This window comes from Streptomyces sp. Z423-1 (assembly GCF_013009255.1).
In the GTDB taxonomy this organism is placed as follows: Bacteria; Actinomycetota; Actinomycetes; order Streptomycetales; family Streptomycetaceae; genus Streptomyces; species Streptomyces gossypiisoli.
In genome coordinates this window covers 2843324-2899568 of sequence record NZ_CP053109.1, presented here as the reverse complement: position 1 = coordinate 2899568, position 56245 = coordinate 2843324, and the positions used below count along the sequence as shown (strand labels likewise).

Genomic DNA, 56245 nt, shown 5'->3' with positions numbered 1-56245 from the left:
GCCGGGCCAGCCGGCCTGCCGCGCCCCGGCTGTCGTGCAGGGCGAGCCGGGCCCGGGCCAGCTCCGTGTCCAGCCGCCTGACCTCGGCGCGCTGTTTCTTCAGCCGCTCCTCGGTGGCGTTGTAGCTCTCGGTGGCCTTCTCGGTCTCCCGGTACAGCCGCTGAAGGTCCGTCAGCAGCTGGGCGACCGACCGCTTTTCGGGGCCACCCGGTTCCGGTACGGCCGCCGCGGGCACGGCGGCGAGAACGGCGTGGGCCGCCACGGTCGCCGTACACACCAGGCGCAGTAGCCTTCCTGACACGTCATCACCTCCGGTGCGGGGCAGCGGGTCCGCTCCGCACCGTGAGCATGTGACGTGCTCGCGCGGCCCGCGCGCCGACCGTCCGCGGGATGGCGTAACGAGGTCACCCGTCCGCGTCGTCCGGCTTGCCTCCCGGCGTGGCGTCTGGCCTGCGCCACGGCCACCTGGGCCCGCCGCCCTGGTCGCCCGCGGGGTCGTGGACGTACTTCCAGCGGTGCGTGAACCTGCCCTGGCCGCGGGGCACCCGGCGGTAGATCAGGACCGTCGGCGGGCCGCCGTGCGGGTCCGGGACCGGGATGCGGTACGTCTTCGGCGGGTGCCCGGTGAGCCCGAGCAGCACGGGCAGCACACGCCCGTCCATGGGCCCGCCCTCGAAGGGGGTGTCTTCGCTCTTCACGGCACCAGTCTCAGCCATCCGCCACGGACAGGGCCGCCACCACGGACGCGGTCTGCGGGTCGTGTGCGGCGGTCACCGACAGGACGGCGACGAACTGCTCCACCAGCCAGTCCCGCAGTTCGTCCAGGGGTGGCTGCTTGTCCTCGTCGAGCCAGATGAGGGAGGCCGCCTCGACCGCGGTGATCCACACCCGGACGGTCATGCGCAGCCGGGGGCCCGGGTCGGTGATGTCGAGGTGGCGCAGGATGTGCACGGCCGCGGCCCGTCGTACGCCGTCCACGATGGCGGTCGTACGGGAGGTCTCGACCACGCTGCCGCCCTGGAGCAGGGCGCTGAAGCCGGCGTCGTGCTGGTCGACGAAGGCGAGATAGCGGTCCAGGGCGCGGGACAGCCGGGGCAGGGGCGGGCCCTCGCGCGGCTCGTCGAAGCAGAGCTGAAGTTCCTCGGCGGCGGAGCGGAGGGCGGCCTCGTACAACTGCTGCTTGCCGCCCGGGAAGTAGCGGTACACCAGGGGGCGGGAGACCCCGGCCGCCTCCGCCACGTCGTCGAGGGAGACGTCCTCGGGGGCGCGGTGGGCGAAGAGGGTGAGTGCGGCGTCCAGCAGCTGGCTGCGGCGTTCCTCCACGCTGAGGCGGCGGTAGGCGGGGGTGGGCGCGGCGGGGGTCATATGGGGCAGCGTAGTCGGCCGGGTACAGGTTTCGTTGTGGCTGGTCGCGCCCACGCGGCGGAGCCGCACATGGATACAGCCACGCGCCCCTGGGGGCGTTCCCGCACCCGAACGACGACCCACCCCTACGCCAACAACCCCGAAGACCTCCAAAGCCGCCGCCCCACTCCCCGCAGCACCCCGATGTCGTCCAGGAAGTCCGTCAGCCGCTTCGCACCGGTCTGCATGACCTCCCGCCGATGCCCGCTGGCCTTCACCTGCGCCATCGCCTCCCGCTTGTCCAGCCCCACATTGGTGTAGACCTCGGGATTGACGAACGCGACCGAGAACACCCGGGCGAACTCCCCCGACGTGATCCGCGTGAACTCCTGCGACCACTTCGGCGCCGTGACCATCTGCCGCCGCAGCTCCTCGCGGGCGTACCGCACGTGCCGGGCCTCCTCCACGACGTGGATGCGCGTGACCCCCCGGATCAGCGGCTGCACCCGCTCGTCGGGGAAGGTCAGCCGCTGCATCCAGTCGAGGACCTCCTCACCGAGCAGGGTCGCGGTGAAGGAACCGGGCGTTGTGGAGATCGTCTTGAACAGGCGCCCCAGGTGCTGGTGCACCCGGCTCACCGGGTACCAGGGCGTCTCGCCGCGCGCTATCAGCCGGGCGAACATCTTCGAGTGCCGGCACTCGTCCTCGATCTCGGTCAGCGCGTAGCGCACATGCGCGCTGGTCGCCGCCTTGTCGTAGATGTGCCGGACCAGCAGCTGCATCAGGATGATCTCGAACCAGATGCCCAGTGACGCCAGCGCCGCCGCCTCGTGCTGGGAGAGCAGGATCCGCTGTTCCTCGCTCATCCGCTGCCACATCGGTGTGTCGTACAGCGACACCAGCTCCGGCGGCCAGAACCACTTGCCCTCCTCGAAGGGCGCGTCCCAGTCCAGTTCCTTGTCCGGGTCGAAGGAGTGCTTGGCGGAAGAGTCGAGCAGCCGCTCGGCCACCTGCTCGCGATCCTTGAGCAGGCCGAGCGCGTCGCGCAGCCCTTCCAGGGCTTCGGCTTCGGTGAGCGTCGTCATGCCCTTATGAGACTGCCTGTCAGCAAGCCCGTCAATCCCTTGCGCGCTACTTGTTGACCCCGCGTCTACTACGTGTGAGCCTGCGGACATGTCGACGTTCGACCTGTACGCCATGGACCCCGGGCAGCCCCTCTGGCCGGTGCCCGCGACCGGCGCGGCCCGTTTCAGCTGGGAGTACGACGACGGCCGCGACCGCTTACTGGCCCTCTATCAGAAGGGCAAGGACAAGCAGTGGGACGGCCGGACGCGGATCGACTGGGACCTGGAGGTCGATCCGTACGACCCCCTCGGCACCCCCGACGAGGCGCTCTCCCTGTACGGCACCAGGCACTGGGCGAAGCTCTCCGAGCGGGACAAGGGCGAGCTGCGCCGCCACTACGCCTCCTGGCAGTTCAGCCAGTTCCTGCACGGCGAACAGGGCGCGATGATCTGCGCGGCCCGCATCGTGGAGTCCGTGCCCGACCTGGACGCCAAGTTCTACTCGGCGACGCAGACCATGGACGAGGCCCGGCACGCGGAGATCTACGCCCGTTTCCTGCAGGAGAAGATCGGGATGCTCTACCCGATCAACGACAACCTCCAGTCCCTGCTCGGCGACACCCTGCGCGACAGCCGCTGGGACATGCCCTACCTCGGGATGCAGGTCCTCATCGAGGGCCTCGCGCTCGCCGCCTTCGGCATGATCCGGGACACCACCGACAAGCCGCTGCCGAAGCAGATCCTCGCGTACGTCATGCAGGACGAGGCCCGGCACGTGGCCTTCGGGCGGATGGCGCTGCGCGACTACTACCAGCAGCTCACCGACGCCGAACTGCGTGAACGCGAGGAGTTCGTGATCGAGGGCTGCTATCTGATGCGGGACCGGCTGCGCGGCGTGGAGGTGCTGGAGAACTTCGGCATCCCGCGGGCCGAGGCGGAGCAGTACAGCGAAGGCTCCGAGTTCCTCGCCCTGTTCCGCAAGCTGCTGTTCAGCCGGATCGTGCCGTGCGTGAAGGACATCGGCCTGTGGGGCAAGCGCCTCCAGCAGGCCTATGTCGACATGGGCGTCTTCGAGATGGGTGACTCCAGCCTCGACCTGCTGATGGCCCAGGACGAGGAGATCGCCGAGAAGCTCGACGCGGAGCGGTTCGCGGCCGAGGAGCGGGAGCGGGTGACGGAGGTGGCGGAGGCGATCCGGGCGGGGACCGGCGAGGACTCCTAGACCGTGCAGCCCAGCCCGTCGGGGACCTCACCCGTCACCGGCACCGCGCTCCCCGGCGGGAACTGCGTCCGCAGCGTGAAGGCGTACGGCGTCGGGCCGTTGGTCCGCAGGTGGAGCAGCCGCGCCTCGGCCTCGGCGACCGTCGGGCGGTGCCCGGCCGGGACCCACCACAGCGCGGTGACGGCCTCCTGGAGCCGCTCGAACCACTCCCTCCGGCGAGCCAGCATCTCGCGGTGCCGTCCCTGATACATGTACGCGGTCAGGGCGTTCGCGTCCCGCCACACCGTCATGTTGACGATCAGCCAGTCGTCGCCGAAGAACGGCACGTCGGTGGCGTTGCCGCAGTCGCTCTGCAGCCGCCAGACGAAACCGTCGGCGGCGTCGGCGTCGGCGTTCACGGGGTCGAGGTTGTCGACGAAGTCCTTCAACTGCGGGGAGTCCAACGGGGCCTTGAGGCGTGCGATGTTGACCTGGGCGAGTTCGTACGCGGCGAGTTCCGTCATGACCGAACGGTAGGTCGGGGCCCGCCCGCCGCGGTACCCCCCGTCTCACGACCTGAGCACGGCCTGCATCACCGACCGCGCGATCGGCGCCGCCACACCGGCCCCGGTGATGTCAGGACGGTGCGCCGAGGCGCCCTCCACCACCACCGCCACCGCGACCTTCGGCTCCAGGTCGCGGTGGTCCTGCGCCCAGGCGACGAACCAGGCGTACGGCGTACCGGAGTTGTCGACGCCGTGCTGGGCGGTGCCGGTCTTGCCGCCGACCGTCGCGCCGGGGATCATGGCGTTGGTGCCGGTGCCGTCCTCCACCACGCTCCGCATCAGCTCCCGCATATGCCTGGCGGTCGAGGGACGCATGGCCTGGCGGGGCGGGCGGGCCCGGGCCGTGGCGACCGTGACGCCGCGATCGGTGGTGATCCGTTCCACCAGGTACGGCTCCCGCAGCTGGCCCCCGTTGGCGACCGCCGCCGACACCATCGCCATCTGCAACGGCGTGGCCCGGGTGTTGTACTGGCCGATCGAGGACAGGGCCAGCTGCGCCTTGTCGACGGAGGTGTCGAAGGTGCTCGGCGCCACCGAGTAGGGGATGCGCAGCCGGGTGTCGTTGAAGCCGAAGGCGTGGGCGGTGGCGGCCATGTCGGTCACGCCCACGTCCACGCCCAGCTTGGCGAAGACCGTGTTGCAGGACTTCGCGAAGGCGTCCCGCAGCGAGGCGTCCGCACAGCCGTCGGTCGCGTTGTGCAGGATCGTCGTGGTGCCGGGCAGGGTGTACGGGTCGGGCGAGCGGGTCCGCTCGTCGAGGTCGGTGATCACCCCGGCGTCCAGCGCGGCCGCCGCGGTGACCACCTTGAACGTCGAACCCGGCGGATACGTCTGCCGTGCCGCCCGGTTCAGCATCGGTTTGTCCGGGTCCTCGTTCAGCCCCAGCCAGGACCGGGTCACCGCAGGACCGTTCCCCGACAGCGCCCCCGGGTCGTACGACGGGGTGGAGACCAGCGCCAGGATCCGACCCGTCGCCGGTTCGATCGCCGCCACAGCGCCCTTGCGATGGCCCAGCCCTCGGAACGCAGCCTCCTGTGCGGCCGCGTTGAGGGTGGTGACGACGTCGCCGCCGGGGTTCCGGGCGCGGGTGACGTCGTTCCACAGGGGGAACGGCGAGAGCCGCGGGTCGGTACCGGACAGGGTGCTGTCCCCGGCGTGCTCCAGGAACGACGTGCCGTATTTCTGCGAGGCGAATCCGGTCACGGGGGCATACAACGGGCCCTGCTTGTACGTGCGTTCGTAGCGGAGAGACTCGCCGGTGTCTTCGGAGCCGGTCACCGGGCGGCCGCCGACCAGGATGTCGCCGCGCGGCTGGCCGTAACGGGCGATGTCCTGGCGCCGGTTGGCCGGGTTGTCGTTGTACGCGTCGGCCTGGAGGACCTGGATGCGGGCCGCGTTGAGGAGGAGGGCGGCCAGCAGCAGGGCGCAGAAGGCGGCGGCGTAGCGGATGTGGCGGGTCATGGGGCGACCTGCCCGTCGTACTGCTTGCGGGCCGAGTGGCTCACCCGGATCAGCAGGGCCACGATCGCCCAGTTGGTGACCACCGAGGAGCCGCCCTGCGCCAGGAACGGCATCGCCATGCCGGTCAGCGGGATCAGGCCGGTCACCCCGCCTGCGATGACGAACACCTGCAGCGCCACGATCGAGGCGAGGCCCACCGCGAGCAGCCGGCCGAAGGGTTCGCGCAGGGCGAGGCCCGCCCGGTAGCCGCGCTCGACCAGCAGGCCGTACAACAGGAAGATCGCGGAGAGACCGGCCAGGCCCAGCTCCTCGCCCGCGGTCGCCAGGATGAAGTCCGACTTGGTGGCGAAGCCGATGAGAGTGGAGTGCCCGAGGCCCAGGCCGGTGCCGAGGACGCCGCCCGCCGCGAAGGCGAACAGCGACTGGGCGAGCTGGCCCGGGCCCTGGCCGGCCTCGATGGACGCGAACGGGTGCAGCCAGTCCTGGATCCGGGCCGCCACGTGCGGTTCCGTCCGGCCGACGGCGACCGCGCCGAGCGTCGCCAGCAGCAGGCCGACGGCGATCCAGCCGGTGCGGCCGGTGGCGACGTACAGCATCACGACGAACAGGCCGAAGAACAGCAGTGAGGTGCCGAGGTCGCGTTCCAGGATCAGTACGCCGACGCTGACCAGCCAGATGGCGACGACCGGGCCGAGGACGCGGCCGGTGGGCAGCTGGAGCTTCCAGACGCGGCGTCCGGCGTAGGCGAGCGCGCTGCGGTTCGCGGCCAGGTACGCGGCGAAGAACACCGCCAGCAGCACCTTCGCGAACTCGCCCGGCTGGATGGAGAATCCGGCGATCCGGATCCAGATCCGGGCGCCGTTCACGGCCGGGAAGAAGATCGGCAGGGTGAGCAGGACCAGCGCGGCGGCGACGCACACGTACGCGTACCGCTGGAGGACCCGGTGGTCGCGCAGGGCGGCGACGACGTATGCGAACAGGGTGATGCCCAGCGCCGACCAGACGAGCTGGGCGGGGGCCGCCCGGTCGTCCGGTGTCTGCAGGTCCAGCCGGTAGATCAGCACCAGGCCCAGGCCGTTGAGCAGCACGCCGATGGGCAGCAGCAGCGGGTCGGCGTAGGGGGCGCGCAGGCGGACCGCGAGATGCGCGAGCAGCGCGAGGACGCCGAGCCCCGCGCCGTAGCCCACCGCGCCGGGCGGGACGGCGCCGGTCCGGGCGAGGCCGACAGCGCAGTAGCCGTACACCGAGAGGAGTACGGCTACGACGACGAGGGCCAGTTCGATGCCGCGGCGCCGGGGGAGACGGGCCGCGACAGCGGGCGTGTCCGCTGCAACGGTCGTTTCGGTTCCGGCCTTCGTCATGTCCGGAACTTACCCAAATGGGGCGGCTTGAGTGCCGTGGGCATCAGCACCAGCGCGGCGCGGGCCCGAGGTTGTTGATGAAGCGGGCGGCGCCCCAGGCCCAGGTGCTGCGGCCCTTGAGGAGGTACCACAGGGGGTTGCCCTGCACCCGCTGGCCCGGCGCCTTGCAGAAGATCCTGACGACGTCGCCCCGGTCGACCCTGCCGATGGCCCGGCTGCGCTGGGTGGGCGACGAGCGCAGCAGCAGGGAGCCCGCGGTGACGACGCCCCGGTAGGCGGCGCGGCCGTCCCCGTCGCCGCCGATGCCGCCGCCGATGTCGCCGTCGAAGTCCGCCCAGTACCCTTCGCCGCCGATGCCGCCGCCGAAGCCGTCGTCGAAGTCGTCCCAGTCGCCGTTACCGCCGAAGCCGCCGTTGCCGCCGAAGCCGTCGAAGTCGCCGCGGTTCCCGTTGCCGTTGCCGCCGAAGCCGCCCTGGTTTCCGTTGCCCCCGAAGTTGCTCTTGTCGCCGTTGCCGTTCCCGCCGAAGTTGTCCCGGCCGCCGTTGCCCCCGTTTCCGTTTCCGTTGCCGCCGAAGTTGTCCCGGCCGTTGTTGCCGTTGCCGCCGAAGTTGTCGTGATGGCCGTTCCCGGCGAAGACGTCGACGCCGCCGTTGCCCGCGAAGACGTCGACGCCGCCGTTTCCGTTGCCGCCGAAGTTGTCCCGGCCGTTGTTGCCGTTGCCGCCGAAGTTGTTGTGATGGCCGTTCCCGGCGAAGACGTCGACGTCGCCGTTGCCCGCGAAGACGTCGACGTGGCCGTTGCCGCCGAAGTTGCCGTGATGGCCGCCGACGCCGAAGCCGGGAACGGGAACGGGGACGGGGACGGCACCGACACCGGTGCCTGGAACAGGAACGGGGACGGGAACGGTACCGGTGCCCGGAACGGGGACGGGAACGGCACCGGTGCCGGACTCGCCGCCGGGGGCGGGGACGGCGCCGGAGCCGGACTTGCCGCCGGGGGCGGGGACGGCGCCGGTGCCGGAGCCGGTGCCGGATTCGCCGCCGGGGGCGGGGGCGGTGCCGGATTCGCCCCAGAGGGCACCGGCGAAGGCCGGGGAGATCGCCATCGCGGTGGCCAGGGCACCTGCGGCTGCCGCCACGGCGAGACGGGTGCGGGGAGAGCGCAGGGACATGGGAGAACCTCCCGTGAGAGGGCGGGGGCGAAGCTGACTAATCGCCACATTAGGAGCGCGCTTCGCGGGGCGCCCGTCGCAGTGCGCCATCAGGGAGGCTCACTCCCGGTCCGCCGTACGCCCGTCCGGTGGAGCCTGAGGAAGCGTCAAGCGCGCCACCGCTCCGCCGCCCGGCGCGTTGCGGAACTCCAACTGGGCGCCCAGCACCTCCGCCTGGCCCAGCGCGATCGTCAGGCCGAGGCCGTGCCCCTTCGCCCCGCCCTCGGTGCGGAACCGCTGCGGGCCGTGCTCCACCAGGTACTCCGGATAGCCCGCCCCGTGATCCCGCACGGTCACCACGGGCCCGTCCACGGTCACGACGACGGGCCGCCGCCCGTGCTTGTGCGCATTGGTCACGAGATTGCCCAGCACCCGCTCCAGCCGCCGCCGGTCGGTCTCCACGCGCGCGTCCCGCACGACCCGCACCGCCGTGTCCGTACCGGACACCCGGACCACCCGCTCGGCCAGCGCGCCCAGCTCCTCGGTGTCCAGGTCCAGCCGCTCCCGCCCGGTGTCCAGCCGGGAGATCTCCAGCAGGTCCTCGGTGAGCGTGCGCAGCGCGGCCACCCGGTCGCGGACCAGCTCCGTCGGGCGCCCCGGCGGCAGCAGCTCCGCCGCCGCGTGCAGGCCGGTCAGCGGGGTGCGCAGCTCGTGCGCCACGTCCGCGGTGAACCGCTGCTCGGCCAGCAGCTTGCCCTGCAGCGACCCGGCCATGGAGTCCAGCGCGGCGGCGACCGCGGCCACCTCGTCCTGCGGCCGCGTCCGGTCCCGGGTGCGCGGGTCGTTCACGCGCGCGTCCAGATCGCCCGCGCTGATCCGCCGGGCGACCCCCGCCGTGGTGTGCAGCCGCCGCGTCACCCGGGTCACCGCGAACGCCCCGACCAGCACCGTCGCCCCGATCGCCAGCGCCGACGACCAGCCGATCGCCCGGTCCAGGCCGTCGATGGTGCGGGCCTGCTGGGAGTAGTCGACGGCCACCGCGAGGGCCCGGCCCCCGTCGGCGGGGCCCGCCGCCCACATCGTGGGCCGGCCCTCGTGCTCGTCGACCATCGTGCCGCGGTCCCCGGCCGCCGCGAGCGAACGCAGCGGCGCGGGCAGCCCCGCGGGGTCGACGCCCGTGCCCGGCGTCAGCGGATCCCCGGCCTCGTACGCCGCCGTCGCGTCCTCGAGCCGGGCCAGCGCCAGGTCGCGGGCCTGGCCGACGGTCTGGTTCGTCACCGAGACATGGACCAGGACGCCGAGCAGCGCGGCCAGGGCGCAGCACATCACCGTGATGAAGACGGCGGCCTTCACCGCGAGGGTGCCGGACCAGCGGGGCAGCGTGCGTCTCATCGGGGGCTCGCGGAGGGCGTGCGGGACGGGCGGTGCGTATCCGGCCGCCGGCCGGTGCGCAGCATCTCGTCGTGGGTGAGCAGCATCGCGCGCTGCTCGGTGTCCCAGCTCCACTGCAGGCGGTACTCGTACCCCTGGACCTCGGACGGCGCCCGCAGGATCACCGACTGCCCGGCGATCTCGATCCCGGTCAGGGCGTCGTCGTAGGCCATGACCTGCACCAGGCGGTGCTTCTCCACGGTGTAGACGCGCACGGCGGTCATCTCGCCCGGCAGCAGCCGGAAGCCCAGCGTCATCTCGGGCCGTCCGTCGCCGGTCAGGTCCCGGAAGTACGGCTCCAGGACCGGGCACCGGGTGCGGTCCCCGGACGGGCCGCACTCCGCCATCCGGTTGTTCGTCTCGTGGTACGGCGCCTTGGACCCCTCGTAGTCGCCCGGGCTCCGGGCGATCTCGGCCCGCACCACCGCCACCGGGTCCGCCTTACGGATGTCGTCGCCGGGCACCTCGACGCCCTTGACGACCTGGATGTCCACCTCGCCGATGTCGAAGGCCGGGCTGGACGCGGGCGGCAGCTCCGGCCACAGCCGGGCCGGGCCGACCGCAGTCGGCGAAGGCCCCGCGCCGCGCAGTTCGCCCGCGTCACCGCAGGCCGTCGCGGTCACCGAGAGCAGCGCGAGGACGGTGACGGCGCGGACGCGGGCGCGGGTGATGAGCGGAGGGAAGCGGCGGGGCACGGGGCTCCTGTGGTTCGGGACGGGGCCGGGACGTCGGGCCGGGTCAGGGGGCCCGGGTCGGGGGGCCGCGTATACCTTATTCGTACGTACGGCTTATTCGTAAGGAAGTCCCTTTTGCGCACTTCGGTGTCCTGGTTTGTTCGCTCTGGTGTGCGGCGGCGGACGGCCTACTCCGCGAGCTCCTCCAGGAACCGCACCGTCGGCAGCTCCGTGCGCAGATACGCCACGAACAGCTCGTTGTGCAGCGCCCAGGGTGAGCGGCGGGCGCGGATCAGCCGGATCGCCGACTCGGCGGAGCGGCCCCGGCGCATCAGAGCGTGCGCGATCACCAGGCCGGAGCGGTTGTAGCCGTGGTAGCAGCGGACCAGTACCCGGCGGCCCCGGTCCAGCGCGTCGCAGGCGGCCTCGGCCAGCCGGATCACCCCGGCCAGCTGGGTGCCGTCGAGCGGGCCGTCCGGGATCGGCCAGACCTGGTGGTCGACGCCCGGGTCGGGGCCGTGGCCGGGCAGCCGCAGCAGGGTCTGCACGAGATCGAACTCACCCCGGACGACGGCGAACTCCAGTTGCCCCGAATGGCCCTTGAACTCGTGCCCGCCCATCCACAGACCAGGCACGATCTCGTTCCACGGCATGTCCGGGGCCGGTACGTCGGGTTGCTTCCTGCGGGTACGCAACGGCGCCTCCCCAACCGCCACGCGGGCGGGCCCGTCCCAACTCCTCTCAAAGGTAGCCGGGTTCTTGCCCCTGGAGCACCCCGCCTGTTCCCATGGTCATGAGGTGATGTGCATGAGCGGACTGCGCGTCGTGCCGACCTGGCGACACGGTCGGGAGCGGCTCTACGTCTGCCTCACGGACGGCAGGAACATCGCCTGGTACGACCGTGAGGCGGCCCGGGTCAACCTGCTGAGCGAGGACCGCAGAGACGATGTCCTGGACGCCCTCCGCCCCTTCCTCACCGGTCCCGTCACGGTCGGCCCGCCCCCGGTCCCGACCCCCGCCGAACTGGCCCGGCTGAGCCTGCACCCCGACGACGACCTGGCCCCCAACCGGCCCGGCGAGGCCCTCTTGGTCGCCCTGGACCGGGACCCGGGCGGGCCCGTGCCCCGGCTGCGCGCCGACCCCCGGCGCCGGGCGCTGGAGGCCGAGCAGACGGTGGGGGAGGCGCTGGACGGGATGGACGGCGCGGGCTGGCACGCCCTGCACTCGATCCCGCTGCCCGGCGGCGACCGCGTCCACCACCTGGTGATCGGCCCCGGTGGCCTGTTCGCCGTGCACGACCTGTACGCCCGTAAGCAGCGGGTCGTGATAGCCGACCCCATGGTCACGCTGGGGCGGCGGGAGGGGCGCCCGCTGCTGCGCCGGGTCCGCGCGGACGCCGACCGCGCCTCGTACGCCCTGACCGCCGAGGTCCACCCCGTCCTCGCCCTGGTCGGCCCGGCCCGCGTCGCGGTCCCCGGCCCGGTCCGCGAGGTCCGCGTCCTGCTCGACACGGACCTCGACGCCCTCGCCCGCCTGGGCGGCGTCCTCAAACCGGCGGACGTGGAGGCCCTGCACGCGATGGCACGGGACCGGAACACGTGGGCGAGGGTGTGACCCGGCTCAGCTCACGGGCCGGAAGGAGTGGTCGAGCGTGTACGTGCCGACCTGCTGCCCCAGCCGGTCGCCCGCCTCGCCGCTGGTCCGGAAGTGGACGCCGCCCCACAGGCGGGAGCCGTTCACGTCACGGTTGAGGTCGGCCGCCTTCGGGTACGTGCGGGTCGTACCGGTCACCGCGGACGAGATGCGGAAGTCGATGTTCCCGCCGGTCAGCCGGTGCAGGACGGCCGTCGCGGCGCCGGTGGCCGCGCTGTGTCCGCTGACGTAGTCCGGGTCCGGGGACGTGCGCAGCAGCGGCTCCCAGGCCGGGTCGGCCGTGGTCATGGGGTTGCTGTCCGTGTCGGCCAGCCGGATCGCCGTGATCGGCCGCCACTGGGCGTACGTGTACTTGGCGTTCCACGCGGTGATCGTCGCGTCGGCGGTCGCCGTGTTGGCCGCCGCGATCAGCCGGGCCGCGTCCACCAGGTCCAGCCCGTGCCGCTTGACGTAGTCGCGGTAACCGGCCTGGAACTGCACCGGCAGCACATCCGCGAAGAACCGCGCGGTCTCCGTCTGGCGCGGCGTGCGCACCTTGCTGTTCTTCGCCCCCAGCACCCGCACCTCGGCCACGTCACGGGCGTACCGCCGACTGTTCGTCGCGGGCGGCGCGCCCGGCAGGAACCGCTCGGCGGAGTCGAGCACCAGCGGCTTCGTCCTCGCCAGCCACGGCAGCTGGAAGGGCGCGTTCTCCGGCGGGGTGGGCCGCCACACGCCGGGCGCGGGCGACAGGGTGAACGCCACCGGTTCACCGCGCCCGTCCTGCACACGCAGCTGGACGATGCGGTCGGCGGCCTGTCTGCCGAAGGCGACGCCCAGCTGCTCGGCCTGCCCGTCGGGGACGTTCTTCAGCGACCTGGTGTAGGCGGCGTCCAGCCGGGCCTTCGACTTCGGGAAGTAGGTCAGCAGCACCCGGTGCGCGGCGGCCGCGGCGGCCGCCTCGGCGGAGGCTTCGCGCGGTCCTCGTACGTCCCACTTGTACGGCGTGTACCGGCCCTCGATGCCCACCACCGCGTTGTACACGGCGGCCGAGACGAAGCCGTACCACACGGTCTGCTCGGCCGCGTACCGCCGGGTGTCGTCGTTGATCGTGTCGACGGCGATCTCGTTCCAGTCGAGGAGCACCTGGGCCGCCGGGGCGGCGAGGGCCGGGGCCCGGTCCGGGGCGGCGACGGTGGTGGCCGTCGTGGCGCCGAGGGTGAGTGCGGCGGTCAGGCCGACGACGAGCGTGCGGCGGCGGAGGGTACGAGGGCGGGGTGTTTCCATGCGCGTTCCTTGCTGTGAGGTGCCCGATGCGGTGAGGCGCCCGCTTGCGGGCGCCGCGGCTCACGGCAGTGGACTGGCCCGCCCCTCGTCGAGCAGCGGGGCCAGCACATCGCCGTAGTCCTGCACGCGCGGGGCGATGTCCGTCGCCAGGAAGGTGAGCTGGCCGACGTCTCGGCACGCCTCGACCTCCTCCCAGGTCACCGGCGCCGACACGGTCGGCGTCGCCCGCGCCCGCAGGGTGTACGGAGTCGCCGTCGTCTTGCGCGCGGCGTTCTGACTCCAGTCGACGAACACCTTGCCGGGCCGCAGACTGCGCGTCATGCGGTGTACGACCAGTCGGGGCATCGCCCGTTCCGCCTCCACCGCGAGCCCCTTGGCGTACTCCGTCACCTGGTCGGAGGGGGTGGGCCGGACCCCGGCCAGCAGATGCAGCCCCTTCGAACCGGACGTCTTCGGGTAGGCCTCGATCCCGTCCGCCGCCAGCCGGTCCCGCAGCCACAGCGCGACCTGGCAGCAGTGCACGACGGTCGCCGGCGAGCCCGGGTCGAGGTCGAAGACCAGCCGGTCCGCGACCTCGGGCGCCGAGGCCAGCCACTGGTGGGTGTGGAACTCGGTCACCAGGTTCGCCGCCCACATCAGACTGGGCAGATCCTGCACCAGCACCATCCGGGCCGGTCCCTCCGAGCGCGGCACCTCGGCGGTGGTGACCCACTCGGGTGTACCCGGCGGCACGTTCTTGGTGAAGAACACCTGCCCGTCCGGGCCGTCCGGATAGCGCAGGAAGGACACCGGCCGATCCCGCAGATGGGGCAGGAGCACCTCGGCGGTCGTCGCGTAGTAGTGCAGCAGCTCGCCCTTGGTGAAGCCGGTCGCCGGATGCAGCACCTTCTCCAGATTGCTGAGAGCGACCCGTCGTCCCTCCACCTCTGTGATCGGCGTCATACGATGAGAATCACACGAAAACCATGAGAATCGTATGAACCCTGCTGATACCGCCACGAAAGGTGCTGAACGTGCGATCCATTTGGAACGGCGCCATCTCGTTCGGCCTGGTCAGCATCCCGATCAAGCTGGTGAACGCCACCGAGAGCCACTCGATCTCGTTCCGCCAGATCCACACCGAGGACGGCGGCAGGATCCGCTATCGCAAGTTCTGCGAGCTGGAGGACCGCGAGGTCAGCGGGGCGGAGATCGGCAAGGGGTACGAGGACGCGGACGGCTCGATCATCCCGATCAGCGACGAGGATCTGGCCCATCTGCCCATCCCGACCGCCAAGACGATCGAGATCGTGGCCTTCGTACCGGGCGACCGGATCGACCCGCTCCAGATGGACGCGGCGTACTACCTCGCGGCGAGCGGCGCGCCCGCCGCCAAGCCGTACACGCTGCTGCGGGAGGCGCTCAAGCGGAGCAACAAGGTCGCCATCGCCAAGTTCGCGCTGCGCGGCCGGGAGCGGCTGGGCATGCTGCGGGTGGTCGGCGACGCCATCGCCATGCACGGGCTGCTGTGGCCGGACGAGGTCCGCGCGCCGGAGGGGGTCGCGCCCGACACCAGCGTCACCGTCCGCGACAAGGAACTCGACCTCGCGGACGCCCTGATGGACACCCTCGGCGAGGTCGAGCTGGAGGATCTGCACGACGAGTACCGCGAGGCCGTCGAGGAGGTCATCGCGGCGAAGGCGGCCGGCGAAGCACCCCCCGAGGCTCCCGAACCCGCGGCGGGCGGCAAGGTGCTCGACCTGATGGCGGCCCTGGAGGGCAGCGTCCGCGCGGCCCGGGAGGCCCGCGGCGAGGCCCCGGCCGAGGAGGCCGAGGTCCGCCCGATCGCCCAACGCAAGACCAGCCGCGCCGCACCCAAGGAACCGGCCGGCAAGAAGTCCACGGCGAAGAAGACGGCCGCGAAGAAGACGGCCGCGCGGAAGACGGCGTCCAAGTCGACGCAGGGGACGAAGAAGACGGCGGCCTCGAAGAGCACGGCGAAGAAGTCGACGGCGAAGAAGACAGCGTCACGCAAGCGTTCGGCCTGACCGAGGCTGCTGAAGCCGAGGGGCGCGACGCGATCCGAGCAGCGGGAAAGAGCGAGACGTGGGACGGGGTTGTCACCGGTGACGCCTGGTGGGCGGCCTGGTCCTGGTGCCGATCGGCTCCGCCAGGGCCGCCAGCTCCTCCGCTGTGCGCGGGCCGGTGGCCGTGTCGTCCAGCAGGCCCTGGCCGCGCAGTAGTTCCGTTGCCGCGATGCCCCACGGCAGGCGCAGGCCCGCCTCGCGGAGCAGTTCCGTGCGGGACAGGTTCTTGGGGGCGGGGCCGGTACGTACGCCGGACGGGGTGAGCAGGGCCGCGTCGTCGGCCCAGCGCAGGGCGAGGTCGACGTCGTGGGTGGCCATCACGACGGTCGTGCCGCTCGCGCGCAGCCCGTCGAGGGTGGCGAGCAGCCGTTCCTGGCCGTCGGGATCGAGCCCGGCCGTCGGCTCGTCGAGGATCAGCACCCGCGGCCGCATGGCGACGGCACCGGCGATCGCGGTCCGCTTGCGCTGCCCGTACGACAGGAGATGCGTGGGCCGGTCCGCCAGCCCGGCGATGTCCAGCGCCGCGAGTGCCTCCTCGACCCGCGCCCGCACCTCGGCGTCCGGCAGCCCGAGGTTCAGCGGCCCGAAGGACACGTCCTGCGCCACCGACGCGGCGAACAGCTGGTCGTCCGGATCCTGCACCACCAGCTGAACGGTGGTCCGCAACCGGGTCAGCCCCTTCCGGTCGTACGACACCGGCGTGCCGTCCACCGCCAACTCCCCGGCGTGCGGCCGAAGTCCCCCGCTGAGCAGCCGCATCAGCGTGGTCTTGCCGCTGCCGTTGCGGCCCAGCAGCGCCAGCGCGCGCCCCTTGCGCACCTCGAAGTCGAGGCCGGTGAGCACGGCCGGGCCGTCCTCGTAGGCGAAGGACGCGCCCCGCAGGGCGACCAGGGCGGCGGCCTCGCTCATGACAGTGGCCTTTCGAGGACGAAGGTGAGGGCGGCCAGCGCCACGAGCAGCGCGACGCTCATGGCCGTGAACGGGACGGAGACGCGGGCCTCGGGCACCAGGACGCGCAGCGTGCCGTCGTAGCCGCGCCCGGCGAGCCCGGCCTGCAGGCGCGTCGCCCGGTCGAAGGCGCGTACGAAGGCGGTGGCGCCGAGCCCGGCCAGGGACCGCCACTGGGCGGCCCGTGTGGTGTGCCCGAGGCGGGCCGCCTGGGCGTCGCGGATGCGGCGCACGGAGTCCAGGAGCAGAAAGCTCATCCGGTACGTCACCAGGGCCACGTCGACAACGGGCGCGGGCACGCCGGCGCGGACCAGGCGGGGCAGCAGGTCGGACATCGGGGTGGTGAACGCGAACAGCAGCACGCCCAGGGAGGCGGCCGAGGTACGCAGCAGCAGTTCCCCGGCGCGCACCGGGCCGCCGTCCGCGAGGCCGACGAACCCGTCCGGGCCGCCGACCCGCACCAGCAGCGGCAGCGCGCCGGTGACGCAGAAGCCCAGCGGCACCCGGTAGGCCCGCCACAGCCGCCGCCCGGGCACGCCCGCCGGGCCCAGCAGCACGGCCAGCGCCGTCACCAGCACCAGCGCGGCCCCCGGCCAGGGCGGCAGCGAGATCGCCAGCACCGTCAGTCCCAGCCCGAGCACGGCCTTGTCCACGGGATGGCGGCGGCGCCAGCGACTGCTGTGCGCCGCCGCGTCGATCGGCAGCACGAGCCTCAGGTCCCTTCGGCTCCGTCGTGCCCGGGCGTCCGCGCCGCGCCCTGCTGCTCCTGGGCCCGCGCCGCACCCTGGCGCCGCCCGCGCCGCAGCCCGAAGTAGTACGCGAGCACGCCCGCGCCGACCGCCGCCTGCAGGGCGAACAGGCCGGACTCGATCTCGCCGGACGGCGGCTCGTACAGGGGAGAGAACCAGGGCTCGTAGTCCGGGTCCAGCTCGGTGATCGCCGTCTCCGCCTCGCCGTCGGCACCGGTGAACGGCTCCTCCTTGTGGTCGCCGAGCCCGAGCGCCAGCGGCAGCACCGCGAGGGCGGCGACGGCGAGCAGCAGCAGGAGGTTGATCTTCGTACTGCGCTTCATCGGGCCACCGCCTCGGTGCCGGACTTCCGGGTGAGCAGCACGCCCAGCCGGGTCAGTTCACCCTTGCTGGACTGCACCAGCAGCCGCATCACCAGCACCGTGAGCAGCCCCTCGCTGATGGCCAGCGGGATCTGCGTGACCGCGAAGATGGACCCGAACTTGCCGAGCGCGCCCAGGAAACCGCTGCTCGGGTCGGGGAAGGCGAGCGCCAGCTGGACGCTGGTGACGCAGTAGGTGGACAGGTCGGCGACGAACGCGCCGAAGAACACGGCGACCATCAGCGGCACGTCGTACCGCCGCAGCAGCCGGTAGACGCCGTATCCGGCCCAGGGGCCGACGATCGCCATCGAGAAGACGTTGGCGCCGAGCGTGGTCAGCCCGCCGTGGGCGAGCAGCAGCGCCTGGAACAGCAGGGTGATGGTGCCCAGCACCGCCATCACCGGCGGCCGGAACAGGATGGCGCCCAGTCCCGTGCCGGTGGGATGCGAGCAACTCCCGGTCACGGACGGCAGCTTCAGTGCCGACAGGACGAAGGTGAAGGCGCCCGAGGCGCCGAGCAGCAGGGTGCTCTCGGGATGTTCCCTGACCTCACGGGTGAGGGAGCGGACTCCGTGGACGACGAACGGCGCGGACGCGGCACCCCAGGCGATCGCGTGCGCCGGAGGCAGAAAACCCTCGGCTATGTGCATGGCTTCAGCAGACCCTCTCCAGCACCTCGTGGATGGTGTACAACGCGCCTCGGCCGGTCTCCTGGCTGACGGGTGGCACCGCCCGTGCTCCGCCTTCCCGGGTCGCAATGACCCAGTGGCTGCCCCTGAGGGCCGGAGCCGGACTTCCCGATCACAGTGGCGAGGGCCGCACCGGCATCACACCGGATTTCCCGTTCACCAAGGCGTGGTGACAGTAGTGCGCCCGCGGGGGTGGTGACAAGCGGCGCATCGGGGGCGCGAAGGCGCTGGTCAGGCGGCGCACTCCCGGAACGTCACCCGTCGAGCTCCCGGTCCAGCAGCGCGAGGTCCGGCGGTACGAGGTCGGTGGCGTCCACCAGATCCCGGAGCAGGGCGTGCAGCGGAACGGCCTCGTCGGCGTTCAGACGAGCGCCGATCTGCGCGACCCGGCGCTCGATCCCGGGCGACTCCCAGTCCGTTTCCGGGCGCAGGAAGCGCAGTTGCTGCAGCGCCTTGCGGGCGGGGAAGGGGCGGGGGCCGGACTCGTGGCGCAGGTAGCGCTGGCCCAGGACGACCAACAGGAGCCGTTCGTCGTCGTCGAGGGCCGGGCGACCCGGCGGGGGGTTTCCGGGGCGGCGGGCGGGGTCGGTCACGTACAGCTCGACCAGGTACTCGCGGTGGCCGAGGCCCTGGACGAAGAGCGGGGTGTAGCCAGGGGGAAGGGCCTGCGGGGCGGCACGGGGGGCGAGGAGTTCGTCGTGCGGGAGGCGCAGGGGCCGGCAGCCGGTGTTGCGCAGCCACCAGTGGCCGTGGTGGTACGTCAGATCCCCTTGCCTGCGGCTCACCCGCCGGTCGTCGCCGCCGACGGACAGGTCCGTCCCCGGGCAGCCCGGAGCCCGGCCGAAGCACACCGTCCGGCCGGGCTCCGCGGCGGCCGTGACCTCGCCCGCCGCCGATCTGGCGTGGAGCGTGTCCGCGGCGGCCGGTGGGGCACCGCGCGCGAGACTCTCACGACGGTTCATCCCCGGACTCCTCGGCGTGGTGGCTTGTCGTCACCACTGTGCGGCTCCGGGACCGGACCCTTCCCGCCGGACAGGCCCGGGTCAGCGTTCGGGCAGCTTGGTGGCCGCTGAGGTGGCGAGGTCGGTGACCATCGTGCAGAGGTCGTCCATGGGGCGTTCGCCGCCGACGCGCAGGCGGACCATCTCGGCGGCCGTCCTGGCGCCCTGGCCGCTGTACCGGCGGTATTCGAGGAAGACCGTGCAGGTGTCGTCGCCGTCGCCCTCCGGCTCGACGAGGGCCCGGTAGTCGCCGAGCCGGACGACCTCGCGGTCCTTGGCGGACTTCGGCTGGTCGCGGAAGAAGCTCACCTCCGCCTCCAGGTCGTCCACCGTGCTGAACCACTCGCAGTTCCAGTTCGCGACGCCGGTCTCCGGCGTGTCCGGCTCGATGCCGGGCACGGCGTCCGACAGTGCCTTCGCGTCGAGCAGTGCGCAGGCGTCCGCCCAGGCCAGCGAGTTGTCCGGGTAGGCCGGGGAGCGGCGGGGAAGAGCACCGGCGTTCAGCACCTCGGCGGCGCTCCGGGCGGCCGTGTGGGCGACCGTGCACAGCGTCGCGTTGCCGCCGGTCACCGAGCCGTCCCCCACGTCGACGCGGATCCCGACGAGGGTGCCGTCGGCATCCCCGTCGGCGGCGCTGTCGTACAGCAGCAGACCGCACTCGTCGGTCTCGGGCGACTCCTCCAGGACGCCGATCCTGCCGATGCGCGTGGTCGGCCGGGAGCTCTCGGGGCGGGAGCCCGGGCGTAACTGGACCGCCACGTCGATACGGGTCTCGTCGTCGGGGCTGACGAGCTGGTCACAGCGGTCGAAGTTGCCGTAGTCGACGTCCACGCGGACCTTGCCGAACTGGCCCAGTGCGGCCGGGTCGGTCAGGGCGCACACGTCGGCGGTGCGCGGATCGCCGATCAGTGAGGCCTCGGCGGTGCTGCTCCGGCCGGCCTCGTCCGTGCCCCGATCCGCATCGCCGCCGGGGGCGAGGATCAGGCCGCCCAGGACCAGCGCGGCGCCGATCCCGACGGCCGTGGCCAGCAGGGGCCGACGCGCAGGCCATCGCCACCGCGCCCGCCCGCCGGGCTGGGCGGTGGTGGCCGGGGAACCGGACGCGGACCCGGATGTGGCGACGGCGGCCAGCTGCCGTCCGGCCTCGGCGGCGTCGGGGCGTTGCCGCGGGTCGCGGTGGAGCATGGCGGTGAGCACCGGGTACAGCGGGCCCACGGCCTCGGCGTCCATCTCCACGACGCCCTGCTCGGCCTTCCAGTACGTCAGCCGCTCGGTGTCCGTCCCACCGTCCCCGGACTCCCCGCCGCGCGGCGGCGCCCCGGTGACCAGCGCGTACAGGGTCGCGGCCAGGCAGAACACGTCCGAGGCCGGCCGGGGCAGGTGGCCCCGGGCCAGTTCGGGGGCGGCGTAGTCCGGGGTGAAGCTGAGCGGGCCGTTGCTGGTGATGGTCTCGGTGCCGCTGGTGCGGTGCGCGGCGCCGAAGTCCAGCAGCTTCGCCCTACCGCGCCGGGTGAGGCCGATGTTGGCGGGCTTGACGTCGCAGTGCACGATCCCGGCCTCGTGCAGCGCGGCGAGCGCGTCGGCGAGCTCGGCACCGATCCGGGCCGCCCGCTGCGCGGACATCGGCGGCTGCCGGTCCAGGCCGCCGCCGGGGACGTACTCCATGACGAACCAGTACGTCTCCTCGCCGTCCCGCTCCACGGTCACGACGTCGAACAGCGTCACGACGTGCGGATGGTCGCGGAACTTGGCCAGCGCACGTGGCTCGGCCAGCAGCCGCCGTACCGCCGTGTCGCGGTCGCCCTCGATCCGCTCCGGTTTCAGCGCGACGTCCTGCCCCACCACCGTGTCGTGGGCCAGCCAGACCTCGCCGCTCCGCCCGGCGCCGATGACCTCTCTGAGGACATAGCGGCCGGCGAACTCGTCTCCGGGACGCACGGTTCTCCCCCTCGCCTGTGCCCACGACGCGCACCCGGTCACGCGCGCGTGCCTCGAACCTACTGGGAACGGGGGACGGTCCGCACTGTCTACCCAGAGGCTCCATCAGGCGCACTCATGATGGAGAGGTGGTGTTCGTTCACCGGGTGTCGTCGTCCGTGTCGTCGTCCTCCAGCAGGTCCAGGTCCGGCGGTACGAGCGTGGTCGACTCCACCAGGCCCTTCAGGAGGTTGTGCAGCAGGCTGTTGTCGGACGGGCGGCCCTCCGAACTGTCGTGCATCAGCGGGTACTTGAAGCCGGTGCCGTGCAGCCGGCGGCGTACCGCCTCGACCCGGTACTCGATCCGGCGCTCGGTCCACTTGCCGTCCGGATGCAGATAGGCGAGCTGCTCGGCCGCCCGCCCGTAGCTGAGCGGGCGCGGATCCTGCTCGTACAGCAGATACCGCTGGCCGAGCACCACCAGCAGCAGCCGCTCGTCGTCGTCCAGGGCCCAGGTCTCCGGGCGCAGGGTCTCGGCGCGGCGGCGGGAGACCGGGCCCCGGTCGTCGTGGCCCGCCACATACAGCTCGACCAGGTGCTCCCGGTGGCCCGAGCCCTTCACGAACAGCGGGGTGTAGCCGGTGGCGAGCGGGATCGGCTCGGTGCTGGTGTGCATCATCCGGCCACGGGGGAGTCGTACGAGCTGCTGCCCCGTGTTGCGCAGCCACCAGTGCCCCTGCCGGAACGTCAACTCCCCGTGCCGCCGGCTCACCCTCAGGTCGTCCACACCGACGCCCAGATCTACGTCGGGCTTCTCCCCGCGCCCGAAACACACCGTCAGACCCGGCCGGGGCGGGGCGCTGAGGTCGCCGGTGACCGTGCGGGCGTGCAGGGTACCGGGCTGGGCGGGCGCGACACCGCGCGCGAGGCTGGCGGAGCGGGACATCGCGGATCTCCTCGGCTCGGGCGTTCGTACGGGCTGTGCCTCCAGGGTCGTCGATGGTTTCGGGACCCCTCCCCAAGTGTGCCCCGTATAAAGGCCGTGCCCGACTGCCGGACATCAACGGCGCTGGCGCGTACGGCCATTGACGTTCACACCAGGGGGAGCAGGATGGACCAACCGACGTACACCATGCCCGTCGCACCGGAACCCGGCCCGCCACCCCGCCCCCGGCGGTACGACCCCCTGGCCGTCGCCCTCGGCAACGCCTCCCTCCTCGGCGTCGGCTACCTGCTGATCGGGCGGCGCAAGCTCGCCGTCACGGCGGCGCTGGGCACGGTCGTCCTCGTCTCCGCGCTCGCGTCCACCGCCGCGTGGGGGTACGAGATCGCCGCGCTGGTGTGGTGGGTGGCGGTCATCGCCCACGGATGGTTCCTGGCGAGCCGCGGCACGCCCCGCGTTCCCGCGCGCGGGCAGCGCATCGTCGCGGTCTGCGTCACGCTGCCGGTGCTGCTGGGGGTGGGACTGCTGCGGTACGACGCCACGCGCATCGGGCGGAGTGTCGGCGAGGCCCGCGACAAGGGCGACTGCGCCGGGGTGTTCGCCGCGCAGGACAAGGTGTGGGCCGGTCATCGCGTCGCCGACGCCCCGCTGAGTGCCCGGGGTGACGAGGTGGTCGAGGACTGCCGGCGGCTCGGGACGGCCGAGGTGCTGCTGGACAGCGGTCTGCGCAGCAACACCGAGGCGCTGGAGGAGGGCTTCGGCATCCTCGCCTCGGTGCTCCGCGAGCCCGGCAACGAGCAGACCGTCCGCACCGTCCTGGACGGATTCCTCGACGGCCTGCCCACGAACAGCCCCTGCGGCACCGTCGAGATCACCGAATGGCTCCGCGACCGCGAGCCGACCCGCGACCAGCTCGACCGGTCCGCCGACACCGCGAACCGGGTCGCGCCCGGCGCGCTCGTCGCCTGCGGTGACAACCTCATGAAGGGCAGCGACTGGGAGACGGCCAAGGCGCGCTACCGGCAGCTGCTCGACGAGTATCCCGAGGACAACCTCGGCAACCGGGCCCGCGCGGGCATCACCAGGGCCACGCAGGCCATCGAGCTGGACAACGTCCGCACGCTGCTGTCGGGAACGGCGGACGAACAGCCGGAGTACTGCTCCCAGCCGGCCAAGTACAGCGCCGCCAAGCCCATGGGCAAGGGCACCAACCGCGCGCTGTACTACGGCAACACCGAGTACACGAACCAGCTCCCCGGCAACTGGAAGGCCGGCGACGCCGAGAACGCGGTCGCGATCGTCTGCGTGGGCGAGACGGACTTCGGGTCCTCGGTCGAGACGTGCCCGTACCAGGCCCGGGACTCCGGTGCCGTCAGCTACGTGACCTTCCACAAGATCGCGATCCCGGTGCGGGTCTACGAGCTGCGCACCGGCAAGCTCGTCAGCAAGCGCACGATCCAGATCAGCGGATCGAGCTGCCCCTCGATCATCACGTACTACACGTACGGCAGCGACGACACCCCGCCGACGAACCGGTACGTCACCGAGTCCAAGTCCGATGTGCGCAACGCGTTCCGGCCGCTGGTCAGCAGGTGACCATCAGGGGGGGGCCGGGCGAGGAGGGGTTACGGGACGGGTCCCGGCAAGGGCCACTACGGTGCGCGAGGGCCCGACCCCCCCACACCCCATTCCACCCCACTCCACAGGGAGGAACCCCTCCATGCCCAGTACTCGGACCTGTGTGCTGGCGGGCGTCCTCGCGGCTGCCTCGACCGCCGTGCTCACGCTGCCCGCCCAGGCCGGCACCCCGGCCCCGCCCGAGCGGGCGACCGCCCGGTGCGCGTACCCGTCCGAGGTCCTCGACCTGACCGGCTGGAAGCTGACCCTGCCCACCGGCGAGGACGAGGACCCCACCGAGATCACCCAGCCCGAGCTGGCGACCTTCTCCGCCAAGCCGTGGTTCCGGGCCGAGGCCGACTGCGACGCCGTCCGGTTCCGGGCCGCCGTCAACGGCGTGACGACGGGGGGTTCCAGCTACCCGCGTGCCGAGCTGCGGGAGATGACCGCGGACGGCGAGGACGAGGCCGAGTGGTCCACCACGGAGGGCACCCACACCCTCGTGGTCACCGAGGCGTTCACGGCCCTGCCCAAGGACAAGCCGCAGGTGGTCGGCGCGCAGGTGCACGGCGGGGACGACGACGTCACGGTCTTCCGCCTCGACGGCAGCAAGCTCTACATCACCGACGGCGACGACAGCCGCCACCACCTCGTCACCGACGACTACGAACTGGGCACCGAGTTCGAGGCCAAGTTCGTGGCGGAGGACGGGGAGATCGCCGTCTACTACAACGGGAAGCTCGAGACCACCATCTCCCACGACGGCGACACCAACTACTTCAAGGCAGGCGCCTACACCCAGGCCAACTGCGACAACTCCGACCCCTGCGCCAAGAAGAACTACGGCGAGGTCCGCATCTCATCGATCGAGGTCACCCACTCCTGAGGCCGCCAAGGCGTCCCTCCCGGCAGCCTCATGACCTGGCAGTCGTCCAGGACGTCAGAGCGGGCTGAGACGGGCCTTGAGCAGGCAGAACTCATTGCCCTCGGGGTCCGCGAGGACGTGCCATTGCTCCTCGCCGGTCTGGCCGATGTCGGCCGGGCGCGCCCCGAGCTTCAGGAGGCGTTCCAGCTCGGCGTCCTGATCACGGTCGGTGGCGTTGACGTCGATGTGCAGCCGGGACTTCCCCGGCTCCGGCTCGTCCCTGCGGCTGAGGATGATCGTCGGCTGCGGGCCGCCGAACCCTTCGCGCGGCCCGATCTCGATGCAGTCGTCCCCTTCGCGATCGAGCACCACGAAGTCCAGGACCTCGCACCAGAACCGCGCCAGCACCTCGGGGTCGCGGCAACCGAGCACGAGCTCACTGATACGACATGCCATGGACGAAACCTGCTCTCAGCGTGGGAGCCGCCGGGGCGGCCGTGCGCGGACCTCTTGCGCTCCCCGCACGGGGAACACGTCGGGACCGTACCGGGGGAGGCGAGCAGGCGCGAAGGGTTTTTGGGGACCGCAGGTCGGGGTGAACGAACTCCACGCCCAGGTCCGGTGACCTATGGCTGATCTTCATCTTGCGCCCGGTCGTTCCCACCCCTCACAGCCGTCGCTTAGGTTAGGCTAACCTATGCGGCGTGCAGGCAGGTGAAGAGACCTCCGCGGCCGCGCGTACCCGCGGTCATGAACTGTCGGCCACGGGTGTCACCGTGGCCTACGACGGCGTTGACGTCGTACACGACGCGTCCGTGACGTTGCGGCCGGGCGAAGTGACCGTGCTGGTGGGTCCGAACGGCAGCGGGAAGTCGACACTCCTGCGGACGATCGCGCGGCTGCAGCGGCCCAGGACCGCCACGCTCGCCATCGACGGCACGGATGGCCTCGCGCTGACTCCTCGTGAGTTCTCGCGCCGAGTGGCCCTGTTGACGCAGGGCCGCCCCACGCCCAGCGGGCTCACCGTGCGGGACGTCGTCGAGTTCGGCCGCTACCCGTACCGGGGCCGCTGGGGCAGGTCCGACCCGGACGGCCGGGCCGCAGTGGACCGTGCGCTGGCCATGACGGGCGTCGCGGAACTCGCCGAGCGCGGCGCCGAGCACCTCTCCGGGGGACAGCTTCAGCGCGTGTGGCTCGCGAGCTGCCTCGCGCAGGAGACCGGCGTGCTGCTCCTCGACGAGCCGACGACCTACCTCGACCTGCGCTACCAGATCGAACTCCTCGACCTCGTCCGCGACTTGGCCGACGACCACGGGATCGCCGTCGGCGCCGTTCTGCACGACCTGGACCAGGCCGCGGCCCTCGCCGACCGGATCGTGCTGCTGGACGAGGGGCGGATCGTCGCGGACGGCCTCCCCGAAGACGTACTGACGGCTCAGCGGCTGACCGACACCTACGGCATCCGCATCGAAGTCGGCACCGACCCCCTGACGGGCCGGCTGCGTACCCGCGCGATCGGCCGACACCACTCGCGAAGCGAAAGGCTCAGCACACCCTCATGAGACGCCTGATGATGACCGCGGCGGTCGCCACCGCCGCGGCACTCACCCTGACCGCCTGCGGTACCACCGAGCCTGCCGCCGACAGCGACGACGCGAAGAAGACCAGCGAGGCCATCACCCTCACCGACGCCTCCGGCGCGAAGGTGGAACTCGACGGGCCGGCCAAGAAGGTCGTCGGCACCGAGTGGCACGAGGTCGAGCTGCTGGTATCGCTGGGTGTCGACCCGGTCGGCGTCGCCGACGTCAAGGGCTACAAGACCTGGGACCAGGCGGTCCCGCTGAAGAACGAGCCCAAGGACATCGGCACCCGCGGCGAGCCCAGCATGGACACCATCGCCGCCCTGAAGCCCGACCTCATCGTCGCCAGCACCGACCTGCCGCCGGCCGCCGTCAAGCAGCTGCGCAACGTCGCCCCGGTCGTGGAGGTGAAGTCCGCCAACGCCTCCGACCCGATCGGGCAGATGAACAAGAACCTCGACCTCCTCGCGCAGGCCACCGGCACCACCGAGCAGGCCGAGAAGCTCAAGAAGGACTTCGACGCGAAGATCGCCGAAGGCAAGAAGGCCCTCGCGGACGCCGGTCTCGACGGCGCCAAGTACGCCTTCGCCGACGGCTACGACATCTCCAACCAGGTCTCGATCCGGCCGTTCACCAGCGGCTCGCTCATCGGCGCGGTCAACGAGCAGCTCGGCCTGAAGAACGACTGGACGGTCGAGGGCGACAAGGACTACGGGCTCGGCACCACCGACGTCGAGGGCCTCACCAAGCTGAGCGACGACGTGCACTTCGCCTACATCGGCAACGACGGGGACAAGAGCAGCACCCCGTTCACCGACGCCCTGGCCAAGGACAAGGTGTGGACCTCGCTGGCGTTCGTGAAGAAGGGCAACGTCCACCGACTGCCCGACGGCATCTGGATGTTCGGCGGTCCCGAGTCGATGGGCCAGTACATCGACTCCGTCGTCGCCGAGCTGACGAAGTAACACCATGGCCGTCACCGCGACAACCCCCGCCACCCGTCCGTCGGCGGTCACGTCCCGGACGGGCGCGGCCGCGGTGACGGCCGCTCTGCTCCTGCTGGTCGCGGCCCTCGCGGTCGTCGACATCACGCAGGGCACGGCCGCCGTCGGCGCCGGTGAGGTGTGGAAGGCACTCACCGGCCGGGCCGACCCGGCCGACGCCTCCGTCGTCATCGCCTCCCGGCTGCCACGGATGACCGCCGGGATCCTCGTCGGGGCCATGCTGGGGATGGCGGGCGCCGCCCTGCAGGCGGTCAGCCGCAACGTCCTCGCCTCGCCCGACACCCTCGCCGTCAACGCCGGTTCCTACCTGGCCCTCGGACTGGTCGCCGTCACCGGCGTCACGCTTCCGCTGCTCGCCTCCTCCGCTGTCGCACTCGTCGGCAGCCTCGCCGCCGCCGCCGTCGTGCTCGGCCTGTCCGGCCTGGGCACGGGCACCGTGCGCCTCGTGCTCGCCGGCACCGCTCTCATGCTCGGCCTCAACGCCGTCACCGAGGGGCTGCTCCTGCTGTTCCCCGAGGAGACCCACGGGCTCTACCAGTGGAACCAGGGCAGCATCGCCCAGAACGGCTTCGACGGCGTGGTCCGGATGGCACCCATCGGCCTCGCCGGCCTCCTCGGGCTGCTACTGGTCGCCCGCCGGGTCGACGCGCTCGCCCTGGGCGACGCCGCCGCCCGCGGCCTCGGTGTGCCGGTCCGTGCCACCCGGATCACGGCGGTCGTGCTCGCGGCGCTGCTGTCCGCGGCGTCCGTCACCCTGGCCGGACCGATCGGCTTCGTCGGCCTGTGCGCTCCCGCGCTGGTGCGCCCCCTCGTCCGCAGGTTCCGGGCCTTCGCCCGGTCGCGGGCGAGCCTTCCGGTCACCGGCCTGACCGGTGCGGCGCTGGTGCTCGGCTCGGACGTGCTGCTGAGGTCCCTCGTGCGGGCGGACCTCGCCGTCGCCGTACCGACGGGCGTCGTCACCAGCCTCGTCGGTGCCGTGTTCCTGATCGTCATGGCCGTCCGGCTGAAGGACACCGCGGCCGCCGCCGCACCCGACCGGCTGCGCATCAGAAGCCGGGCCGTCTTCCTCACCGTCACGGCCGGCCTGGCGGTGGTGCTCGTCGGTGTGACCATCGCCGCCGTGCTGCTGGGCGACGCCAAACTGCTGCTGGGCGATGTCGTGAACTGGGCACAGGGCAGGGCGGGCCGGACCGTCTCCTTCGTGCTCGACACCCGGATGCCCCGGGTCCTCGCGGCGCTGCTGGCGGGCGCGGCACTCGCCCTGTCCGGGACACTCATCCAGGCCGTGACCCGCAACCCGCTCGCCGAACCCGCCGTCCTCGGTGTGTCCGGCGGGGCCGCGCTGGGCGCCGTACTCCTGGTGACGACCGCGCCACTGGCCGACTCGTGGGGACTTGCGGGCGCGGCGTTCGCTGGCGCCGCGGTCAGCTCCGTCATCGTCTTCGGCCTCGCCGCCCGGGGCGGGTTCCAGCAGAACCGGCTCGTTCTCGTCGGCATCGGCGTCGCCACCGCCGCCACCGCTCTGATCAGCCTGCTGATCGTCCTCACCGATCCCTTCAACGCGGTCAAGGCCCTTACGTGGCTGTCCGGTTCCACCTACGGGCGGACCATGCCGGACGTCGCGCCGCTCGCGGCCGTTCTCGCCCTGGGGCTGGTCGTCGCGGTGCTGCGGCGCGCGGAGCTCGACCTGGTGTCGCTCGACGAGGACACCCCGCGGCTCCTGGGCATCGACCTGGCACGGGGGCGCCTCGGCTTCCTCGTCCTGGGCGTCCTGCTGAGCGCCACCGCCGTCGCCGCCGCGGGCACGATCGGTTTCGTGGGACTCGTCGCCCCGCACGCCGCCCGGGCCCTCGTGGGCCGACAGCATGTCCGGGTGATCCCGGTGGCCGTGCTGCTCGGCGCCGCACTCGTCTGCACCGCGGACCTGCTGGGCCGCACCGTGATCGCACCCGCCCAACTCGGCGCCGGCATGGTGACCGCGGTGATCGGCACGCCGTACTTCCTCTATCTGCTGGTGCGCAGCCGCCGGTAGGGCGTACCCGGCCACCCCTGGCCCACCGGCCCGCCGCACTGAAACGGCGACCGCTGTGCAGCCCGTCGCGATCGAGGAGGGCCGGGCTCAGACCTTGATCACGGTGACCCGTCCGGCGCACAGCGTGGTCAGGTCCTCGGGATCCGAGGAGAGGACCGTGACCGGTCCGGGGGCGGCGAGGGCGGGGATCTCCCACGCCGGGGTGCGGGCAGGGTGTGCTCTCATGACGCGGGCGGCCACCGGCGGTTCGCCGGTGGCCGCCCGGGTTTCTGCCCTGTGCGGCGGCGATGAGCGTCGTGGGGTCGGTCAGCCGCGTCGGCCGAAGACCTTCTTGCTGGAGCCGAGGTCGAGGAAGACCGTCTCTCCGGTGGCGTCGTCGAGGGCGTCGTTGTCGGTCACGGCGTAGACCTCGCCGTCGTCGGCCACGGTCAGCCCTTCGAGTTTCTCCTGTGTCCAGCCGTTCGTCGCCCGCAGGTCGGGCAGTACGTCATGGGCGAGCTTCTTGGGCAGTACGGGCAGGGAGCCCGACGGGGCCGCCGACTCCGGCATGTCGACCGTGTAGATCCGCTTGACCTTCGCGGCGGGGCCGCTCAGCTTGTCGCGCTCGATGACGGCGAGCCTGTCACCGACCACGGCGATCTCGGAGAGGCCGATCCAGTCGCCCGGCGTCGTGGTGGTGCCGAGCCGGTAGCCGTACCAGCTCCAGGTGCCGGCCTGGACGTCGTACCGCCCGAGCCGGACGATCCCCGCCGGGTCGTTCTTGACCTCACGCTGCAGCGCGGCCCAGACGATCTCGCGGCCGTGCCGGTCGGTGGTGGCGGTGACCCCTTCGAAGCCCTGCTTGCCGAGGCCCGCGGCGACGTCCGTCGGCAGGGAGACGACCTGCTGGGTCACTGCGTCGCGGTCGAGCCGGACCAGCCGGTTGCCCGCGCCGGTTTCGCCCTCCACGGCGAGCCAGTAGCCGCCCTGCGGCCGGGCGACGATGCCCTCCGCGTCGTAGCCGACCGGCTTTCCGGCGGTGTCCTTGACGGTCAGCGCCCGGGTGAGGACCGCGGGGCGCCGTGCCGTGTCGACGGTGAGGATCCTGGTGGGGGAGTACGCCGCGTCGGTGACGGTGTACAGCTGGTGCGCCCTGCCGGGTACGGCGGAGAGCGCGCCGAGCGCGCCCCAGCCGATCGGCGCGCCGGTGGCGTCGCCGGCCGAGACGACGGTCGGGAACTCGGGGGTGCCCTTGCCCAGGCGGAAAAGGCTCACCGAGGCCCGTACGCCCGCCTCCGCGTCGTCCTCCTCGCTGGAGACCGCGAGCAGTCCGCGCGACGGGATCGGCAGCAGGCCCTCGGGGCCGTTGGTGGTGGGCAGCACCTGGCGGAAGACCGGACGGGTGGGCCGGGTGATGTCGTAGACGGCGACGAAGTTGCTGCGCTCGGAGCCGACGAAGGCGTAGCGCACGCCGTCGTACTCGGCGATCGCCAGGCCCTCCGGCTCGGTGCCCTTGTTCTCCGACCGGTCCTCGTTGAACAGCCCGTAGCGCACGGCGAGCTGCTCGAAGCTGTTGCCCGCGTCCCAGATCACCTTGCCGGTGCGGCTGTCGAAGACGGACCAGCCCCGGGTGCCGCCGCGCCAGTCGCCCTCGTTGGCGGTCGCCAGGTAGCGGTCGTCGATCCAGCCCACCGCGTCCGGCTCGCGCGGCACGTCGGTGATCGAGCCGGTCAGGTCGATCGTGCCGTCCTCGACCGTGTCGATGCCGTCCACGGACGCCGTACCGGCGCTGAACGCCTTGGTGATCCGGCCGGTCGGCAGGTCGATCACGACGACGCCGTTGTTCTCCTGCAGCGTCACGGCGAGCTGGTTGCGCCGGTTGACGGAGACGTACTCCGGCTCCGGGTCGGTCGGCTCGGTGATCCCGGCGGCGGCCAGGGCGGGCAGCGCCGTGCCGTCGGCCAGGGTCAGCGGAACGGCCCGAGTGCGCCAACCGGCGGGTGAGGAAGAGCTCTTGAGGTCGACGATCTGCACGAACCCGGCCGGCGGCTGGGGCAGGTCACCCTCCTCGCCGCCGGGCGGGGTGGTCTCCTCGTCGCGCTCGTTCTCGATCGCGATGGCGGCGTACCGCTTGTCCTTGCTGATCGCGATGGAGTCGGGCTGGCCGCCGAGGCCGAAGCTCGCCACCCGCTTGCGGTCGCGCAGCGAGATGACGTCGAGCCGCCCGGAGGGGTCGGTGTGGCTCGCGCTGGTGTTCACCACGACCAGGACGTACTGGCCGACTATGGACACCGAGGTCGGCTCGTCCTCGGCGTCGCCGAGCCGGGTCAGCGACAGGGTGCCGAGCCCGCGCGGGCGGTCGGGATTCCGGATGTCGAGAAAACCGATCCGCCGGGCCGCCGCGTCGGTGTGGACGAGGGTGCGGCCGTCCTCACTGACCGCGGATATCTCGGCGACGGTCTCGGAGGCCGGGTCCTCGCCGGCCGGCCGGTCCTGGAAGACCGGGTAGGTGGCGGTGCGTTGGAAGGTCACCGGCCGCTGAGGTCTGTGATCCGCGTTCGCCACACCCGCGGACGCCAGGGTGCCGGCGGCCAGGCTCAGGGCCGCGAGCGCGGCGTAGGTTCTCTTCGGGGACATCGTTCCTCCGGTACGGTCCATCAGGCGCCGGATCGTCCCACTCATGGGCACGTGCCGACGGGGCGGCCGAATGAACAACCGGCAAAGATCGCGTACGCTCCCGGGCCCCCTGCGGGGCCGGACCGAGCCGCCTGGACGTGGGCTGTTTCTCCTTCAGTCGGCCCGTGCCGGGTCTGGGGAGCGTCGGGCCTGCACCCCGGGGTCGGCCGGTGGTTACAGGTGGGGTGCGAGGGACGGCAGCAGGTCCTGGAAGGTGCGGCCGGTGGCGGGTTCGCCGATGGCCTTCATCTGCCAGGTGCCGCCGGTGCGGTGGACCTTCGCCATGATCTGTGCGGTGTGGTGGCCACCGCCGGTGAGGGTGTAGCGGGCGAGTTCGGCGCCGGTGGTGTCGTCGACCAGGCGGCAGAAGGCGTTCTGCACCTCGCTGAAGGTCTGGCCGGTGAACGAGTTGACGGTGAAGACGATCTGGTCGATGTGGGCGGGGACCCGGGCCAGGTCGACGAGGATGCTCTCGTCGTCGCCTCCGGCACCGGCGCCGCCGGTGAGGTTGTCGCCGGTGTGCCGGACGGAGCCGTCGTCGCTGGACAGGTGCTGGAAGAAGACGACGTCCGCGATCTGTCGCGAGGCGAAGAGCACGGCGGAGGCGTCCAGGTCGATCTCGCGTGCGCCGGTGAGCTTGGCGAAGAAGCCCTTGCGGGGTGCGGCCTGCCAGCCCAGGCCCATACGGACGTAGACCAGGGCGCTGCCGTCGGATTTGCTGAGGCTGATCTGCTGACCCTTGCTCAAGTTGACCGACATCAGGGGTTGTTCTCCTTCGGGTGTCCGGGCGTCGGATGCGGCGGTGCCTGTGGGTGCGGTCTGGAGGGTGTGAGTGGAGGCGCCGTTGGTCGGGTCCTTGGCCGGGCAGTGTGCCCTGCACATCAGCCAGTTGGAGCAGGTGGCCCAGGACGAGGAGGGCCGCGGCGGAGGTGGCGGCCACGGGCGGTGTGAGCACCAGGAGGTCGGGCGGCAGGGTGCCGTCGGCGGCCGGGCGGCGCGCGCCGCGCCGAGCGGACCCGCGCACGGCGATGTACTCCTGGTGGTCGTCCGCAACCACCGCCGTGATCTCGTCGGCGGCCTGGAGCGCCGTGGCCTGCAGGCGTGCGGCGGCCTTACCGGTGGGGCAGGCGGAGGCGGACAGGGCGCCGCGGATGTCCGGGGTGCTCAGCGCCAGGTGCAGCACCGCTGCGAAGTCCGCTCGGTCCTCCGGGCGCAGGCGGGGCGGGCCGGTCACGTGGTCTCGCTCTCCTGACTGGCTGGGACGGAAGGCGGTGTACGCCGGCATCTGCGGACGGCCGCCGTGCGGAAGGCGACCGCCGGGCCCGTCCCCGAGCGGCGGGCCCGACGGCGCGGTCGGTGCGAGGTCAGACGTTGACGCCGAAGTCGGCGGCGATCCCGGCCAGTCCGGACGCGTAGCCCTGCCCGACCGCGCGGAACTTCCACTCCGCGCCGTTCCGGTACAGCTCGCCGAAGACCATGGCGGTCTCGGTGGAGGCGTCCTCGGACAGGTCGTAGCGGGCGATCTCGGCGCCGCCGGCCTGGTTGACGACCCGGATGAAGGCGTTGCGGACCTGGCCGAAGCTCTGGCCGCGGCCCTCGGCGTCGTGGATGGAGACCGGGAACACGATCTTGTCGACCTCGGCGGGCACGGCCGCGAGGTTCACCTTGACGACCTCGTCGTCACCCTCGCCCTCACCGGTGAGGTTGTCACCGGTGTGCTCGACCGAACCGTCCGGGCTGGTGAGGTTGTTGTAGAAGACGAAGTGCCGGTCGGACAGGACCTGGCCGGACGCGTCGCACAGGAGGGCGGAGGCGTCGAGGTCGTAGTCGGTGCCGGTGGTGGTGCGGACGTCCCAGCCCAGGCCGACCAGAACGGCGGTCAGGCCCGGTGCCTCCTTGCTGAGCGAGACGTTGCCGCCCTTGGACAGGGAAACTCCCACTGCGAACTCCTCCTTGGCGTGTGCGGTCGGGACCCGTGGAGCGGACCCGGACCAACAATCTACATGCCTGTAGAAGATGTGGCAGGGTGACGCGGCCGTGCGGGCGGTCTTATGTGGTCCCTTCGAAGGGGCCGGTCGGTCCCGGGAGTTGCCGAACGGGAGGCGGTGGGCCGCTGGACGGGCCGGTCGAGGAATTCCGCCGACAGCCGGCAGCCCGCGAAGGCTCCGTTGCCTGTGAGCGGGCGTGCCCGGGCGGCTTGTCTTCTACGCTTTTGTAGATGCTGTTGCGCCGGGCCGGTGAGGTTCGTCGGGCGGCACGCAGGCACTCCGGCGTCTATACGATGTCCGGTCGGGAAACCGACGGCGGCGGAAGGGAGACAGGGCATGGCGGATGACCGGCAGCGTTCCCGGCGGCGGGGGCAGGGCGAGCTGGAGGCGCTGATCCTGTCCGCGCTGCGGGAAGCGGACGGTCCGGTGACGGCCGGTTGGGTGCAGGAGCGGCTCGGCGGGGACCTCGCCTATACGACGGTGATCACGATCCTGACCCGGCTGCTGGCCAAGGGCGCAGTCACCCGCGAGCGCGCGGGTCGGTCGTTCGCCTGGACGGCGGCCTCGGACCAGGCGGGCCTCGCCGCGCACCGGATGCGCAAGGTGCTGGACGCCGAGAGCGACCGGGAAGCGGTGCTGGCCAGCTTTGTCACGGGCCTCGGACCGGATGACGAGCGGCTGCTGCGCGAACTGCTGGGTCAGTCCCGTGGAGAAGGGGAAGACTGAAGCCTCATGGGGGTGTTCGTCTTTCTGCCGCTGGTGCTGCCCTTGACGGCCTGGCCGATCGCGCGCCTGGCCGAGCAGCACCTGCATCCGCGTACCGCGACGCGGCTGCTGACCGTGGTCGCTGTGGTGATGGCGACGTGCAGCATGGTGTGTCTGGGGCTGGTGATGGTGGTGGGGACCGCCCAACTGCCCGGCAATCCGCTGCCCGACGGCTGGTCGGACCCCGAGGTGCGCGCGGCGGTGCCGTACGACGAAGTGGTGGGCAAGGCGGCGATTCCCGCGCTGTGTGCGGTGGTCGTGGCGTGCGGTCGGATGCTGTGGCGGCATGGCCGGGTGCGCCGCCGGGCCCACCGGGCGCTGGTCGGGCTGCCCGGCACGGAGGTGGCGGTGCTGCCCGACGAGGTGCCGTACGCGTACGCGCTGCCGGGCGGCCGCCGGGGCCGCGTGGTGGTGACCACGGCCCTGCTGGACTGCCTCGAACCCGCCGAACGCCGGGCACTGTTCGCCCACGAGCGGGCGCATCTGGTTGCCCGGCACCACCGCTTTCTGCTCGCCGTGCAACTTGCCGCGTGGGCCAACCCGTTCCTGCGGCCACTGCGTACGGCCGTGTCGTACACGACCGAGCGGTGGGCGGACGAGGAGGCGGCGCAGGTGGTCGGCAGCCGCCGGACGGTGGCGTCCGCGATCGGCAGGGCGGCGCTGGTGTCCCGTGGGACTCCGGTGGCCACGCTGGCGGGCCTGACGGCGCCGGGGCCGGTGCCGCGCCGGGTGGCGGCGTTGCTCGGACCGGCTCCCTTGGCGCGCAGTTGGCCGTCGGTGTTCACCTCGGTGTTCACCTCGGTGGGCCTGGCGGCGTGGGGTGCGGCGGCGGGCGCGGCCGTGTCCGCGATGTCGTCGGCGAACTCCGCGGTGACCATGTTCTTCATCCTGTACGCCGCCACGCCCCTCTGACCGGGGACGGGTGCAGGTCGGACGTGGTCCGGGCCGGATGCGGACGCCGCCGCGGAGGCCCTGCCGTCCGCTGAGGCAGAAGTGCGGCAGCCGTAGCGCCGCCCGAGCGGCCCGTCCGCGCCGCTGCCGTCCTCGTGCCGGGCCGGCGTCGTCACGGCGTCCGCCCGGCACCGGCGTCACGGGGCGATCAGAGGTCGAACTCGTGCGGCGGCAGTTCGAGGATGTGGCACGCCTCGCGGACGACGGCCTGCTCGGTCTTGTCGAAGTCGCCGTCGGCGCCGCCGATGACGATGCCGATCTGGATCACGGCACGCGCCTCGGCAGGCTTCTTCTTTGCCTTGGCGACCTCCTGCAGGACGCTGACCTTGCCGAAGTCGAAGTCGGCGGTGAGCTTGTCGAGGTTGTTCTCGAAGCGCCGTTGCAGGTCCATGGCGTCGAAGTTCTGCAGTACCTCGTTGCCGGCGATCAGCTGGGCCACACGCCGCCGCTCGGAGGGGTCGATGGTGCCGTCGGCGGCCGCCACCAGGGCGCACATCGCCATACTGGCGTCGCGGAAGGCGCCGCTCTTGAGGTCGTTCTTCTTCGCCATCAGCTGGGTCTGCATCGTCGATGCGGACTCCTTGATGCGGTCCCACAGGGCCATGAGGACTCCGTTGTGTCAGAGGTGAGTTCAGACCGACCCGTTCCGGACATCGGTCTTCTACGTCCCTGTAGAACTTATCAGCGGGGGCGGAGATCGCGACTCTCCGCCCCCGCGCTCCGGCATCCTTCACCGCGCGCTGCCGATGCCGGTCAGCCTTCCTCTTCCTCCTCGTCGCCCTCCAAGAAGAGGCGGGGAGGAACCCGGGACGCTTTTTGCGGGCCCTTTACAGTGGCTGTAGAGGCAGGTCACTCTGCTTCCACGAGTCATCGCTCGCGATCGGCGCCTCAACCTCCGTAGCGCGACGAGCCGAGCGTCACCTGGTGACCGACGAGGCTGATCTCGATGCCGTCCGCGGTGGCCCGCGCCGCTGTGAAGTCGACGCCCTCCGGGAGACCGACCCGCCAGACGGTACTGGCCCTTTCGGCACCAGGAACGGTCAGGGAGAGCTCCGTTCCCTGCGCCAGGAGCGTCCCCGTGGTGTTCAACGCCGTACCACCGACCGTGCCCGAGACCTTGACGCGTGCCGCCTGGCCGCTCGATCCCGCCGCCCGGGAGACCTGCAGCGGGCCGCCATCGCCCGCGAGCCGGGTCACCACGCCGGACAGCTCCTTGTACGAGAGGGACAGGGTGCCGGTGGCGAGGTTGGCGTCCGCTCTGCGCGCTGTCAGCGACGTCACCTTCACACCGCGCAAGTCCAAGTGGAGACGGTCGATGTACAGATAGCCGCCTTGCGTATTGCTCGTGGTGTCGATGTAGAACCGGCCCGCGGTCAGCGTCACATGACCGAAGTCCTGCCCGGCCGCCTGGGTCAGGAACGGAAAGCCCTCGATCGATACGTCCAGGTAGCCGTCCGTGGTGTTGCCATAGCCGTACTTCTCCTTCGCGAGCTGGGCGGCCTCCTTGTTCGCGTAGTGCACGGCGAGCCGGTCGGCGGCCGTGAACAGCGCGGCGAGCACCGCCACTGTGATCGCCAGAACCTTCACCCATCGACGTCTCACGCCGATCCCCCCGTGCTGTTGCGATGTCGTTGTGACGGCCTGTGCGGCGGCCCGCTCCGGGACGGACGGTATAGGGCCGTTGGACACGAACTCATGTCCGGTTACTCAAAGCCGGGTCAAACTTTCCCGTCTCAACGATCTGACCCCAGCGTGACACTCTGAACCGCGGCGGCCGGATCAGCGCGGAGCCGGACTTCAGCTCAACTGTCGGCGGGCCGAGGAGCCGCCATAGACTCGAAGGACCGGTTCGGGAACGCGGGAACTGTGAGCTCGGGACGGGGAGCCCGTGATCCGGACCAGCGACCGGGGGGGGGAAGGCCACCCCAGGAGGACGCGATGCTGCGGCACACCAGACTGGCCGACGAATCGGCCGAATACCTCGATGCCCGCGAAGAGCTGCGCCTGGCCGAGATCGCCCTCATGCGCCACCGCGAGAACGTCGCGGCCCAGCGGCGGGCGCTCCCTCAGGGGCCACCCGTCGACGACTACGTCTTCATCGAGGGCCCCGCCGACCTCGACGCCGGCGACACACCGGTCCGCGAGGTCACTCTGAGTGAGCTGTTCACCGCCACGGACCGCCCGCTGATCGTCTACCACCTGATGTACGGCAAGCTGCAGACCGACCCCTGCCCGATGTGCACCCTGTGGATCGACGGCTTCAACGGCATCGCCCACCACATCGCCCGCAACGCCGACTTCGCCATCGCCGCAGCCGCCGACCTGCCCACCCTCCGTCAGCACGCCCGCAACCGCGGCTGGCACCGGCTACGGCTCCTGAGTTGCGGCGACAGCACGTTCAAGTACGACCTGGGCAGCGAGGACAAGGACGGCGAACAGGACTCCACCATCTCCGTCTTCACCCGCGACGGCGACGGCAGGGTCCGCCACTTCTACTCCACCCACCCACGCATGGCCGACGACATCGACGAGCGCGGCATCGACCTCCTGGCCCCCGTCTGGCACGTCCTCGACCTGACCCCGCAGGGCCGCGACGACTGGTACCCGAGCCTCGACTACTGACCCCGACGACCGACGGTCACAGGACTGCCGCACGCCCGCAGAGCCGCACCCCATTGAACCGAGCAAGCGCGGGCGTTCAGCAGGCGCCCGCACGCACCGACGCGGACAGCTCCACCCACTTGGACCGTGCCGCGGTGTCGCCGCCAGGGTCCGTTGCAGCAGGCCGGTATCCATGCCCCGGCAGAACGTGGCGAAGGTGTTCGGAGGGAGCCGGCTCACCCCACCACCTCCGGAGCCGGCGGCGGCGACGGCAGGTGCCGAAGGCGGCCGCTGTCGCCCGCACCAAGCGGTCGTCGTCGTCATGGTGGTGGTCCAAGCAGTGTGCAATAGGTGAAGTCGGGCGAGTGAGCCTTGGCGCTGCACGGCTCGACCATGAACACCACCGCCTCGGCTCCGCCCTCGCACAGCGGCCGACAGTCGGCGCTCGTCGGACTGAACCGGAGAGCCCGGCCGCCTCGGCCCGCGCCGGCGTTCAGGCGGGGCAGTCGCCGCCGGACGTGAGGACGGCAGCAGCCTGTTCGCGGCTGCCCTCGGTTGCACTCGCTTGCGAACCTACCCTAACGAGAGGGTAGGTTTATTGTCCGGCAAGGTTGTCGGCGGGTGAGGCGAGGCGGTGGGGCGTGGGCGGCTTCCGTCTCTACACCGAGGCCGAGGTGCGCCGGCTGGCGCTGGTGCGGCGGATGCGGCCGCTGGGCTTCTGCCTCGACGACATCCGCGCCCTGCTGGACGTATTGGAGCAACTCCCCGACGACGGTGGGCCGTTGCCGGAGAACGACGAGCGAGCGCACGGGGAACTGGTGGAACGGTTGCGGACATACTGGGTGAAGGCCGACGCGCGGTGCGAGGACCTGCGCCGGCAGCTGGGGCAGGCGGAGGACTTCGCCCGCTCCCTGCACGGCCACCTGGCCCGGCTCGTGGACGCCACGGCCGCGGCGGACGCGGACGCGGAGGCGGACGCGGAGGCGGTGCGATGAGCCCGAACAGTGACTGGGCTGCCTCGGAAGCGGCCCGGCGACGGACGTTCGCGGTGATCAGCCACCCCGACGCGGGCAAGTCCACCCTGACCGAGGCGCTCGCCCTGCATGCCCAGGCCATCACCGAGGCGGGCGCGGTGCACGGCAAGGCGGGCCGGCGCGGGGTGGCCTCGGACTGGATGGAGATGGAGAAGGCCCGCGGCATCTCCGTCACCTCCGCGGTGCTGCAGTTCGCCCACCGCGGGTGCGTCCTGAACCTGCTGGACACCCCCGGCCACGCGGACTTCTCCGAGGACACCTACCGGGTGCTGGCGGCGGTGGACTGCGCGGTGATGCTGATCGACGCGGCCAAGGGCCTGGAGGAGCAGACCCGCAAGCTGTTCGACGTCTGCCGGCACCGCGGCATCCCGGTGATCACGTTCGTCAACAAGTGGGACCGGCCCGGCCGTGAGGGGCTGGAGCTGCTGGACGAGATCGAGCGCGAGTTCCGCCTCAGGCCCACCCCCCTCGTCTGGCCGGTGGGCGACGCCGGATACCTGCGCGGGCTGATCGACGTACGAGAGCCGGGACGGATGCTGCGCTACACCCGCACCCCGGGCGGCGCCCACGAGGCCATAGAGGCGCTGGTGCCCGCGCAGCGTGCCGCGCTGGAGGACGAAGCCGACTGGAGCAAGGCCGTCGAGGAACTGGACCTGCTGCGGGTCGACGGCGCCGTGCACGACCAGGAGGCGTTCCTTACGGGCCGGACCACGCCGGTGTTCTTCGGCGCGGCCATCTCCAACATCGGCGTACGGCTGCTGCTGGACGCGATCGTCGACCTCGCCCCGCCGCCCGGTCCACGCGAGCTGGAGAGCGGCGGCGCCCGCCCGGTGGACGCCCCCTTTTCCGGGCTGGTGTTCAAGGTGCAGGCCAACATGGACCCCGCCCACCGGGACCGCATCGCCTTCATGCGGGTGTGCTCGGGCATCTTCGAGCGCGGCATGACCGTCACCCGCGCCGCCTCCGGCAAGCCGTTCGCCACCAAATACGCGCACAGCGTCTTCGGCCAGGACCGCTCCATGGTCGACATCGCCTACCCCGGCGACGTGGTCGGCCTCGTCAACGCCACCGCGCTGCGCGTCGGCGACACCCTCTACGCGGAGAAGGCGGCGGTGTTCCCGCCGATGCCCACCTTCGCTCCCGAGCACTTCGCCGTGGCCCGCCCGGCCGACCTCTCCCGCTCCAAGCAGTTCCGGCGCGGCATCGCGCAGCTCGACGAGGAGGGTGTGGTCCAGGTCCTGGTCTCGGATCTGCGTGGGGACCAGGCGCCGGTGCTGGCGGCCGTGGGGCCGATGCAGTTCGACGTCGTCAGTGCGCGGATGGCGGGGGAGTTCTCGTCCCCGGTGAAGCTGGAGGTGCTGCCCTACCGCCTGGCCCGCGCCACCGACACGGCCGGTGCGGAAGCACTCAACCGCTCCCGGATCGTCCAGGGCGAGGCCCTCACCCGCATCCGCGACAAGGTGCAGCTCGCCCTTTTCCCCGACCGCTGGCAGGCGGGATCCTTCGAGCGGGAGTTCCCCGCCGCGCGGCTGGACCACCTCATCGCCGCCCACGACTGAACCATGCCGCACGGTCGTCGGCCCCAGTAGTCGACCCTTACGTCACGGTAGAGTTGAGCTTCGGAAGGCGCCTGCGCCTGGAAGGGCAGAGGATCATGGAGGGTGTGGCGGCGTGTCCGTCGTGCGGGGAGGCCGAGGACCTGCGCGGCGAACCCGTGGACGGCGATATCCGGATCACCTGTCTGAGCTGCGACGCGCAGTGGATGCGCGGCGGTGTGCGCTGTGCCGGCTGCGGTGGGCAGGACATCGTCCACCGCCCGCAGGCCATGACCCGGCACTCGCGGGGTACTCAGCTGTCCATCATCGGCTGGCGCGAACTCCCGCTGTGCCGCAGCTGCGACGCCGAGGCGCTGGAGATCTCCATCTCCCAGAACATCCCCGTGCCCAGCGACTACGTCGCCGCCTGCCTCGGCGCCGCCCGGAAACCGGCGGTGGCTCCCGCGCCACAGGCGGGCCAGTCTGCCCCCGCGCCACAGGCGGGCCCGCCTGCTCCCGCACCACAGCCGGGCCCGCCTGCTCCCGTGCCGCCCCCGAAGCCCGCCTCCGGCGCCGCGGCCAAACCGACTGCGGCCGCGAAGAGTTCACGCCCGGCGCGCCCGCCTAAGGTCCGGCCGAAGGCCGCGCCGTCGCCGTCCATGGTGCCCACCGTCCGGCAGGCCATCGCCGCTTTCATGAGCGAGTCCTCCGGGCAGGCCGATGCCACGGCGATGCTGCTGCTGGGCACCCATCTCGGCTCGCACAACCGGCTGACCGTGCTGGAGGAGGACGGCGCCGCCGACCGGCTCGCCGAGTGGAGCCTCGGGCACTGGGGCGACGGCGGTGACCGCGCCCAGCGGTGCCTGGGCACGATCTGCCGAGCCGTCGACTTCTGGGGCGCCCGCGGCTGGCTCGCCTCCGACCCGGCCGCCGGCCTGCGCTGAGAGCGCCATCGCCCTGCGCTGAGAGCGCCATGAACGGAAGCAGCCTGCCCAGCGCACACAACTCTGTCTACACGTAAAAGTCGGAGTCCGTTCACCCTGTCCGATGCCCGCTTCACGCCGACAACACTCTCGCGTTAGGTTAGAGATGAACCGTCGGAACGCCGTCGTTCGTCCCGCCTCGGGCCACAGAGGCGGGGCCGCGGGACCGTCGTTCCGAGCGGCCGTCGGCCGCAGCCCGCGAGGCCAACCTCCGAGTGTGCAAGGAGTCCGCATGGTGTCCTCGGCCTCGTCCCCCGACGCCGGATCCGCCCGGGACGCGCCGGACGTGGAGCGTCTCCTGGCCGCTGCCGTACGCCTCGCCGGCACCCTCCCGGCCGCGCGCCCCACGTTGGCCATCGTGCGCGGCTGGAGTCGCGGTGACCGGGAGCGGGCCCGGCAACTGCGCGTACGCCTGGCCGAACAGGGCATCCGCAGCACGGAGTTGAGCCCCGTCCCCGAAGCCGGTGAGCGCGGCGGCCCGGACCGCGGCATCCCGCGCCCGGCCGTCGAGCTGCTGGTGCACGCCGGAGGACCCCAGCCGGAGCAGGCCATGCGCGCCGCGGCCCTGTGGCAGCTGCCGCTGCTCGTCGAGCGCCCGGAGGGGTGGTCGGGTAGCGAGCCGAACGCCTTCGGGGCCCATCGCAGCCCCGCCATCGGCATTCACCTCTCCGGCGGCGGCTTCGGCGTCGCGGTGCGCGAGACCATCCTGGTCTCACTGCAGCCGCACCCGGGCCATGCCCGCCTCATCCTCGACAACGAGAAGATCACCGCACCCGGCGACCAGCCCCTGCGCATCACCCTGACCGACCAGGGCCTGCTGGAGGCGCGCGGCGACTCCTTCGGCAGGCGCCGCATCCGCCGCCTGCGCTTCGAACGGGCCTGGGGCGCCTACCGGTTGGACGTGGACGGCGCACCCGCCCGCGATGTGCGCGCCCCGCTGCGCATGGAGGCCCTGCCCGGCCGCCTGCACCTGCTGCACCCGTGAGGGCGGCGCCGACCGCCGAGCTGAATACTCTTACGTCAGGCGTCTCGTACAGCACCGCCGCCGCGGTTCAGGCGCCCGAGCGGGCGTCCGCATGCAGGCGGCGGCGCAGCGTGGCGGCAAAGTCCTCGGCCATCTCCAGCCGGGCCCGCAGGGTCTCGCAGCGGGCGTCGGCCACCTTCCGGTAGGAGTCCAGCCGCTCCCGCAGCCGCTCACGCTCCTCACCGGCGGGCGGGTCGTCCGTGGCGGCGAGCCGGTCGGTGATGTCCAGCAGGTCGCGCATCTCCTCCAGGGAGAAGTCCAGCGGCTTCATCCGGCGGATCACCATCAGGCGCTCGACATCGGAGTCCGTGTACAGCCGGAAGCCGCCCTTGCTGCGGGCCGAGGGGATCACCAGGCCCACTTCCTCGTAGTGGCGGATGGTGCGCAGAGACAAACCGGTCCGCTCGGCCACCTCGCCGATCTGCATCTGCCGCTGATCCGTCATCGCCCCATGATCCCCTTCGTTGTTTCCTTCGATTTTCGAATCCGTAAAGCAACCCGGCCCACGTGAGATGAATCACAGGGTCATGATGGGCGTTTACCTGTGTTTCACAAGCGGCAAGTCGCACTCTGCCCTCACGTCAGGGTAGAGTCTCTACGTGTTCACCACCGCCGTCGAGAGTGACGGGAGGAGTGAACGCCATGGCGTGGGCCCCGACCGGGCCCCGATGGCATCCGAAGACTTCCGGGCCATGATGCCCGACCGGCAGCCGGACGGCTGTCACACAGATCGGCTGGGCCCCGCTGATGTGGCCGGGCCGCCGAGGGATTCCGCCCCTTGCGGGCGCGGAGTCAGGTACGACGCGCGTGTGTGTCCCGGCCGGTGACACGTGCGCCTGAACAGAAACGGTTGCATGTCCTCACTGCTGCCCGCAGCCCCGAAGTTCCGCCTGTCCAAGCCGGACTGGCTGGACTCCCCGAAGGTCTTCCGTACCGAGGTGCTGGCCGGCCTGGTCGTCGCCCTGGCCCTGATCCCCGAGGCGATCTCCTTCTCGATCATCGCCGGGGTCGATCCGGCGGTCGGTCTGTTCGCCTCCTTCACCATGGCGGTCGTCATCTCGATCGTCGGTGGTCGCAAGGCCATGATCTCCGCCGCGACCGGGGCGATCGCCCTGGTCATCGCCCCGCTCAACCGGGAGCACGGACTCGGCTTCCTGATCGCGGCCGTCATCCTCGCCGGCGTCTTCCAAGTGATCCTGGGCGCGCTGGGCGTGGCCAAGCTGATGCGGTTCGTGCCGCGCAGCGTCATGGTCGGCTTCGTCAACGCCCTCGCCATCCTCATCTTCATGGCGCAGGTGCCGGAGCTGACGGGCGTGCCGTGGATGGTCTACCCGCTGGTCATCGGTGGCCTGGCCCTGATGGTGTTCTTCCCGAAGATCACCACCGTGATCCCGGCCCCGCTGGTCTCCATCGTCATCCTGACCGTGATCACCGTCGCGGCCGGGATCGCCGTACCGACCGTCGGCGACAAGGGCGACCTGCCCTCCTCGCTGCCCGTGCCGGGCCTGCCGGACGTGCCGTTCACGATGGACACGCTGACCACCATCGCCCCCTACGCCTTCGCCATGGCGCTGGTCGGCCTGATGGAGTCGCTGATGACCGCCAAACTGGTCGACGACATCACCGACACCCACTCGGGCAAGACCCGCGAGTCCATCGGCCAGGGCATCGCCAACATCGTCACCGGCTTCTTCGGCGGCATGGGCGGCTGCGCCATGATCGGCCAGACGATGATCAACGTACGGGTCTCCGGCGCACGCACCCGCCTGTCGACGTTCCTGGCGGGCTCCTTCCTGATGCTTTTGTGCATCGCCTTCGGCCCGGTCGTCTCCGACATCCCCATGGCCGCCCTGGTCGCGGTCATGATCATGGTGTCGGTGGCCACCTTCGACTGGCACTCCATCGCCCCGAAGACCGTCAAGCGGATGCCGCTCGGCGAGATCACCGTCATGGTCGTCACGGTCGCCTGCGTGGTCGCCACCCACAACCTCGCCATCGGCGTCGTCGTCGGCTGCATCACCGCGATGGTCATCTTCGCCAAGCGCGTCGCCCACATGGTCAACGTCTCCGGTGTCGTCGACCCCGACGGCAACCAGGTGGTCTACGCGGTCACCGGCGAGCTGTTCTTCGCCTCTTCCAACGACCTCGTCTACCAGTTCAACTACAAGGACGACCCGGACGACGTCGTCATCGACCTCTCCGACGCGCACATCTGGGACGCCTCTTCCGTCGCCGCCCTCGACGCCGTCGAGACCAAGTACGCCCAGCGCGGCAAGAAGGTCACCATCATCGGCCTGAACAAGCCCAGCGCCGACATGCGCGAACGCCTCGCGGGCCAGCTGACCGGCAGCCACTGACCGGACCGGCCGCCCTTCCCCGCCATGGACGCAGCGGGGAGGGCGGTCCTTCCCCGCCCCTACGGCGTGCCCGATCCGGACTGGTCCTCCAGGACCTGCGACGACGCCGGCGGAGCCGCCCCAGAAGGCTGGTGCGACTGTCGTTCACCGCCGCCGGGCGCGGAGAGGATCGCTGTGAGCAGCAGCCCGACAGCGGCCACAACAGCAAGCACCACAGCAGCCTTGAACGTCCATGAGCGCTTCTCACCGCCGTCGATGCCGTGGCCGGTGATCGCCTCGTCCCCGACGTGCCCGGCGACTCGGCCCTCGTCTCCGTGCGCTGTGAGCCGGCCGTCCCCCGCTGGTTCGTCGAACTGCCTGTTGAGGACATCGATACGCCGTGCCAGCGCCGGATCATCACTGGCCAGCCGCCGTTCGATCCGAGCGAATGCGCGCTCCTCGTCCATCGCGGGGCTCATGTTCGGTCACCTCGATGTCCAGTGAGTGATGCAACCCGTCCCGGAGGAAGGGTTCGGCGGGGCGCGCGATGTCGACGGCGCCCACCTCAACCTCTGGCGGGGGCCGGGTACCCGCGGCCAGGTGCGCCAAGCGCGCAGGAGGCGCGGTACGGATCGCGGCGCCGGCAACGACGGCGAGCAGGGGCGTCGCGACGGGCATGCCGCCTTCTCACGGAGCGGGGATCTTCAGGACGCCGTCGTCATAGTCGACGGTGATCGAGCCGAAGTCGCTGAGCACGTCCGAGCCGAGCAGGCCCTGGATGCCGCCGCTTTCCCTGGGAGGCCCCAGGTCGATGATCGTGACCTCACCCGGATCGAGGCGGACGTGCCCGACCTTCCACTGATCCACTCGGGCGACGGGTACCTGTCCGGTACCGAGGATCCCGCTCACGGAACGCCGCTCGCCGGTGAGCTCCAGGCCGACCTGGTCGGCGACAGTTTCATCGACGACGCTGGCGGAGGCACCGGTGTCCAGCGCGAACATGAAGGGTCCCTCGTCCTCGATGCTGACGGGGACGAACGCCAGCGTCCGGTCGCCCTGGTCCACCACCCGGAGCGGTACCTCCTGCGCCGCTCCGGGAGAGGTCACCCCGCCATCGGGCTCGTCGCGATCCTCGTACGCGATGCAGCCGACAAGAAGCAGCGCGGCCAAAGGGGCCGCGACGAGACGGCCCCTGCGCCGTCGCCCTGCGCCGGACGCTTGCTGGTCCCGGGTACCCACGCCGCCGGGGTGCCCACCCAACCGCCGCGCAAACCTCAGTCCTGGAGGCGTTCGGTGTTGAGGGTGTGCACCGCGGCGCGTGCGTCTCCGATCGTCGCGTAGTCCACCGCGACGAAGTTGACCGGTCTGCCGCGTTGCCGTTCGCAGGTGTGGGCCCGGTTCAGCAGATGATCGTGGGAGTTGACGGTGCCGGCGTCCAGTCGCCGTCCGCCGTCGGCCGTGACGAAGTGATTGAGCAGGAACAGTCGCTTGCCGGTGCCGCCGCGGTTGGGGGCGCAGGTCATCTCCTCGGGGCCGCGGAAGGCGAACGGCGTTTCCATGCCGTACCGGTAGAAGTTGCGGTACCACGGTGCCGGCCCGTCCGCCTTCTCCGCGAAGACGACGAGGCGCTTGCCGCTGTCGATCATGTCTCTCATCGTCGGCCAGGCGTGGTCCGGGTCCTCGTCCGGCTCGTACAGCAGGTCCCCGAGCCCTGCTTGGCCGAAGGCGCTGCGGGTCTCCTGGGCGCTGATCCCGTCCTGCACGATCAGGGTGACGACCTCCGTCGGGTGGGCGCGCAGCCAGTCCCCGATCCGCCGCAGCGTGGGGGCCAGTTCGATGGCTCCGGCGCCGCAGGCCGAGTGGCACAGCCACAGCCCCGGACGGTACGGATTCACTCGTTCCAGGGCCCGGGTGAGCTGCCGGCGCAGTTCCGGGGAGAAGTCGGAGGTGGCCAGGCGGTCCGCGACCTCCTCGGGCCGTTCCCATCGGTGGGTGTCGATGAGCAGGACGCGCACACCGATGTTCAACTGTCCGACGAGATCCGGGTCCTGGAGGGGGCCGATGAACCGGTCCGCCGTCGTGGCCATGGCGTTGTGCGCCGCGAGCTGGGCGATTTCGTCGTAGCGGAGGTCGCACAGCCGGGAGCTGCCCTGGCAGGTGCGGGGCGCTGGGCCGGTCATCGCCACCGGGGCCAGCACCGTCCCGGCGAGCGCGGACGCCGACACGACAGCGGTCAGGACCGGACCCAGGCGCCGATCGATGCGGATACGCACGGTGGGCCGGGTCTGCCAGGCCCAGCCGAGGCCGACCAGCAGCGCTCCGGCGGCCAGCAGAATCAGCGCGACGACGGTGGCGGTGGTCAGCAGCCGGTCGACAGCGGTGGCCTGGATGTCCTCGAAGAGCCGGGCCGCTGTCGGGGGCCAGGAGGACGGCGGGCGGTACGGTGAGTCGCCCACCGTGACGCGGACGACGAAGACCGCCAGTGCTGTCAGCGTCGCGGCAGCGGCCAGGGCCCAGCCCAGCGGAACGAGCCGCCGCGCGGTGGGCTGCGGAGTGGCGGACCACAGCAGGATCAGCGCGGCGACCCCGACCACGGCGGTGGCCGGCTCCACCACCTCCTGGAACAGACGGGTGACGGACCGTGCCTGGCGTGCCTGCCCGGGCACGTCACCCGAGGCACCGAGGTCGGTGGTGATCACCCACGTACGTCCCCCCGCGTCCCGCAGCAGCTCCGCGGCAGCCGCCTGCACCCGGTCCGAGACGGCGACCGGAGCCACGGCCGCCAGTGCCGAGGCCAGGTCCCCGCTGACCAAGGCCCCTTCGACCTCGGACCGGAGCCCGGAGCGTTCCGCCTCCGGCACCAGACGCAGCAGCACGGTCGTGGCCGCGATCGCCTGGGAAGGGGAGAGCGCCAGTGACGGCACCTCTCCGACCGGGACCTCGCCCGCGATCAGACGCGCCGCCACGTCGGACAGGCGCTCTTCGAAGACCTCGAAGTCGGGTTCCGAGCGCTGCTGCAGCGAGGCGACGGCATCGGCGAAGTAGACCTGACTGAGGCGCTCGATATTCGCCACCACCGGCCCGAGGTCGACCGTGAGCCGGAGACTGGCGCGGTCTCCCTCCAGGTAGTGGATCACCTCGGTGATCTGCCGGTCGCCCATGGCCCGCAAGGTCTCCGGCGGAATCACGACCTTGACGTTCGAGGTGACCGCGGACTGGGGGACGGGCAGCCGGCCCAGCAGATCACGGAGCACCGGAGCGAGGTGCGGGTCGACCAGCACCTCGTCATAGACCCTCTGATAGGCCCGCTCCTCGTCGAGGACCCGGCCATGGAAACCGGGGCTCAGCACGGTGCTTCGCACCACGGCGGCGGCCGCCAGTACCGTCAGGCTCAGCACAGCCACGCTCCAGACCAGGTACTGGATCCACAGCCGGCGGCGAACTGGTCCGTCCATCTCCCCATTCTGGATGCGGCTGCGGAACGGCGAGGCCGCCCGACGCGACCGCCGCGCCGGGGAAGGGGAGACAGAGCCGGGGAAGGGGAGACAGAGGGGTCTGTCACCATGGATCTTGTGCGCCGCGTCAGGGGAGTTGCCGCCACGGACGGGGCCCGAGCCGGTGAGGAGGGGAAGACGGCGTGAGACCGCAGAACCACCGTCTTGCCGTGCTGTCGCTGCTGCCTTTCGTGATGATGGCCGCCGTCACGGTGGCCGATCTCGCTGTCGGTCCGGATGTCGTCTTCCTGCCTCTGGTGTCGCTGGGGCCTGCCTTCGCTCCGCTCGTGGGCGGCTGGCGGCGCACCGCGTGCGTCGCCGGGATCGCGCTGCTGCTGTGCGTAGGTCTGGGCTGGTACAACGACCTCCTCGACGGTCCTCGCGGAGTCATGAGCATCGCCTCGGTCCTCGGGGTCTCCGTGGCGGGCCTACTGGCGGTGTCCATGCGCCAGGAACGCGAGGCGGAGCTGGACAGTGTGCGGTCCATCGCCGAGGCCGCGCAGCGGGTGCTGCTCAAACCGGTTCCGCGGCTGGCCGGGCGGGTGCGTGTGGCCGTGTGCTACATGTCCGCCGTGGCCGAGGCACGTATCGGAGGTGACCTCTACGAAGTCGTCACCTCACCGCACGGGGTGCGGGTGATCATCGGCGATGTCCAGGGCAAGGGACTGGAGGCGGTGGAGACCGCGGCCGTGGTCCTGGGCGCCTTCCGCGAAGCGGCCCCCGACGAAGCCGACCTGGCAGCCGTGGGAGCCAGACTGGAGCGGGCCGTCGAGCGGCAGCTGGAGGGCGAGAAGTATGTCACCGCCATCCTCGCCGAGGTGAACGCCGAGGACGTCACCTTCCTCAACTTCGGTCACCCGGCGCCCCTGCTGATGCGCGCGGACGGCACCGTCGTCTGGCCCGAGCCGTCCTCCTACGCGCTCCCGCTGGGCCTGGGGGCTCACGGTACGGCGCCGCCGGAGCCGTACGGCACCGACTTCCACCCGGGCGACCAGCTCCTGCTCTACACCGACGGGATCACCGAAGCACGCGACGCCGAAGGCCGCTTCTACCCGCTCGCCGAACGCGCTCACCTGCTCAAGGAACACGACCCCCAGGCAGCGCTGGAGGTGCTGCGCCAGGATCTGCTCCAGCACGTCAGCGGCCCGCTGCACGACGACGCGGCCATGCTGATGCTCCGCCTCCGCTGACGCTTGCGTGCTCTCCTCCGGCGCCCGCGAGCAGGGCGAAACCGATCAACCCGGAGATTCTGGGTACCTGCTTGCCCATGAGGCTCTGGAAGCCACTGTCACGCCGAGGGGGTTACCTTCCCATCGAGGATCACGGTCTGATCGGTGACGGCCGCGGCTGCGCCCTGGTCGGCCGGGACGCGGGGATCGGTTTCATGTGCGTTCCGCGGTTCGACCAGGACCCTGTTTTCTGCCCGTTGCTCGACCGGCGACATGGCGGCGGTTTCCGGCTCTCGCCGCAGGGACTCCGCGAGAGCCGCCAGCGCTACGTGGATGACACGGCCGTCCTGGTCACCGAGCTGCGGACGGAGACCGGCACGGTGGAGATCACGGACGCCTTTCTGCTGCGTCCCGGCGCCCGGCTGGAAGAAGACGCCCCGGCGGCGGCGGGAGAGCTGGTACGCCGGGCCCGCGTCATCGACGGCGAGGTCACACTTCATCTCCACCTGGAGCCGCGCGGCGGTGCCCGCGTTCGGCGCCGTCGTGAGGAGTGGCTGCTCGACTGCGGGCGGCAGGGCATCACCCTGCGCCTGAGGTCCTCACCCCCTGTGACACTTCCGACCTGCACACTGACGCTCCGCGCCGGACAGGACCTGACCGTGCGGTTGCGCTGGGAGCCGGCGGCGGCCGGGATGGGGGCTGGGCCCTCGCCCAGCCCCCATCCCTCTGCCGATGCCGGCCTTGAGGCCACGCTGCGTGCCTGGCGACGCTGGGCTTCCTTCGTGGTCGCGGACGTGCCGCAGCCCGGCCTCGTGCGCCGATCCGCCCTGACCCTGAAACTGCTGGACCATGTCGAGAACGGGGCGATCATCGCGGCCCCCACCTCGTCCCTCCCCGAACACATCGGGGGGACCCGGAACTGGGACTACCGCTACTCCTGGATCCGCGATGCCGCCTACACCGTGTTCGCGCTGCGCCGCATAGGCCTGCCGTCGGAGGCCGGGGGCTTCCTGGACTGGGCCCTGACCGCCGCCCGTCACGACGACCAGCCGCGCGTGTTCTACGGCGTCGACGGCAATCTCCCGCCGCCGGAAGCCGTCGATGAGGAACTCGAGGGCTACCGCTGCTCCGCCCCCGTGCGCTGGGGCAACGCGGCGGTCGAGCAGACGCAGCACGACGTCTACGGGGAGATCCTGGACTGCGCCTTCCAGTGGGCCGCCACCGGAGGGACCTTCGACGACCGGCTGTGGCAGTGGCTGGCCGGTCTCGCCGAGCGGGCCGTGCATGCCTGGCGCACTCCCGACCACGGCATCTGGGAGGTCCGCACGTCGGGCAGGCCGTTCACCTACTCCGCTGCCATGTGCCAGGTGGCCCTCGACCGAGCCGCCCGGCTCGCGCGCCGACTGAAGCTGCCGGGCGACGCCGAGCGGTGGGCACGCCAGGCCGATCACCTGACCGAGCGGATTCTCCACCATGCCTGGGACGACCGGATCCGCGCTCTCACCGAGGACCTGGGGCAGGGAAGCGCGCTCGACGCCTCCCTTCTGGCCCTGCCCCTGCGCCGGGTGGTGCCGGCCGACCATCCCAAGATGGTGGCCACCTGCCGGGCGGTGACCGAGCGACTGGGCGCGGGCGACGGCCTGCTCCACCGCTACCTGCCGGAGAGCTCACCGGACGGGCTGGACCAGCAGCCGGAGGGCGCGTTTCTGCTGTGCAGTTTCTGGCTGGTGGACAATCTGACGGGACAGGGGCATGTCGAGCGGGCAGGCGAGCTGTTCGAGACGCTGTGCTCCCGCACCAACCACCTGGGACTCCTGCCGGAGCAGATCGATCCCTCGGACGGCACGTTCCTCGGCAACTTTCCGCAGGCCATCAGCCATGTCGGCCTCGTGTCCAGCGCGGTCGCCCTCGCCCGTACCGCCCGCGGGACGCACCCGGAGCTCTCCACGGGAGCCTGGTTCACCTGACCGGGAACGGCTGTGCGCCCGTCTGCCACACCTCTGGGATTGATTACCGCCATGCCGGGAACCCATGGCCGTCGATCGGTGTGCAGCCCCAGGCTCGAACCGTGCAGGAGGGCCGCGTGTCGGTGGGCCGGGTTCCACTAAGGAGTTGGTGCGGTGCTGTTCCTGCTGGCTGCCCATGCGGGGGTCGCGGCGGCGATCCCCTGGTGGCAGCGGCGGCTGGGCCGTGCCGTGTGGATCGTGGCAGCCCTGGTGCCGCTGGCCGCGGTGGTCTGGGCGGGCACGCGGGCGGCGCGGGTCCTGGACGGCGGGGAGTACGGGGAAACCCTGTCGTGGGCCGCGCCGCTGGGACTGACGGTCGACCTGCGGCTGGACGCCCTGTCCTTGCTGATGTTGTGGATCGTCGCCGGTGTCGGAGCCCTGGTGCTGCTGTACTGCCGGTACTACGTCGAGCGGGACGCCGGCCGCCTGGCCGCGCTGCTGCTGGCCTTCGCCGGGGCGATGGCGGGGCTCGTCCTGGCCGACAACCTCTTCGTCCTGTACGTCTTCTGGGAACTGACCACGATCGCGTCGTTCCTGCTCATCGCGGGGCGCGGCGAGGCGGCCGAGGAGCGGCGCGCCGCCCGGCAGGCGCTGCTCGTGACCGCGGCCGGTGGGCTGGTCATGCTGCTGGGCTTCGTCGTGCTGGGGCAGGCGGCCGGTACGTACCGGATCTCGGCGATCGTCGCCGATCCCCCCGGAGGCGGGGCGGTGTCCGCCGCGGTGGTGCTCGTCCTGGTCGGGGCGTTCGCCAAGTCCGCGCAGATGCCGCTGCACGGCTGGCTGCCCGCGGCCATGGTGGCTCCCACGCCGGTGAGCGCCTATCTGCACGCGGCGGCGATGGTCAAGGCCGGTGTCTACCTGGTCGCCCGTCTGGCGCCCGCCCTGGCGGAGGTGGAGCCGTGGCGGCCGATGGTGCTCGCGGTGGGCCTGACCACGATGGTGCTGGCCGCGTGGCAGGCGCTGCGCGCGACCGACCTGAAACTGCTGCTGGCCTACGGCACGATCAGCGAACTGGGCCTGCTCATCGCCCTGCTGGGGGCCGGAACACGGACCGCGGCGCTGGCCGGGGCGGTGATGCTGCTCGCGCACGCGGCGTTCAAGTCGGCGCTGTTCCTCACGGTCGGGATCGTGGACCAGCAGACGGGGACGCGGGACATCCGGGAACTGTCGGGCCTGGGGCGCCGTATGCCCGTGCTGTGCGCGGTCGCCGGGCTCGCCGCCGCGTCGATGGCCGGACTTCCGCCGCTGGTCGGCTACCTGGGCAAGGAAGCCTACTTCGAGGCGTTCCTGCACGGCACCCGGCTCGGCGGGCACGCACAGCTGACGGTGGTGCTGGTGATCGGCTCCGCGCTGACCGTGGCGTATGCCGCGCGGTTCCTGCAGGGAGGCTTCGGGGGGCGTCCCGGCGAGGCGGCGAGCCGAGGTGAGCGCCCGGAGCCCGGGTTCGTCGCGCCGGTGGCCGTGCTGGCGATCGCGGGGCTTGCGCTGGGCGTGGGGTACGGGGCCACCGCGGCCGTCGCCACCGCCTACGCCGACAGCTATCCGCCGGGGCCGCACGGGCCGTACGAGCTGTCCCTGTGGCACGGTTTCACGGCCGTGCTGGGCCTGTCGGCGCTGAGCCTGGCGCTGGGCGGTCTGCTGCATCTGGGCAGGCGCTCGCTGCCTGCCACGCGCCGCGTGCCCGACGTGCAGGGCGCGTACGACCGCACTGTCGAGGCTGTTGACCGGCTGGCCCTGGCCGTGACCCGGCGCACGCAGGTCGGCTCGCTGCCGCTCTACCTGACGGTGCTGCTGGCGACCGTGGTCGCGGTTCCCGGCGCGGCGCTGGCGGCCGCGGCACCCTCGCTGGGCTCCGTGCGGGCGTGGTGGTCACCGGCCGAGCCATTGCTGGCCGTGGTGGTGCTGACGGCGGCCGCGGCGGTGGTGGCCACCCGGCACCGGCTGACCGGCATTCTCCTGGCCGGCGCCGTCGGCTACGGGGTGGCCGGGGTGTTCGTGGTGCGGGGCGCGCCGGATCTGGCGCTCACGCAGTTCCTCGTCGAGACCATGACCCTCGTCGTGGTGGTGCTGGTGCTGCGCCGGATGCCGGCCCGGTTCAGCCCCGGCCGGACGATGCGCCGGGTGCGCCTCGTGCGGGCCGTGGCGGCCGGCGCTGTCGGGATCCTCGTCACCTGCTTCGCGCTGGTGACGTCCGCCGCGCGGACGGCTCCGGCGGTCTCGGCGGGGTACGCGGACCGTATGGCGGAGGCGGGCGCCGACAACATCGTCAACGCGATCCTGGTCGACTTCCGCGCACTGGACACGCTGGGCGAGATCTCGGTGCTGCTGGTGGCCTCCGTCGGGGTCGTCAGTCTGATCCGGATCGGTGGTCGCGGCGGGGCGCGGGCTCCGGACAGCGAAGGGGGCGGACCGGGTGGCCTGTTCCCGACGGCGCACTGGGACGAGCCGGAGCAGACCTGGCTGCCGGGCGCGGGGGAGCGGCCCGGCGGTGAGCGTTCGGTGCTGCTGGAGGTGGCCACCCGGCTGCTGTTCCCCTCGATCCTGGTGCTGTCGCTGTTCCTGCTGTTCTCCGGGCACTACCGTCCCGGCGGCGGATTCGCCGGCGGCCTGGTGGCGGGCCAGGCGTTCGTGCTGCGGTACCTGGTGGGCGGGCGGGCGGACCTGGGGGCGGCCATACGGGCACCCGCGGCCGCGGTCGCGGGGTCGGGGCTGCTGCTCGCCGCCGCCGTAGGGCTGTTCCCGCTGCTCCTCGGCGGTGCACCGCTGCAGAGCGCGGTGGTGACGCTTCACCCGCCGGTGCTGGGCACGGTGAAGTTCGCGACCAGTCTGTTCTTCGACATCGGTGTCTACCTGCTCGTCGTCGGCGTCGTCCTCAAGCTGCTGTCGGCGGTGGGCGTCTCCCTCGGCCAGGACAAGGCCACAGCGGACGACGCCCCGCCCACAGCCGACGACGAGAAGGAAGGCGGGCCGCGGTGAACCCGATCGACGTGACGATGCCCCTCGTGGTCGGTGGTCTGTTCGCCGTGGGCTTCTACCTCATGCTGCAGCGATCCCTGATGCGGATCCTCCTCGGATTCATCCTCATGGGGCACGGAACCAACCTGCTGCTCCTGGTGGCCGGGGGCACGCCCGGCCGGCCCCCGGTGCTGCAGGGACAGACCACCGACCCGGCGTCGCTCGCCGACCCGTTGCCCCAGGCCATGGCGCTGACGGCGATCGTGATCACCTTCGGTCTCACGGCGTTCCTGGTGGCCCTGGCCTACCGGTCCTGGCGCCTGTCCGGGCACGACGAGGTGCGCGACGACGTGGAGGACCGGCGCATCGGCACCGTGCGGGAACGCGCCGAGGCCGACCCCGTCACGGACCGGGCCACGGACGCAACCGCGCCGGGGGAAGACCGATGACGGCGGCACTGCTCGCTCTGCCCGTCCTGCTGCCGGCTCTCGGCGCCGGTCTGTCCCTGCTCGGCATGCCCCGCACGGTCGTCCGCGGGCTCAGCACCGGCGTCCTCGCGGCAGTCGTCGCCTGCGGCGCGGCGCTCCTCGTGCTGGCCGACCGGCGCGGACCCCAGGCCCTGCATGTCGGTGACTGGCCCGCGCCCCTCGGCATCACCCTCGTGGCCGACCGGCTGTCGGCCCTGCTGCTCACCGTGTCGGCGCTGGTGGCGCTCGCGGTACTGGTCTTCGCCATCGGCCAGGGCTCGGCGGAGGAGCGCCGTCGTACGGCGGCGGCCTTCCACCCCGCCTACCTGGTGCTTGTCATGGGCGTGAGCCTGGCCTACCTCACCGGTGACCTGTTCAACCTCTTCGTCGCCTTCGAGGTGATGCTCGCCGCCAGTTACGTCCTGATCACGCTGGACGCGGACGAGGACCGCACCCGTGCGGGGATGACGTACACGATCGTCAGCCTGACGTCGTCGCTGCTGTTGCTGTCCCTGGTCGCCCTGGTGTACGCGGCCACCGGCACCGTGACGCTGGCGCAGCTCGGCCCACGGCTGGCGGAACTGCCGGACGGCCTGCGCTCGGCACTGGCCCTGCTGCTCCTGGCCGTTGTCGGTATCAAGGCGGCGATCGTCCCGCTGCACTTCTGGCTGCCCGACAGCTATCCCACCGCGCCCGCTCCGATCACGGCCGTGTTCGCCGCCCTGCTGACCAAGGTCGGCGTGTACGCCCTGCTGCGCACCCAGACGCTGCTCTTCCCCCGCACCGGTGTGTGGACCCTGCTGGCCTGTGCGGCGATCATCACCATGATCGTGGGCCTCCTCGGGGCCATCGCCCAGGACGACATCAACCGGCTGCTGTCCTTCACCCTCGTCAGCCACATCGGCTTCATGCTGTTCGGCCTCGCGCTGTTCGACACCCGAGGCCTGACCGGCACCATCCTCTACGTCGTCCACCACATCGTCGTCCAGGCGGCCCTGTTCCTCGTCGCGGGCCTCGCCGTGCGCCGAGCGGGAACCACCGCACTGCACCGCATGGCGAGCCGGCCGCCCCCCGGCACACTGCTCGTCGTGCTGTTCGCCGTCCCGGCCCTGAGCCTGTCCGGCATCCCGCCGTTCTCCGGCTTCGTGGCCAAGCTGGCCCTGCTGCAGGCGGGCGTCGCGCAGGGCGGTCCGACGGCGTACGCCCTCGCCGCGGCCGCCCTGCTCACCAGCCTGCTGACGCTGTACGCCATGACCCGCGTAGGGACGTCGGCGTTCATGGGACGGCCACCGGACCAAGGGACGGCCCGTCCTTCGAGGCCACCGGACGCCCGGACTG

General features: G+C 71.8%; 52 protein-coding genes, 1 pseudogene and 1 riboswitch (2 of these 54 cut by a window edge). Of the genes and pseudogenes, 22 read left to right on the top strand and 31 right to left on the bottom strand.

From position 1 onward, the window contains the following. The 4 genes from HJD23_RS12975 to HJD23_RS12960 all read right to left on the bottom strand — a co-directional run. On the bottom strand, window positions 1-301 hold the 5' end (the start) of the coding sequence (locus tag HJD23_RS12975; protein WP_171118311.1) for a C40 family peptidase. The gene continues 818 nt to the left of window position 1, outside the view; only the first 301 of its 1119 coding nucleotides appear in the window; the start codon lies at window positions 299-301; its stop codon lies off the left edge, out of view. A gap of 103 nt (window positions 302-404) precedes the next feature. Continuing rightward, window positions 405-698 (bottom strand): hypothetical protein, encoded by a 294-nt coding sequence (locus HJD23_RS12970; protein ID WP_171118310.1) that lies wholly within the window; start codon window positions 696-698, stop codon window positions 405-407. A gap of 10 nt (window positions 699-708) precedes the next feature. Further along, the gene (locus HJD23_RS12965) at window positions 709-1365 is read right to left on the bottom strand and encodes a TetR/AcrR family transcriptional regulator (protein ID WP_171118308.1); all 657 of its coding nucleotides are present in this window, start codon (window positions 1363-1365) and stop codon (window positions 709-711) included. A 125-nt stretch (window positions 1366-1490) separates the two neighbouring features. Further along, window positions 1491-2429, bottom strand: coding sequence for a diiron oxygenase (locus HJD23_RS12960; RefSeq protein WP_171118307.1), 939 nt, complete (start codon window positions 2427-2429; stop codon window positions 1491-1493). 88 nt (window positions 2430-2517) lie between these two features. Here HJD23_RS12960 and HJD23_RS12955 point away from each other — a divergent pair, with 88 nt between their 5' ends. After that, the gene (locus HJD23_RS12955) at window positions 2518-3630 is read left to right on the top strand and encodes a ferritin-like domain-containing protein (protein ID WP_171118305.1); all 1113 of its coding nucleotides are present in this window, start codon (window positions 2518-2520) and stop codon (window positions 3628-3630) included. On the opposite strand, the gene HJD23_RS12950 is transcribed toward HJD23_RS12955, so the two are convergent. The 7 genes from HJD23_RS12950 to HJD23_RS12920 form a co-directional block, all read right to left on the bottom strand. Beyond that, window positions 3627-4133: a DUF3291 domain-containing protein gene (locus tag HJD23_RS12950; protein ID WP_171118303.1), complete on the bottom strand. Its 507-nt coding sequence runs from the start codon at window positions 4131-4133 to the stop codon at window positions 3627-3629. The two genes, HJD23_RS12955 and HJD23_RS12950, sit on opposite strands and share 4 nt — an antisense overlap. A gap of 45 nt (window positions 4134-4178) precedes the next feature. Further along, window positions 4179-5636, bottom strand: a complete 1458-nt coding sequence (locus tag HJD23_RS12945) for a penicillin-binding protein 2 (protein WP_171118301.1) — start codon at window positions 5634-5636, stop codon at window positions 4179-4181. Beyond that, window positions 5633-6997: an FtsW/RodA/SpoVE family cell cycle protein gene (locus tag HJD23_RS12940; protein WP_171118299.1), complete on the bottom strand. Its 1365-nt coding sequence runs from the start codon at window positions 6995-6997 to the stop codon at window positions 5633-5635. The genes HJD23_RS12945 and HJD23_RS12940 overlap by 4 nt, the downstream gene beginning before the upstream one ends. Before the next feature lie 43 nt (window positions 6998-7040). Continuing rightward, window positions 7041-8168 (bottom strand): hypothetical protein, encoded by a 1128-nt coding sequence (locus HJD23_RS12935; protein ID WP_171118297.1) that lies wholly within the window; start codon window positions 8166-8168, stop codon window positions 7041-7043. 99 nt (window positions 8169-8267) lie between these two features. Beyond that, on the bottom strand, window positions 8268-9539 hold the full coding sequence (locus HJD23_RS12930) for a HAMP domain-containing sensor histidine kinase (protein ID WP_171118296.1): 1272 nt from the start codon (window positions 9537-9539) through the stop codon (window positions 8268-8270). Then, complete coding sequence (locus HJD23_RS12925; RefSeq protein WP_240980699.1) at window positions 9536-10273, bottom strand: hypothetical protein; 738 nt, start codon at window positions 10271-10273, stop codon at window positions 9536-9538. The genes HJD23_RS12930 and HJD23_RS12925 overlap by 4 nt, the downstream gene beginning before the upstream one ends. Before the next feature lie 167 nt (window positions 10274-10440). Then, complete coding sequence (locus tag HJD23_RS12920; RefSeq protein ID WP_171118294.1) at window positions 10441-10947, bottom strand: dual specificity protein phosphatase family protein; 507 nt, start codon at window positions 10945-10947, stop codon at window positions 10441-10443. Between the two features lie 112 nt (window positions 10948-11059). Between HJD23_RS12920 and HJD23_RS12915 the strand changes: the two genes are divergently transcribed. Further along, the gene (locus tag HJD23_RS12915) at window positions 11060-11866 is read left to right on the top strand and encodes a nuclease-related domain-containing protein (protein WP_171118292.1); all 807 of its coding nucleotides are present in this window, start codon (window positions 11060-11062) and stop codon (window positions 11864-11866) included. Between the two features lie 6 nt (window positions 11867-11872). On the opposite strand, the gene HJD23_RS12910 is transcribed toward HJD23_RS12915, so the two are convergent. Beyond that, window positions 11873-13171 (bottom strand): vanadium-dependent haloperoxidase, encoded by a 1299-nt coding sequence (locus tag HJD23_RS12910; protein WP_171118290.1) that lies wholly within the window; start codon window positions 13169-13171, stop codon window positions 11873-11875. Window positions 13172-13231: 60 nt separating this feature from the next. Next, the gene (ligD, locus tag HJD23_RS12905; protein ID WP_171118289.1) at window positions 13232-14113 is read right to left on the bottom strand and encodes a non-homologous end-joining DNA ligase; all 882 of its coding nucleotides are present in this window, start codon (window positions 14111-14113) and stop codon (window positions 13232-13234) included. Between the two features lie 62 nt (window positions 14114-14175). Between ligD and HJD23_RS12900 the strand changes: the two genes are divergently transcribed. Further along, window positions 14176-15198: a Ku protein gene (locus tag HJD23_RS12900; protein ID WP_171118286.1), complete on the top strand. Its 1023-nt coding sequence runs from the start codon at window positions 14176-14178 to the stop codon at window positions 15196-15198. 72 nt (window positions 15199-15270) lie between these two features. On the opposite strand, the gene HJD23_RS12895 is transcribed toward HJD23_RS12900, so the two are convergent. The 7 genes from HJD23_RS12895 to HJD23_RS12865 form a co-directional block, all read right to left on the bottom strand. Further along, entirely contained in the window at window positions 15271-16146 is an 876-nt protein-coding gene (locus tag HJD23_RS12895; RefSeq protein WP_171118285.1) for an ATP-binding cassette domain-containing protein, read from the bottom strand. Beyond that, on the bottom strand, window positions 16143-16892 hold the full coding sequence (gene cbiQ, locus HJD23_RS12890; protein WP_171118283.1) for a cobalt ECF transporter T component CbiQ: 750 nt from the start codon (window positions 16890-16892) through the stop codon (window positions 16143-16145). Before cbiQ ends, HJD23_RS12895 begins: the two co-directional genes overlap by 4 nt. Window positions 16893-16897: 5 nt before the next feature. Continuing rightward, on the bottom strand, window positions 16898-17257 hold the full coding sequence (locus HJD23_RS12885; protein ID WP_171118281.1) for an energy-coupling factor ABC transporter substrate-binding protein: 360 nt from the start codon (window positions 17255-17257) through the stop codon (window positions 16898-16900). Continuing rightward, on the bottom strand, window positions 17254-17946 hold the full coding sequence (locus HJD23_RS12880; protein ID WP_171118279.1) for an energy-coupling factor ABC transporter permease: 693 nt from the start codon (window positions 17944-17946) through the stop codon (window positions 17254-17256). The genes HJD23_RS12885 and HJD23_RS12880 overlap by 4 nt, the downstream gene beginning before the upstream one ends. Window positions 17947-17979: 33 nt before the next feature. After that, window positions 17980-18164, bottom strand: a riboswitch (cobalamin riboswitch). A 75-nt stretch (window positions 18165-18239) separates the two neighbouring features. Beyond that, window positions 18240-18947 (bottom strand): FHA domain-containing protein, encoded by a 708-nt coding sequence (locus HJD23_RS12875; protein ID WP_171118277.1) that lies wholly within the window; start codon window positions 18945-18947, stop codon window positions 18240-18242. 81 nt (window positions 18948-19028) lie between these two features. Beyond that, a complete protein-coding gene (locus HJD23_RS12870) occupies window positions 19029-20924 on the bottom strand; it encodes a serine/threonine-protein kinase (protein WP_171134020.1) in 1896 nt (631 codons plus the stop codon). A gap of 139 nt (window positions 20925-21063) precedes the next feature. Continuing rightward, window positions 21064-21849, bottom strand: a complete 786-nt coding sequence (locus tag HJD23_RS12865; protein ID WP_171118273.1) for an FHA domain-containing protein — start codon at window positions 21847-21849, stop codon at window positions 21064-21066. Window positions 21850-22014: 165 nt separating this feature from the next. Here HJD23_RS12865 and HJD23_RS12860 point away from each other — a divergent pair, with 165 nt between their 5' ends. Together HJD23_RS12860 and HJD23_RS12855 are read left to right on the top strand one after the other, a co-directional pair. Then, window positions 22015-23442 carry a hypothetical protein gene (locus HJD23_RS12860; protein WP_206326337.1) on the top strand — a complete coding sequence of 476 codons (1428 nt, stop codon included), beginning with the start codon at window positions 22015-22017 and terminating at the stop codon, window positions 23440-23442. Between the two features lie 124 nt (window positions 23443-23566). Further along, window positions 23567-24349: a polysaccharide lyase family 7 protein gene (locus HJD23_RS12855; RefSeq protein ID WP_171118271.1), complete on the top strand. Its 783-nt coding sequence runs from the start codon at window positions 23567-23569 to the stop codon at window positions 24347-24349. A 54-nt stretch (window positions 24350-24403) separates the two neighbouring features. On the opposite strand, the gene HJD23_RS12850 is transcribed toward HJD23_RS12855, so the two are convergent. Then, window positions 24404-24784: a VOC family protein gene (locus HJD23_RS12850; protein WP_171118269.1), complete on the bottom strand. Its 381-nt coding sequence runs from the start codon at window positions 24782-24784 to the stop codon at window positions 24404-24406. A 248-nt stretch (window positions 24785-25032) separates the two neighbouring features. Here HJD23_RS12850 and HJD23_RS12845 point away from each other — a divergent pair, with 248 nt between their 5' ends. From HJD23_RS12845 to HJD23_RS12835, 3 genes are read left to right on the top strand one after another with little or no spacing between them, the layout of a single operon-like run. Beyond that, the gene (locus tag HJD23_RS12845) at window positions 25033-25890 is read left to right on the top strand and encodes an ABC transporter ATP-binding protein (protein WP_171118267.1); all 858 of its coding nucleotides are present in this window, start codon (window positions 25033-25035) and stop codon (window positions 25888-25890) included. Beyond that, window positions 25887-26873, top strand: a complete 987-nt coding sequence (locus tag HJD23_RS12840) for an iron-siderophore ABC transporter substrate-binding protein (protein WP_171118264.1) — start codon at window positions 25887-25889, stop codon at window positions 26871-26873. Before HJD23_RS12845 ends, HJD23_RS12840 begins: the two co-directional genes overlap by 4 nt. Before the next feature lie 4 nt (window positions 26874-26877). Next, entirely contained in the window at window positions 26878-28944 is a 2067-nt protein-coding gene (locus HJD23_RS12835; protein WP_171118262.1) for an iron ABC transporter permease, read from the top strand. Window positions 28945-29031: 87 nt separating this feature from the next. Here the strand turns inward: HJD23_RS12835 and HJD23_RS12830 are convergent. From HJD23_RS12830 to HJD23_RS12820, 3 genes and pseudogenes are all read right to left on the bottom strand, one after another. Continuing rightward, window positions 29032-29127, bottom strand: a pseudogene (locus HJD23_RS12830) (DNA-binding protein); the annotation flags it as partial. Between the two features lie 123 nt (window positions 29128-29250). Continuing rightward, entirely contained in the window at window positions 29251-31560 is a 2310-nt protein-coding gene (locus HJD23_RS12825; RefSeq protein ID WP_171118261.1) for an esterase-like activity of phytase family protein, read from the bottom strand. A gap of 213 nt (window positions 31561-31773) precedes the next feature. Then, window positions 31774-32358, bottom strand: a complete 585-nt coding sequence (locus HJD23_RS12820; protein WP_171118259.1) for a TerD family protein — start codon at window positions 32356-32358, stop codon at window positions 31774-31776. A gap of 85 nt (window positions 32359-32443) precedes the next feature. Between HJD23_RS12820 and HJD23_RS12815 the strand changes: the two genes are divergently transcribed. After that, entirely contained in the window at window positions 32444-32851 is a 408-nt protein-coding gene (locus HJD23_RS12815; protein ID WP_171118257.1) for a hypothetical protein, read from the top strand. A 112-nt stretch (window positions 32852-32963) separates the two neighbouring features. On the opposite strand, the gene HJD23_RS12810 is transcribed toward HJD23_RS12815, so the two are convergent. Then, window positions 32964-33539, bottom strand: a complete 576-nt coding sequence (locus tag HJD23_RS12810; protein ID WP_171118255.1) for a TerD family protein — start codon at window positions 33537-33539, stop codon at window positions 32964-32966. 384 nt (window positions 33540-33923) lie between these two features. Here HJD23_RS12810 and HJD23_RS12805 point away from each other — a divergent pair, with 384 nt between their 5' ends. Further along, window positions 33924-34313: a BlaI/MecI/CopY family transcriptional regulator gene (locus HJD23_RS12805; protein WP_171118253.1), complete on the top strand. Its 390-nt coding sequence runs from the start codon at window positions 33924-33926 to the stop codon at window positions 34311-34313. A gap of 6 nt (window positions 34314-34319) precedes the next feature. After that, window positions 34320-35264, top strand: coding sequence for a M56 family metallopeptidase (locus tag HJD23_RS12800; protein WP_171118252.1), 945 nt, complete (start codon window positions 34320-34322; stop codon window positions 35262-35264). A 187-nt stretch (window positions 35265-35451) separates the two neighbouring features. Here HJD23_RS12800 and HJD23_RS12795 read toward each other — a convergent pair whose 3' ends face one another. Both HJD23_RS12795 and HJD23_RS12790 read right to left on the bottom strand, forming a co-directional pair. Further along, the gene (locus HJD23_RS12795) at window positions 35452-35907 is read right to left on the bottom strand and encodes a TerB family tellurite resistance protein (RefSeq protein WP_171118250.1); all 456 of its coding nucleotides are present in this window, start codon (window positions 35905-35907) and stop codon (window positions 35452-35454) included. Between the two features lie 284 nt (window positions 35908-36191). Beyond that, complete coding sequence (locus HJD23_RS12790) at window positions 36192-36905, bottom strand: DUF2993 domain-containing protein (RefSeq protein WP_240980698.1); 714 nt, start codon at window positions 36903-36905, stop codon at window positions 36192-36194. Between the two features lie 336 nt (window positions 36906-37241). Between HJD23_RS12790 and HJD23_RS12785 the strand changes: the two genes are divergently transcribed. From HJD23_RS12785 to HJD23_RS12765, 5 genes are all read left to right on the top strand, one after another. Beyond that, a complete protein-coding gene (locus tag HJD23_RS12785) occupies window positions 37242-37925 on the top strand; it encodes a DUF899 family protein (RefSeq protein WP_171118248.1) in 684 nt (227 codons plus the stop codon). A 620-nt stretch (window positions 37926-38545) separates the two neighbouring features. Further along, window positions 38546-38899 carry a MerR family transcriptional regulator gene (locus tag HJD23_RS12780; protein WP_240980697.1) on the top strand — a complete coding sequence of 118 codons (354 nt, stop codon included), beginning with the start codon at window positions 38546-38548 and terminating at the stop codon, window positions 38897-38899. Further along, the gene (locus HJD23_RS12775) at window positions 38896-40497 is read left to right on the top strand and encodes a peptide chain release factor 3 (protein ID WP_171118244.1); all 1602 of its coding nucleotides are present in this window, start codon (window positions 38896-38898) and stop codon (window positions 40495-40497) included. The genes HJD23_RS12780 and HJD23_RS12775 overlap by 4 nt, the downstream gene beginning before the upstream one ends. A 95-nt stretch (window positions 40498-40592) precedes the next feature. Beyond that, window positions 40593-41417 (top strand): hypothetical protein, encoded by an 825-nt coding sequence (locus HJD23_RS12770; RefSeq protein WP_171111922.1) that lies wholly within the window; start codon window positions 40593-40595, stop codon window positions 41415-41417. 271 nt (window positions 41418-41688) lie between these two features. Beyond that, window positions 41689-42441 carry a hypothetical protein gene (locus tag HJD23_RS12765; RefSeq protein WP_171118242.1) on the top strand — a complete coding sequence of 251 codons (753 nt, stop codon included), beginning with the start codon at window positions 41689-41691 and terminating at the stop codon, window positions 42439-42441. 67 nt (window positions 42442-42508) lie between these two features. Here the strand turns inward: HJD23_RS12765 and HJD23_RS12760 are convergent, their stop codons facing one another. Then, a complete protein-coding gene (locus HJD23_RS12760) occupies window positions 42509-42925 on the bottom strand; it encodes a MerR family transcriptional regulator (protein ID WP_171118240.1) in 417 nt (138 codons plus the stop codon). A gap of 409 nt (window positions 42926-43334) precedes the next feature. Between HJD23_RS12760 and HJD23_RS12755 the strand changes: the two genes are divergently transcribed. After that, a complete protein-coding gene (locus HJD23_RS12755; protein WP_171118238.1) occupies window positions 43335-44837 on the top strand; it encodes a SulP family inorganic anion transporter in 1503 nt (500 codons plus the stop codon). A 59-nt stretch (window positions 44838-44896) separates the two neighbouring features. On the opposite strand, the gene HJD23_RS12750 is transcribed toward HJD23_RS12755, so the two are convergent. The 3 genes from HJD23_RS12750 to HJD23_RS12740 form a co-directional block, all read right to left on the bottom strand. Then, window positions 44897-45295, bottom strand: coding sequence for a hypothetical protein (locus tag HJD23_RS12750; RefSeq protein ID WP_171118236.1), 399 nt, complete (start codon window positions 45293-45295; stop codon window positions 44897-44899). A gap of 208 nt (window positions 45296-45503) precedes the next feature. Beyond that, window positions 45504-45923: a retropepsin-like aspartic protease gene (locus tag HJD23_RS12745; protein ID WP_171118235.1), complete on the bottom strand. Its 420-nt coding sequence runs from the start codon at window positions 45921-45923 to the stop codon at window positions 45504-45506. A gap of 167 nt (window positions 45924-46090) precedes the next feature. Next, window positions 46091-48271 carry a PI-PLC domain-containing protein gene (locus HJD23_RS12740; RefSeq protein WP_171118232.1) on the bottom strand — a complete coding sequence of 727 codons (2181 nt, stop codon included), beginning with the start codon at window positions 48269-48271 and terminating at the stop codon, window positions 46091-46093. 233 nt (window positions 48272-48504) lie between these two features. Here HJD23_RS12740 and HJD23_RS12735 point away from each other — a divergent pair, with 233 nt between their 5' ends. The 5 genes from HJD23_RS12735 to HJD23_RS12715 all read left to right on the top strand — a co-directional run. After that, window positions 48505-49500 carry a PP2C family protein-serine/threonine phosphatase gene (locus tag HJD23_RS12735; RefSeq protein WP_171119236.1) on the top strand — a complete coding sequence of 332 codons (996 nt, stop codon included), beginning with the start codon at window positions 48505-48507 and terminating at the stop codon, window positions 49498-49500. 77 nt (window positions 49501-49577) lie between these two features. Next, window positions 49578-51446 carry a glycoside hydrolase family 15 protein gene (locus HJD23_RS12730; RefSeq protein WP_171118230.1) on the top strand — a complete coding sequence of 623 codons (1869 nt, stop codon included), beginning with the start codon at window positions 49578-49580 and terminating at the stop codon, window positions 51444-51446. 153 nt (window positions 51447-51599) lie between these two features. After that, window positions 51600-54461 (top strand): Na+/H+ antiporter subunit A, encoded by a 2862-nt coding sequence (locus HJD23_RS12725; protein WP_171118229.1) that lies wholly within the window; start codon window positions 51600-51602, stop codon window positions 54459-54461. Continuing rightward, window positions 54458-54889 carry a Na(+)/H(+) antiporter subunit C gene (locus HJD23_RS12720; RefSeq protein WP_240980696.1) on the top strand — a complete coding sequence of 144 codons (432 nt, stop codon included), beginning with the start codon at window positions 54458-54460 and terminating at the stop codon, window positions 54887-54889. The genes HJD23_RS12725 and HJD23_RS12720 overlap by 4 nt, the downstream gene beginning before the upstream one ends. Then, window positions 54886-56245 carry the 5' portion of a Na+/H+ antiporter subunit D gene (locus tag HJD23_RS12715; RefSeq protein WP_171118227.1) on the top strand. The gene runs 173 nt beyond the window's last position, so only the first 1360 of its 1533 coding nucleotides appear in the window; the start codon lies at window positions 54886-54888; its stop codon lies off the right edge, out of view. Before HJD23_RS12720 ends, HJD23_RS12715 begins: the two co-directional genes overlap by 4 nt.

What these genes read in the sequence shown, in the direction of transcription:
- HJD23_RS12750 (WP_171118236.1), bottom strand. Translation starts at nt 45,295, where the DNA reads ATGAGCCCCGCGATGGACGAGGAGCGCGCATTCGCTCGGATCGAACGG.
- HJD23_RS12965 (WP_171118308.1), bottom strand. Translation starts at nt 1,365, where the DNA reads ATGACCCCCGCCGCGCCCACCCCCGCCTACCGCCGCCTCAGCGTGGAG.
- HJD23_RS12895 (WP_171118285.1), bottom strand. Translation starts at nt 16,146, where the DNA reads ATGAGCGAGGCCGCCGCCCTGGTCGCCCTGCGGGGCGCGTCCTTCGCC.
- HJD23_RS12765 (WP_171118242.1), top strand. Translation starts at nt 41,689, where the DNA reads ATGGTGTCCTCGGCCTCGTCCCCCGACGCCGGATCCGCCCGGGACGCG.
- HJD23_RS12835 (WP_171118262.1), top strand. Translation starts at nt 26,878, where the DNA reads ATGGCCGTCACCGCGACAACCCCCGCCACCCGTCCGTCGGCGGTCACG.
- HJD23_RS12770 (WP_171111922.1), top strand. Translation starts at nt 40,593, where the DNA reads ATGGAGGGTGTGGCGGCGTGTCCGTCGTGCGGGGAGGCCGAGGACCTG.
- HJD23_RS12910 (WP_171118290.1), bottom strand. Translation starts at nt 13,171, where the DNA reads ATGGAAACACCCCGCCCTCGTACCCTCCGCCGCCGCACGCTCGTCGTC.
- HJD23_RS12730 (WP_171118230.1), top strand. Translation starts at nt 49,578, where the DNA reads ATGAGGCTCTGGAAGCCACTGTCACGCCGAGGGGGTTACCTTCCCATC.
- HJD23_RS12760 (WP_171118240.1), bottom strand. Translation starts at nt 42,925, where the DNA reads ATGACGGATCAGCGGCAGATGCAGATCGGCGAGGTGGCCGAGCGGACC.
- HJD23_RS12945 (WP_171118301.1), bottom strand. Translation starts at nt 5,636, where the DNA reads ATGACCCGCCACATCCGCTACGCCGCCGCCTTCTGCGCCCTGCTGCTG.
- HJD23_RS12940 (WP_171118299.1), bottom strand. Translation starts at nt 6,997, where the DNA reads ATGACGAAGGCCGGAACCGAAACGACCGTTGCAGCGGACACGCCCGCT.
- HJD23_RS12930 (WP_171118296.1), bottom strand. Translation starts at nt 9,539, where the DNA reads ATGAGACGCACGCTGCCCCGCTGGTCCGGCACCCTCGCGGTGAAGGCC.
- HJD23_RS12850 (WP_171118269.1), bottom strand. Translation starts at nt 24,784, where the DNA reads ATGGCATGTCGTATCAGTGAGCTCGTGCTCGGTTGCCGCGACCCCGAG.
- HJD23_RS12950 (WP_171118303.1), bottom strand. Translation starts at nt 4,133, where the DNA reads ATGACGGAACTCGCCGCGTACGAACTCGCCCAGGTCAACATCGCACGC.
- HJD23_RS12735 (WP_171119236.1), top strand. Translation starts at nt 48,505, where the DNA reads ATGATGGCCGCCGTCACGGTGGCCGATCTCGCTGTCGGTCCGGATGTC.
- HJD23_RS12875 (WP_171118277.1), bottom strand. Translation starts at nt 18,947, where the DNA reads ATGAACCGTCGTGAGAGTCTCGCGCGCGGTGCCCCACCGGCCGCCGCG.
- HJD23_RS12955 (WP_171118305.1), top strand. Translation starts at nt 2,518, where the DNA reads ATGTCGACGTTCGACCTGTACGCCATGGACCCCGGGCAGCCCCTCTGG.
- ligD (WP_171118289.1), bottom strand. Translation starts at nt 14,113, where the DNA reads ATGACGCCGATCACAGAGGTGGAGGGACGACGGGTCGCTCTCAGCAAT.
- HJD23_RS12960 (WP_171118307.1), bottom strand. Translation starts at nt 2,429, where the DNA reads ATGACGACGCTCACCGAAGCCGAAGCCCTGGAAGGGCTGCGCGACGCG.
- HJD23_RS12885 (WP_171118281.1), bottom strand. Translation starts at nt 17,257, where the DNA reads ATGAAGCGCAGTACGAAGATCAACCTCCTGCTGCTGCTCGCCGTCGCC.
- HJD23_RS12805 (WP_171118253.1), top strand. Translation starts at nt 33,924, where the DNA reads ATGGCGGATGACCGGCAGCGTTCCCGGCGGCGGGGGCAGGGCGAGCTG.
- HJD23_RS12825 (WP_171118261.1), bottom strand. Translation starts at nt 31,560, where the DNA reads ATGTCCCCGAAGAGAACCTACGCCGCGCTCGCGGCCCTGAGCCTGGCC.
- HJD23_RS12840 (WP_171118264.1), top strand. Translation starts at nt 25,887, where the DNA reads ATGAGACGCCTGATGATGACCGCGGCGGTCGCCACCGCCGCGGCACTC.
- HJD23_RS12880 (WP_171118279.1), bottom strand. Translation starts at nt 17,946, where the DNA reads ATGCACATAGCCGAGGGTTTTCTGCCTCCGGCGCACGCGATCGCCTGG.
- HJD23_RS12755 (WP_171118238.1), top strand. Translation starts at nt 43,335, where the DNA reads ATGTCCTCACTGCTGCCCGCAGCCCCGAAGTTCCGCCTGTCCAAGCCG.
- HJD23_RS12800 (WP_171118252.1), top strand. Translation starts at nt 34,320, where the DNA reads ATGGGGGTGTTCGTCTTTCTGCCGCTGGTGCTGCCCTTGACGGCCTGG.
- HJD23_RS12775 (WP_171118244.1), top strand. Translation starts at nt 38,896, where the DNA reads ATGAGCCCGAACAGTGACTGGGCTGCCTCGGAAGCGGCCCGGCGACGG.
- HJD23_RS12860 (WP_206326337.1), top strand. Translation starts at nt 22,015, where the DNA reads ATGGACCAACCGACGTACACCATGCCCGTCGCACCGGAACCCGGCCCG.
- HJD23_RS12865 (WP_171118273.1), bottom strand. Translation starts at nt 21,849, where the DNA reads ATGTCCCGCTCCGCCAGCCTCGCGCGCGGTGTCGCGCCCGCCCAGCCC.
- HJD23_RS12915 (WP_171118292.1), top strand. Translation starts at nt 11,060, where the DNA reads ATGAGCGGACTGCGCGTCGTGCCGACCTGGCGACACGGTCGGGAGCGG.
- HJD23_RS12820 (WP_171118259.1), bottom strand. Translation starts at nt 32,358, where the DNA reads ATGTCGGTCAACTTGAGCAAGGGTCAGCAGATCAGCCTCAGCAAATCC.
- HJD23_RS12740 (WP_171118232.1), bottom strand. Translation starts at nt 48,271, where the DNA reads ATGGACGGACCAGTTCGCCGCCGGCTGTGGATCCAGTACCTGGTCTGG.
- HJD23_RS12795 (WP_171118250.1), bottom strand. Translation starts at nt 35,907, where the DNA reads ATGGCCCTGTGGGACCGCATCAAGGAGTCCGCATCGACGATGCAGACC.
- HJD23_RS12935 (WP_171118297.1), bottom strand. Translation starts at nt 8,168, where the DNA reads ATGTCCCTGCGCTCTCCCCGCACCCGTCTCGCCGTGGCGGCAGCCGCA.
- HJD23_RS12785 (WP_171118248.1), top strand. Translation starts at nt 37,242, where the DNA reads ATGCTGCGGCACACCAGACTGGCCGACGAATCGGCCGAATACCTCGAT.
- HJD23_RS12855 (WP_171118271.1), top strand. Translation starts at nt 23,567, where the DNA reads ATGCCCAGTACTCGGACCTGTGTGCTGGCGGGCGTCCTCGCGGCTGCC.